Here is a 41,732-nt window from a genome sequence, read left to right as displayed (position 1 = left end):
CTTGTAGGCTTGTAGGCTTGTAGGCTTGTAGGCTTGTAGGCTTGTAGGCTTGTAGGCTCATTTTGCGTCCTTTATTTTATTTGTCAACTATTTATTTTAATTCATTTAAAATAATTTCACTTGTTTTTTGTAAAATTATTTTTCCTGAATCATTTGTCAATCTATACTTATTTAATAGTTCTAACTCGCTTGAATTTAGTGTCAATTCTAGTGAATCATTTAAATACATTTCATTTTTACCTAATAAAAGCCAATTCAAGTTAATATTAAATTCACTCGCAACTTTTATTATATTTTCTACACTCGGTTCACGCTCACCACTTAAATAATTATATAGTGTTCTTAACGGTATTCCAGTTTGTTCGGAAAAGGCTTTGATTGATGTGTTACTGCTCTCAATGACAGAGCGCAATCTAAAGCGTAATTGTTCTTTAATGCTCAATTTTGCATTCCTTATTGACTTTCAGGGAAATTTATGGCATCATTAAAGAATGAAAAATGCCTATTTGAGCATTATTATAACTATTTTTCGCACAAACTGTAAACTGATTATGGCCCAACATTTCCTCCTCTCAAGCAAAGCTCGCACGCTTTCGTCCTATGAGATAGCTCAACTCTCAGACGAACAAGCGTTCGATTTGCTTTGCGAGCTTCGATGGGGAAATAAAGAGAATGTGGTTTGCCCGAAGTGCGGTGTTCAACATATCGCCTACCGTATCAAAACACGCAATCAATGGCGTTGTAAACATTGTCAGCATACTTTTAGCGTAACGTCCGGCACAATTTTTGCCAATCGTAAGAAACCGATTAAAGTCTATCTTTATGCCTTGATGGAATGGGTCAATGCTGTGAAAGGCTTATCTTCACTCCAACTGGCGCGTAACGCCAAATTAAACCCTCGCACTGCCTTTGTGTTATCCTATAAATTCCGTAAAGCCTTGCTGGAAAGCCGTGATATGCAGCCGCTTTCCGGTGAAATTGATATGGACGGGACTTACGTTCATCCCGCACCACGCAAAGCAAACAAAAAATCTGACCGCTTGGATTATCGTTTAAAAGAACATCAAAATCCAAATAAGCGTTGTGTGATGGTCGCTCGTGAGCATTATTCTGCGGACGAAAAAGCCAACAATGTTTTACACTATGGGGCAAAACGTTCACTTGTTTTCGTGGCTCATAGTGAATCACAATCCGTAGTAAAAAGCTTTGCTGACAAATTCATTAAGCCTAATGCGCGAATTAATACCGATGAAAGCAATGCCTATGATGTCTTGCTGCCGTATTATGATTTACGCACTGTCAACCATAAAGAGGAATATCGAAACGATTTAGGCGTAACGAATAATCAGGCGGAAAGTCTATTCAGTCGATTCAAGCGAATGTACTACGGGCAGGTTCACCGCATCAGTAACGAATATTTGCTCAACTATGCCAACGAAATCGCCTACCGCGAGGATAACCGCCGTCAATCCAATAAAACCCAGTTTATTGATGTACTCAGTCGATGCTTAAAAACCACCAACGAAAACAACGAATGGTGCGGTTATTGGCAACGTAAAATCATTCATCAAGAAGTGATTTGGCAGTAGGAAAAAGCTGATGGCATACAATTTAGAAAAGAAGATTAAAGAATTTGAGTTTGAGCGTAAGCAGGTTTTACACCACTTAGCCTTGCTTGATGCCAACATTGCGACACTCAAGTGTGCCATTGATTTAATGCAGCAGGAAAACGATATTACGCTTTACAACACGCAAAACTTTGTTTATCGCCGTAAATTTAAGTTATTCAAAGGCAAAATCCGCAAATACCTTGTTCAAATCCTACGCAATGAACCCAACAAAGGCTTTACCATCGCCGACCTCACCCAACGAATTTTTGAGATTGAACAAAATCAAGCGACACCTACCGAAAAACACCTTGATTCTGTTCGTAAACAGCTCAACGAATTTTACCAAAGGGATTGGATTACCCGAACACAAATCAGCCGTAGAGAGGTGCTTTGGCAATGGAAATTAAAATAGCGGTATTGCACCGCTATTTTTACTATCCTTCGTTCTCTATCTGTTTTAACCGCCATTCAGACGTATCAAATATTCCTCTTTTCTTAATCTTGTAGTGTAAATACTTTTCTTGCCGCTCAATAATCCCTTGTTTATATAGCTTACGCAGGGCATTTCCGATAGCACATTGATGCTGCATTGTGGCTTCAACACGAGAAGTCGATAACAGTTCTCTGTCTATTTTTATTGCTTCAAGCGTAATCGAATATAAATTTCTCCAATGATTATTTTGTTTGAATACTTGAGAAATCAGATAGGATAAATTCTTATTAAAAGGCTTTTGACGAAGTAATTTCGTCGCATCATAATCTTTCTTAATCGTCCTCACATCAAAATCAGGATCGATATAGCCCAAAGATGTCGTAAAGCTACTAATCTGCGCATTTAATAGTCTTTCTCGTTCGGCAAGCTCTTTGAGCTTATAAGAAATAATCGCATTTTCCTTATAGCATTGCTCAATTAACTTCACCATTTGCGAAACAAGGTAGGTTTCTGACATAATAAAATCCCCATTGAGTTAAAATTTCAATGGGGATTGTAAGACTTTTAATCGGTTAAATCTTTGTGCAGTTGCTACATAATACCGAAAAACAATCTTATTTTTGACCGCACTTTATTTGTTTAAACTAAAATCCTTCTTTCAAACTCACCGTTAAATTAAACACTAAGTGTTCAGGGCGGCTGTCTTTGCTGTCTGCACAGAAATAGCCTTCACGTTCAAATTGATAGCCTTTTTCTGCCACCGCATTGCCAAGGCTTTGTTCCACAAAACCCTGTTTTACCACGAGTGAATTTGGATTAACCACTGAACAAATATCTTCTTCTGCCCCCGGGTTGGAAACGGTAAAGAGTTTGTCGTAAAGGCGGAATTCTGCCGGATGATTATGCACCGCAGAAACCCAATGGATAACCCCTTTCACTTTGCGGCCATCTGCCGGATTTTTGCCTAATGTATCCGGATCGTAGGTACAAAAGATGGTGGTGATTTCACCGTTGGCATCCTTTTCTACCCGCTCTGCTTTAATCACATAAGCATTGCGTAAACGCACCTCTTTGCCCAGCACAAGACGTTTATATTGCTTGTTGGCTTCTTCACGGAAATCCGCACGATCAATATAAATTTCTTTAGTGAAAGGCAGTTGACGTTCGCCTAATTCCGGGCGGTTCGGATGATTTGGTGCAGTCAATATCTCTTCAGCTGTAAGGTTTTCGATCACCACTTTCACCGGGTCAATCACCGCCATAGCACGGCACGCATTGTGGTTGAGATCATCACGAATACAGGCTTCTAATGCACTGTATTCCACCACATTATCTTGTTTGGTAACCCCAATACGGCGACAAAACTCACGGATAGATGCCGGTGTATAACCTCTACGGCGTAAACCTGAAATGGTCGGCATACGGGGATCGTTCCAACCGTCCACAATACCATCTTCCACCAATTTCAATAATTTACGTTTAGAAGTAAGCGTCCCTTCTAGATTTAACCGTGAAAATTCATATTGATGCGGTAATGGACGTTCAATAGAAATATTATCCAATACCCAATCATACAAACGGCGGTTATCTTGGAACTCTAATGTGCATAATGAATGGGTAATGCGTTCAAGAGCATCGGAAATACAATGGGTGAAATCGTACATTGGGTAAATGCACCATTTATCACCGGTTTGGTGGTGGTTGGCAAATTTAATGCGGTAAAGCACCGGATCACGCATTACCATAAATGGTGAAGCCATATCAATTTTCGCCCGTAAACTGGCTTTTCCCTCCGCAAACTCACCGTTTTTCATTTTTTCAAATAAGGCTAAGTTTTCCTCAACAGTGCGATCACGGTAAGGGCTGTTTTTACCCGGCTCTGTTAGCGTGCCACGATATTCACGCATTTCTTCTGGAGAAAGCTCGTCCACATAAGCCAAGCCTTTTTTGATTAATTCAATAGCATAATCATAGAGCGTATCAAAATAATCCGAGGCATAATGCACCTTACCTGCCCATTTGAAGCCTAACCATTCCACATCTTCTTTAATGGAATCCACATATTCCACGTCTTCTTTTAAAGGGTTGGTATCATCAAAACGTAAATTACATAAACCGTTATAATCTTTTGCAATGCCAAAATTTAAGCAAATGGATTTAGCATGCCCGATATGTAAATAACCGTTAGGCTCAGGTGGAAAACGGGTGTAAACCGATTGATGTTTTCCTTCTGCTAAATCTTCATCAATAATTTGGGTAATAAAATTATGCGGACGTGTATTTTCCGCATTGTCTAAAAGATGTTCTGTATTACTCATAACGTTCTCAAATCAATAGAAAAATAATCGGCTATTTTATACGTTTTGCAGTTAAAAAGCGAGCTATCAGGATAGACCTTACTTTTCCTAATTTTCAGCTAATTTTATTCTGTAAAATTTCACAACCAAGGCAAACCTATTGCAAAATGGCGTGTCTTATTCCCAAATTTCTCGTGCAAAGCATCTGATTTATCATTAAAATACACAAACTGAACAAACGTTCATTAATTAAAATTTGATTATTGGAATGAAATCTCAATGAAAAAAATTTTCGTTATACTCGGACTTTTAGTTATAAGCGGCATTGCCTACTATTTTTTTGCAGGCAATAGCCATCAACCATCGACTTATCTTACCGAAAGCGTCACCCGTGGAAATATTGAAAAAACCGTGGTGGCCTCCGGTTCTATTAGTAGTATTAATGAGGTGGATGTCGGTGCGCAGGTTTCCGGAAAAATTACCAAGCTTTATGTCAGCCTCGGGCAAGAGGTGAAAAAAGGCGATTTAATTGCAGATATTGATTCCACTACACAAATTAATACACTCAATACCAAAAAAGCCGCCCTTGCCAGCTATCAAGCCCAATTAAAAGCCAAAGAAACCGCACTGACGGTAGCGCAATCTGCCTATGCCCGTTATTCAAAATTATATGGGCAAAAAGCCACCTCTCTTGATGAACTAAACAATGCGAAAAATACCTTTGATGCGGCAAAATCCGAAGTGGAAGCGTTGAAAGAATCCATTAAACAAGCAGAAATTGAAGTGAACACGGCAGAAACCAACGTAGGCTATACAAAAATCACCTCACCGATTGACGGGACAATCATTTCCACGCCGATTTCTGAAGGGCAAACCGTCAACTCGGCACAAACTACCCCGACTATCGTCACCGTAGCAGATTTAAACAAAATGTTGGTGAAACCGGAAATTTCCGAAGGCGATATCACCAAAGTAAAAGCCGGACAAGCCGTGAGTTTCACGATTTTATCCGATCCCAACACGCACTATAAAAGCGTGATTTCCTCCGTTGACCCTGCAACCACCACAAAAAGTGATAACACTTCCACCTCATCAAGTAGTTCAAGCACATCAAGTAGTACAAGTGCGGTCTATTATTACGCCAATTTAATTGTGGATAATCCTGACCGCACTTTGCGTATTGGAATGACAACAGAGAACAATATCAAAATTGCCGATGCGCAAAATGTGTTGTTAGTCTCCAATATGGCGATTCAAAAAAGAGAGGGAAAAACCTTCGTTAATATTTTGAATGAGAAAAATCAACCTGAAATACGTGAAGTGGAAACTGGCGTACAAAATGATTTTCAAACAGAAATCAAAGCCGGTTTAACGGAAGGTGAAAAGGTGATCGTTTCACAAGTTGCCGCCGGCGAGCAGGTGGGCAGTAGTCCTCGTGGGCCGAGAATGTTCTAAAGTGCGGTAAAATTTAATGAATATTATTGAAATTAATCAACTCAACCGCTACTTTGGCGAAGGCGAAAATCGTGTCCACATTCTCAAAAATGTTTCCCTGAATATTGAGAAAGGCGATTTTGTAGCGATTATCGGGCAATCCGGTTCGGGCAAATCGACTTTGATGAATATCATTGGCTGTTTAGATACGCCAACCAGCGGTTCTTACAAAATTGACGGCAAAGAAATCAGCCAACTTTCGGCGGATCAACTCTCCGATTTGCGAAGCCAAAAATTCGGCTTTATTTTCCAACGTTATAATTTGCTTTCCAGCCTCACGGCGGCGGAAAATGTTGCCCTACCCGCCATTTATGCCGGTCAGCCCCAAGCACAACGCCTTGAGCGGGCAAAACAATTGCTCGAAAAATTAGGCTTAGGTGATAAATGGCAAAATAAACCCAACCAACTTTCCGGCGGTCAGCAACAACGAGTGAGTATCGCCCGAGCATTAATGAATGGCGGTGAAATTATTTTAGCCGACGAACCCACCGGAGCATTAGATTCCCACAGCGGACAAAATGTGATGGAAATTCTGCGTCAGCTCCACCATGAAGGACATACTATTATTATGGTCACCCACGACCGTGAAATTGCCGCCAGTGCAAACCGAGTAATTGAAATTAAAGACGGCGAAATCATTGCGGATAGTCAAAAAGAGACGGTAAAAAGTGCACTTGAAAATCAAGCCAAAATGAAACCGCACTTTGGCTTGAGTAAAGATCAGCTCGTTGAGGCGTTTCGGATGTCCGTCAGTGCTATTGTCGCCCATAAAATGCGTTCGTTGCTCACCATGCTTGGGATCATTATCGGGATCACCTCGGTGGTGTCCGTGGTGGCATTAGGAAACGGTTCACAGCAGAAAATCTTAGAAAATATTAAAGGCATCGGCACCAGCACCATGACCCTTTTTAACGGAACCGGTTTTGGCGACCGCCGTGCCGAGCAAATGCAAAATCTCACGGTCAATGATGCCAATGCACTCAATCAACAAAGCTATGTGCAAAGCGTCACACCGAATAGTTCCTCTAGTGGCACATTGGTGTATGGTAATCAAACCTTCTCCTCCACCAACCTAAAAGGTGTGGGGGAGCAATATTTTGATGTGGAAGGACTAACCCTTAAGCAAGGCAATTTGTTCTCCGCCCAAGATGTGTTGGAAAATAACCAAGTCGCTTTAATTGATGAAAGTGCGAAAAAGGCGATTTTTCCAAAGGAATCCGCCCTTGGTAAAGTGGTGATGTTTAACAAACGCCCCTTGCGGATTATTGGAGTGGTATCCGACCGACAAATGGGCGGTGCAAGCAGTTCGTTAAATGTTTATGCCCCTTACACTACGGTGATGAACCGCATTTCAGGTAGCAAAAAAATCAGCTCGATTACGGTGAAAATCGCTGATAATGTCAATTCCACCGTAGCGGAAAAAGGCATTACCGAACTGCTTACCCTACGTCACGGCAAAAAAGATTTTTTCGTGATGAACAGCGACACCATTAAACAAACCATTGAAAGCACCACCGGCACAATGAAACTATTGATTTCCTCCATTGCCTTTATTTCGCTGATTGTCGGTGGCATTGGTGTGATGAATATTATGCTGGTTTCCGTCACGGAACGCACCAAAGAAATTGGCGTACGAATGGCGATTGGCGCCCGTCAAACCAATATTTTGCAGCAATTTTTAATTGAAGCGGTATTAATTTGTTTAATAGGCGGCATTACCGGCATTTTACTTTCCGGTTTCATCGGATTGCTATTTAATCTATTTATGAAGGATTTCACTATGGCATTTTCCACTGCTTCTATTATCACTGCCGTGTTATTTTCAACGCTCATTGGAGTGATATTTGGTTATATGCCGGCAAAACGTGCGGCACAACTGAACCCAATCACCGCCCTCGCCCGAGAATAGAAATAGATTTTGTAAAACCCTAAAATGCGGTTAAAATCAGCCGCACTTTTTTCACGATTTAATGAAGGAAAAAAACAATGTTAAAAATGAAAAAATTGACCATTGCTATTGTCATGGCAACCACCCTTGCCGGCTGTGCCAATATTGGCGATTCTTACCAAGCCAGCCAAGCGGATTATCAAAACTATGAAGAAATCACAAAACAATTCAATGTGAAAGAAAATTGGTGGGCACTCTATAATGATGCACAACTTAACCGTGTGGTGGAACAAGCTTTATTAAATAATAAAGATCTTGCCAAAGCTGCCGTTGCCGTAAATCGTGCCCTTTATAATGCAAACCTGGTCGGTGCCAAATTAGTGCCGAATTTTAGCGGTTCCACCTCATCCGGTGCACAACGTCGTATTGATACGAGTGCAGGGATGACAGCTTCCTCAACATCTACTTCAACCGTTTCACACGGCGGTTCACTCAATGTGGCTTATACCCTTGATTTATGGCGTCGTTTAGCAGATTCCGCCGATGCCGCAGAATGGACACACAAGGCCACTGCACAAGATTTAGAAGCGACAAAACTCTCCTTAATCAACTCGGTGGTCACCACCTATTATCAAATCGCTTATTTAAATGATGCCATCAGCACAACGGAAGAAAGCATCAAATATTACAACGATATCAGTAACATTATGCAACGCCGCCTAAGCCAAGGTGTTGCCGATGCAGCAAGCGTGGATCAAGCCCAACAATCGGTTTTAACGGCTCGCAATAATTTAATTAACTTCCAAACCCAACGCAAAACCGCAGAACAAACCCTGCGTAATTTATTGAATTTAAAACCGGAAGAAGCGCTTAATATCACTTTCCCACATATTCTTAATGTAAAAAATGTGGGGGTGAATTTGAATGTACCGGTTTCTGTGATCGCCAATCGTCCTGATGTGAAAGGTAACCAATACCGTTTAAGCAGTGCCTTTAAAAACGCCAAAGCGACACAAAAAAGTTGGTTCCCAGAAATCACTTTGGGCGGCAGTTTAAGCTCAAAGGGCAGCAAAGTGGGCAATGCGCTCCATAGCCCTGTTGCAGCCGGCACCTTAGGAATTAGTTTACCTTTCCTCAACTGGAACACGGTGAAATGGAATGTGAAAATTTCTGAAGCGGATTATGAAACAGCACGTTTAAATTATGAGCAAAGCATCACCACCGCACTCAATGATGTGGATACCAACTATTTTGCTTTCACTCAAGCACAAAGTGCCTTTGCCAACCAGCAAAAAACCTTTAACTACAATAAGCGTATCACCCAATATTATCGTAATCGCTACAATGCCGGGGTGTCCGAATTGCGTGAGTGGTTAAATGCGGCAAATACCGAAAAAACCTCACAACTTGCTATTTTACAAGCAAAATATAGCTTAATTCAGGCAGAAAACGCCGTATATAGTTCAATGGCGGGTTATTATTCCCGTTAATAATGGTTGATAAGGAAGTTTCGGCTTCCTTATTTTTTTACTCGGTTTATGAAAGATGAAAAAACAACTGACTTTTTATTTTATCCGTCATGGCAGAACCCTTTGGAATGAACAGGGTTTAATGCAAGGACATGGCGACTCGCCCCTCACGGAACAAGGCATTTTAGGCGCACAAAAAGCAGGAAAAGCATTACAGTCTATCCCCTTTGTCGCAGCTTATTCCAGCATTTTAAAACGCACCATTGATACGGCAGAATACATTATTGGCGAACGCAATATTCCGCTTTTCCAACATAAAGGACTAAACGAACAATTTTTTGGAAAGTGGGAAGGTCAATGGGTTGAAACCTTGCGTGAACAGGCTGAATTTAAACAAATGTTAAGCGATCCGGCAAATTACAAAGCCGAAACAAACGGTGGTGAAACCTTTGAACAACTGGCTGCTCGAGCAATGAAAGCGATACAGGATATTATTCAAATCCATGATAAAGGCAATATTTTGGTGGTTTCTCACGGTCATACATTACGCTTACTCATCGCCCTACTCGGCGGCGCCACTTGGCAAAACCACCGAGAAGAAGGCAAATCCGTTTCCCTGCTCAATACCGCCATCAGCGTTGTGCATTATGATAGCGAAAAAGGCTTTAGCGTTGAAAAAGTGAATGATGCGGGGCATTTGTAAAATCTCTCCTAGCCCCTCTTTATAAAAGGGGGGAACTGTTAGAACCTTTCCCAAACCGGCTCTACCCCTTCAGGGAGTTCAAGATTTTTCCCCAACTCCACCCAGCCGCAAGGAAAATGAAAATCTGACCCTACCGAACCGAGCAAACCAAACTCATTCGCCCAACGAGCTAGCATTTGGCGTTGGTCTTTAGTTTGTCCGTAACCGGAAATTTCCATGGCATCGCCGCCCCAAGTTTTGAAATCCGCCATTAATCTGCGAATCCATTTTCCTGTTAGGTTATAACGTAACGGATGGGCGATCACAGCAATACCACCTGCTGAATGAATAGTTTCAATGGCAGTAGGAATATCCACCCATTCCGCTTTAACAAAAGCCGATTTTCCTTGTCCTAAATAGCGTTTGAATGCTTGTCCATCATTGGTAACTTTGCCAATTTGCACTAAATAGCGTGCATAGTGCGCCCGTGTCACTTCTCCATTCGCCAAGGCTTTCGCCCCTTCATAGGCGTTGGGAATACCGGCTTTTTCTAATTTAATCCCAATTTCTACCGCTCTTTTCTCACGCAAGGCTTTTTGATTTGCCAAAAGTGCGGTCATTTTCGGGTGAGTTTTGTCAAAATTCAGTCCGACAATATGAATGCCGCGACCTTCCCAAGTGGTGGAAATTTCCACACCGGTAATCAATTCAATCCCCACGGATTTTGCTGCCAAGCGGGCTTCATCAATGCCGCAAACCGTATCATGATCGCATATTGCCAACACATTCACAGTTTGCTCTGCTGCCCGTTGCACCAGCTCTGTAGGGCTTAATACACCATCCGATGCCGTGCTATGGCAATGTAAATCATAAATTTTTGTCATTATTTAATCGCTTTCACCAATTCTTTTACTAATTTCGGCCCCTGATAAATCAAGCCGGAATACACTTGCAATAATTCGGCACCGGCAGCCATTTTTTCTTGGGCATGTTGCACACTGTCAATGCCGCCACTGCCAATAATCGGGATTTGCCCTTTTAATTCTTCATTTAATCGTTTAATGATCGCCGTGCTTTTTTGTTGCAAGGGTTTACCGCTCAACCCACCCTGCTCTTCGGCATTTTTCAAGCCCGCCACATTATCACGGGAAATGGTGGTGTTGGTGGCGATCACCCCGTCCATTTTATGACGAACCAAACTATCTGCAATTTGCACCAGCTCCGCCTCCGATAAATCCGGCGCAATTTTCACCGCAATAGGCACATATTTATTGTATTGATCCGCCAAAATCGCTTGACGTGCCTTAAGGCTTTGCAACAAATCATCAAAATAATCGCCGTATTGCAACTGGCGTAAATCCGGCGTATTCGGCGATGAAATATTCACCGTGATATAACCGGCATAATTGTAAGCTTTGTTCAAACAGAAAATATAATCGTCTTTGCCCTGTTCTAATGGAGTTTGCTTATTTTTACCGATATTGATACCAATCACCCCACGATAACGTGCCTTTTTCACATTTTCGATCAAATAATCAATGCCGTTATTGTTAAACCCATTGCGATTAATAATGCCTTGCGCTTCAATTAAACGAAACTGGCGGGGCTTCGCATTGCCGTCTTGAGCTAGAGGGGTCACCGTGCCCACTTCCACAAAACCGAATCCCAATGCGCCAAAACCATCAATGGCATCACCATTTTTATCCGCCCCCGCCGCCAAGCCAATAGGGTTTGGAAAACGCACGCCCATGACGGTTTTCGCCAAACCTTTTGGCGTGCCAATAACGGATCTCAATAGCGGCTGCAACAACGGATGACCGGCAAGTTTTAAACATTGAAGGGTGAAATTATGGGCGGTTTCCGCATCCATTTGAAAAATACATTGACGGAATAATTTATACATACTCGTTTATCTCTCAGGATAGTTGACTGTAAAAAAAGTGCGGTTAAAATTGACCGCACTTTTGGCATAGCTGATATGGTATCGCAGAGAAAATGTGCGTGGATTGTACCAATCCACACACCCTACGGTATTTGCGACATCATATCAAAAGATTTGCGTATTTTACGGGGAAAGGGCTTGATGTGCAATTACGGGAAAAGCCTTTCTTTTGCCATTGCCCATCATAAAAACCTTCGTTAAAATAACCGCTCTTTTTCAACGAAATCGGTATTGTGTAGGGTGTGTGAATCGAAGATTCACGCACGAATCATATCAAACAAACAGAACGTGCGTGGATTGTGCCAATCCACACACCCTACATTTTAATAACATAATGTCGAAAAAATCCCATTTTTTACTTTACAAAGGATAATTTTTATGCCAAGCCAAGCCACCAAGATTGTGTCAATGAAACGCTAACACAGCAAGCCTTTCTTAATGAATTAGATAAAAAACTTTGGTCTGCTGCTGACCATCTTCGCCAACAACTCAACGCCTCCGATTATAAACACATTGTTCTCGGCTTAATTTTCTTAAAATACGTCTCCGACAGTTTCACCGCCCATCAGGAAAAAATCCTTGCGGAGCTTGCCGATCCTGAAAATCCCCTTTATCTTGACCGCACTTTTTACGATTCCGATGAAGACTATCAAGCAGCCCTCACCGCCGAATTGGAAAATCGTGATTACTATATTGCGGATAATCTCTTCTGGGTGCCACCTTCCGCCCGTTGGCAAGCCTTACAATCTGTCGCCCTTTTTAATACCGGCACGGAATTACCTTGGGGTGGCAAATTCGCCGGTGTCGCACGCCTGATTGATGATGCCTTTGATTCCATAGAAAAAGATAACGAAAAACTCAAAGGTGCATTAGAACGTGTCAGCCGCTACGAAGTCCATGAAAATACCTTGCGTGGTCTCATTAATCTCTTTTCTGATACGAACTTCACCCAAGCCTCTTACAACGGTGAACCCATTCATCTAGGCGCAAAAGATATTTTAGGGCACGTTTATGAATATTTCCTCGGACAATTCGCCGAGGCGGAAGGTAAACGGGGCGGAGAATATTTCACCCCTAAATCCATCGTATCTCTCATTGTCGAAATGATCGAACCCTACTTTGGACGGGTTTATGACCCGGCAATGGGAAGCGGCGGCTTTTTCGTACAAACGGAACGCTTTATTCAAGCCCATCAAGGCAATATCAACCAAGTGTCCATCTACGGGCAAGAATTCAACCCAACCACCCGAAAGCTCGCCATTATGAATATGGCAATTCGTGGTATTCCCTATGATTTCGGCGACTATTATGCTGATACGTTCAGCCAGCCATTACATCTTGAACAAAAGATGGATTTTATTATGGCGAACCCACCTTTTAACCTCACATTCACGGAAGAGGTTCATAAAAGCCTCACAAACGACCCCCGCTGGATATACGGCACACCGCCCAAAGGCAACACCAACTTTGCTTGGCTACAACATATGATTTATCATCTTTCCCCTAGAGGAAAAATAGCGATGGTGATGTCCAACGGATCCATGACTAGCCAAACCAACAACGAAGGGGAAATCCGCAAAGCCATTGTGCAAGCGGATCTTGTGGAAGCTATGGTCGCTTTGCCTTCACAACTTTTTACCAATGTCCAAATTCCTGCCTGTATTTGGTTTTTAAATCGTAACAAAACCCGTAAAAATGAGGTGCTATTTATTGATGCCCGCCAAATCGGTTATATGAAAACTAGGGTACTGCGCGATTTCACCCATGAAGACATCGCCAAAATCGCCGACACCTTCCACGCTTGGCAAAAATCACAAGGCTATGAAGATCAACCTGCCTTCTGTAAATCAGCCACCTTAGAGGACATTGCAAAAAACGATTACGTCCTCACCCCAGGCCGTTATGTCGGCACCGCCGAACAAGAAGACGACGGCATCCCCTTTGCCGAAAAAATGCAAAAACTGACCGCACTTTTGAAAGAACAGTTTAAACAAAGTGCAGAATTAGAAGCAGAGATTAAGAAAAATTTGGGAGGGTTGGGGTATGAGTAAAATAGAATGGATCGAAACGACTGTTGGAGAATACTGCCCTTTCATTTATGGAAAAGCATTACCGCAATCAAAGCGTATCTCTGGTGATGTACCTGTTTATGGCTCAAATGGAGTTGTAGATTTTCACAATTCAAGCTGTGTTGATAGTGCAGGAATAATTATCGGAAGAAAAGGAAGTGTTGGAGCTGTTCATTTATCTGAAAAACCATTTTGGGTTATAGACACAGCTTTTTATGTACTAAATGATGATATTGAAGAATTAAAATTTACTTATTATTTATTAAAAACATTGGGATTATCAGAAATGAATTCTGATTCTGCCGTTCCAGGTTTGAATAGAGAAAATGCACATTCATTGAAAATTAGAATTCCAAAAGATAAAGTACATAGATGTGAAATTGGAAGAAAATTATCTATTTTCGATAAAAAAATCCAACTCAACACCCAAATCAACCAAACCTTAGAACAAATCGCCCAAGCAATTTTTAAAAGTTGGTTTGTGGATTTCGACCCCGTGCGAGCCAAAGCAGATAGCCTCGCACAAGGCAAAACCCAAGCAGAAGCCGAACTTGCCGCTCAGCAAATCATCAGCGGAAAAACACCGGAAGAATTAACCGCCCTTTCCCAAACCCACCCCGCCCAATACGCAGAATTGGCAGAAATGGCCAAAGCCTTTCCAAGTGAATTTGAGGAGGTTGAGGGATTTGGGGAAGTGCCGAGGGGGTGGGAAAAAACTACACTTTCAGAAATCTGTGAAATGCAAAATGGCTATGCTTTCAAAAGTTCAGATTGGACTGAAAGAGGTATCCCTGTAATTAAAATTGGTTCGATAAAACCGATAATTGTTGAAGTAGAAGGTAATGGCTTTGTATCCAATGAATATCAAAATCTAAGACCCGATTTTCTACTAACCAGTGGTGATATTTTGGTTGGATTAACAGGTTATGTTGGCGAAGTTGGTCGTATTCCACAAGGAAAAGTTGCAATGCTAAATCAACGAGTCGCAAAATTTCTTCCTAAAGAAATAGATAAAAACCATAACTTCTACAATTACATTTATTGTTTAGCACGCCAGAAACAATTTAAAGAATTTGCAGAGATGAATTCAAAAGGTTCAGCACAAGCGAATATCAGTACAAAAGAATTATTGAAATTCCCTATTATTAGGGCAAACAAAGAATGTCATATTTTATTTGAAAATAAAATTCAAGCTATTTTAGAGAAAATCTTAGTAAATAGCCAAAATTCTGAAGAATTGGCTAGTGTTAGAGATTTGTTATTGCCTAGATTATTAAGTGGTGAATTCAATGAATAGAACTACCGATTATTTAGAACGTCTTTTCATTGAAGAACTTAATGCTGAAGGAGAAATAAATATCAGTAATATTTGTTTTTCCAGAGATGAAATCTTACACACCCTTGATCCTGAAGCATACAAAGAAGTTTTTGAAAATTGGAAAACAGAACGTAAGCAAAGAAATATTCTAATTGCAAAAAATATTTTAGAGATTACTGATAATAAAGGGCGTTTTAATACATTAAAAAATATTTTTAGTGCGTAGGGTGTGTGAACCGCAAGGTTCACGCACGAATATTATCAAATAACATTAAATTCTTGTTTGGCTAAAATGAATATTTGCGTGCGTGAATTGTTCCAATTCACACACCCTACGGATTGGTAAACCGTAAGGTTCACGCACGAATATTATCAAATAACATTAAATCCTTGTTCGATAAAACGAATGTTGTGTGCGTGAATTATTCCAATTCACACACCCTATCCCCAATTTTCGGGATATATTTTATTTTTAACGTATTGATGAAATGTTGAAAATTGCCAATCTTTTACTTTTTCAACCCAACCGTGTTTGACAGGGTTGTAATGAATATAATTAACGCAATTTTCAAAATCTTTATCATCACGAATAGTATGCTCGTAAAATCGGCGTTGCCAAATGCCTTTTTCCTTTCGGCGTTGTTTGCTAGGGGATAAATTATTCTTGGCTTTAAAATGTGATGAAAATCTCGTTTTTAATAACCGCAAACGTAACGAATAATTGCTGTCATTTTCGGGCAATGTCCAAATGCAATGAATATGATTGGGTAAAATACAAATCGCTTCGGTTTTAAACGGGTATTTTTGTTTAACAAATTGATATGCTTCTCGCAATAAATCAATATGTTCAATCAACAAATGAGATTTTGGGTCGGCAAGTTTAACGGTAAAGAAAAATGTGCCGCCTTTAATATAATTTCGGCGATAAAAAGACATAATATATTGATTAATGTAGAGGGAAGCACTGGTTCACTTACGAATAACAATATCAGTTATTTTGTGTATGGATTGTAACCAATTCACACGCTTACCAAAATGTAATTTATTGAATTTGCGATTGTGATCGCAAAAATAATGGTTTTATTATTTCATTTGTGCGTGAACCTACGGTTCACACACCCTACGAGGGATGCTCATGATAAACGAAAACACAATCGAACAACTCACCCTCCAACGCCTACAAAACCTTGGTTGGGACTATCGCTTTGGCAAAGATTTACCGGTTTCCGAAGGGGAATTTGCCCGCGGGGATTTGGGGGGCGTGGTATTTGTGGGAATATTGCGAAAAGCGGTGCAAAAACTCAATCCGCAACTGCCTGAAAGTGCGGTTGATTTTGTGGTGAAATTGGTGACTAAAGGCGATATTGGCGAATTGGTCGGGCGAAATCAGACGTTTTATAAAATGCTACGAGATGGCGTGAAGGTGGAATATCAACAAAACGGTGAGCAGAAATTTGATGTGGCTCGTTTGGTGGATTTTGAACATTGGCAAAATAACCGCTTTGTGATGGTCAATCAGTTGGAAATTCGCAGCCGTAAAGGGGGCAAACGGATTCCCGATATTATCGGTTTTGTGAATGGCTTGCCCTTGGTGGTGTTTGAGTTGAAAAATCCCTTGCGTGAATCCGCCGATTTATTACAAGCCTTCAATCAGTTGCAAACCTATAAAGATGAAATTGCCGATCTGTTTGTTTATAACCAAGCCTTGATTATCAGTGATGGTTTAAATGCTCGATTAGGATCGCTTTCAGCGGATTTCCAACGGTTTACGCCTTGGAAAGTGGTGGATGAAAAAAACCAAAGCCAGCGGTTGGATTTTGGCGATGAATTGCAAAATTTGCTTAATGGCTTACTTACACCGCAAAAATTGTTGGATTATGTGCGTTATTTTGTGTTGTTTGAACGGGCTTCTAATGGGGCGTTAATCAAAAAAATTGCCGCTTATCATCAATATTACGGGGTGAATGAGGCTGTGGAATCCACTCTTTTCGCCACCAGTGAAAAAGGCGATAAACGCATTGGGGTGATGTGGCATACGCAAGGATCGGGCAAATCTATTTCCATGCTCTTTTATGCGGGCAAACTACTCTCCCAGCCTGAATTGAAAAACCCAACCATTGTGGTGGTGACCGACCGCAACGATTTAGACGGACAACTTTTCCAAACCTTTAGTAGCGGTAAAGATTTAATTAAACAAACGCCACAACAGGTGGAAGATCGGGAAGCCCTTCGCCAATTATTAAGTGAACGTGAATCCGGCGGAGTGTTTTTCACCACCATTCAAAAATTTGGTTTAGAGGAAACAGAAAGCCAATTCCCCCTGTTGAACGCTCGTTCTAATATTATTGTAATTAGCGATGAGGCACACCGCAGCCAATATAGTTTTACTCAAAAATTGCATAAAGATAAGGGCAAATATCAAGCGGGCTACGCCCGCCATTTGCGGGATGCCCTACCGAATGCCTCTTTTATCGGCTTTACGGGAACGCCGATTAGCCTTGAAGATAAAGACACACAGGAAGTATTTGGGCAGTATGTCTCTATTTATGATTTTGTAAATGCCATTGATGATGGCACAACGGTTCCATTAGCTTATTTTCCTCGTCAAATTGACTTGAATAAATCAGATCATCAAGCATTATTTGATGAAATTGATGATATTTTAGACAAGGAAGAGAGTGTTCGCCTCAATTTGCGTGAACGTTTGTTAGGTGCCCCTTCCCGCTTAAAAGAGCTTGCAAAAGACATTGTTGAACATTTTGAAAAACGTAATGAGCAACAAGATGGTAAAGCAATGATTGTGGTTTCCAGCCGTCAGATTTGTGTCAATTTGTATAATGAACTTGTTACACTTCGCCCTGAATGGCATTCTGATGATATCAATCAAGGCACAATAAAAATTGTAATGACAGGGAAAACTGGACGAGATGGACAGGCGAGCGATCCCCCTGAAATGCAAAAGCACATTTATAATAAGCAAGAAAAGCAAACTCTGGAACGCCGTTTTAAAGATCCGAATGATTCGCTGAAAATCGTGATTGTGCGTGATATGTGGCTAACAGGCTTTGACGTGCCTTGTTGTAACACAATGTATCTCGACAAGCCAATGAAAGGACATAATTTAATGCAAGCGGTTGCCCGTGTAAATCGTGTTTTTTCTAATAAAAGCCGTGAAAATGGTGGATTAGTAGTAGATTATATCGGGTTAGTCGATGAATTAAAAAAAGCAATGGAAGATTATACCAATGCAGGCGGTAGTACTGGCTTTATAAAGGATACCGATGCGGTGTTCTTTAAAATGCAAGAACAGTTGGAATTTATCCGTACGTTGTTCGCTACTCAAATTAACGGGAAGGCTTTTGATGTGCAATCGGCGCTTACTGAAAGTGATCCTTCACGTTTACTTAAAGCCATTGCCCTTGCGGCAAACCATATCAACTCCCTTGATCAACAACCTGATGATAACAAAGTTCATCATCAGCAATGGAAAAATTCAGACGATCCAGAGCCTCGCAAAAAACTCTTTTTAAAAACCGTCAGTAGCCTGAAAAAAGGCTATGCCCTCTGTGGTGCATTAAAAGAGGCAGAACCCTATAATCAAGAAATTGCATTTTATGATGCGGTGCGTGCGGTGCTTTCCAAACGTGAACAAAAAGGCACCGGCACGCAAGAACGGCTTATTCAACTTAAAGCCTTAATCAACCAAAGTATTGTTTCCAGTGGAACAATTGATTTGTTTGAACTACTCGGTAGAGAGCAAACTCAAATCAATTTACTTTCTGATGAATTTTTGCAGGCGATAAAAAATAGCGAAACCAAAAGCCTTTGGGTATTGGCAATGGAACGCTACTTGAAGCAAGAAATCAAAGCCAAAGCTGGGCGAAACCTTGCTGCACAGAAAGACTTTGAACAACGTTTGCAAGAAGCCTTAAATCAATATCACAACCACAATCTCACAGTGGTTGAAATTCTCGATGCCCTAGTGCAAATGGGGCGGGATTTCTCCGAACGTTTAGGGCGTGGAGAAAAATTAGGCTTAAGTGTGGCGGAATTGGCGTTTTATGATGCTCTAGCCCAAAATGAAAGTGCAAGGGAATTAATGCAAGATGAAACCCTTTCTGCGTTAGCAAAAGAGATCACCGATATTCTGCGAAAATCGGTGAGTATAGACTGGCAGCATAAAGAAGCCGTGCGGGCAAGAATTCGACTGCTTGTTCGCCGAGCGTTGCAAAAATATAAATATCCCCCGGATAAAGCAGAAGAGGCCATCACCTTCGTCCTACAACAAGCCGAAGAAATTGCTGATGAATTAACCACAGAATAGAAAAAGGGGCGAAATTGCCCCTTTGAAATAAATATCTCTTTCTATCCAATAAAATCCTGCTCTATCGCACTTTGAACAATTGGAATACCTTGTTTGTAACGCTCAATAAATTGTTGATAGCCTTCTGTGATTTGCTTTTCCGGATAAACTAAACTGATTTCCACTTGGTTGAAAATATCGTTATCCAAATAATCTTCCAAAGAAGAAGTTTCTGAGCGACTTAAAAAATTTGCTAATAAAGCAATACCCCAAGCACCGCCATTAGAAGCAGTTTCCATTGTTGCCAGAGGAATATTTAGTGCAGAAGCCAATATTTGTTGCGCAACATTTTCCGTTTTAAAAATACCACCGTGCCCAAGAATACGGGTGATCATTACATTTTCCTGCTGTAATAAAATGTCCATACCTAATTTCATTGCACCAAATGCCGTATATAAATGCACTCGCATAAAGTTGGCTAAATTAAATTTAGCATTGGTCGGATGTAAAAATAGCGGACAACCTTTTTCTAATCCCACATTATGTTCGCCGGAATAAAAGCCGTAAGACAATAACCCGCCGCAGTCCGAATCGCCTTGCAAAGCATGGAGAAATAGAGTCTCATATAATTCTTCAGTACAAATTTTAATCCCAAATGTTTGTAAACATTCGCCCAATAAATTAACCCAAGCATTAATATCCGTCGTGCAATTTTGTGCGTGAGCCATTGCCACTAATTTGCCGGCCGGTGTCGTAACAATATCTAATTCGGCGTAAACTTTTGATAATGCTTTTTCTAATACAATCATTGCAAAGGCTGATGTACCTGCAGAAATGTTCCCCGTTTTTTCTTTAATGCAATTGGTCGCAACCATTCCCGTTCCGGCATCCCCCTCAGGTGGACAAAATGAAATACCAGCCTGCAAAGCCCCGGTAGGGTCTAATAATTTTGCACCAAGTGCGGTTAATTTTCCTGCTGTTTTTCCGGCAATTTGGACTTGCGGTAAAATATCTTCAATGTGCCAATCATAATTTTTATCCTCAATGAGTTGATTAAATTGGCTCAACATTGTTTTGTTATAATCAGAGATTTCCGTGTCAATAGGAAACATACCTGAAGCATCACCAATACCAAGATATTTTTCTCCCGTTAACCGCCAGTGAATATAACCGGATAACGTGGTCAAATAATCTAGTTTTTCAAGGTGTGGCTCTTCGTTCAAAATAGCTTGATACAGATGAGCGATACTCCATCTCTGTGGAATTGGATATTCAAATAATTCGGTTAATTTCCCGGCTGCGGTAAACGTAATATTATTTCGCCAAGTCCGGAATGGAACGAGTTGATTCCCCTCTTTATCAAAAGGCAAATAACCGTGCATCATTGCACTAATACCTATCGCTTTGGCAGATTTAATTACCGTCCGATATTTTTCTTTAACCGTATTTTGTAAATCTTCAAAGGCGGACTGTAATGTCGACCAAATTTCTTCTTGATGGTAAGTCCAAATATTATTAACTAAATGATTTTCCCAATCTGCTCCACCTGTGGCTAAAATACTTCCTGTCTGATCAATTAACACTGCTTTGACACGGGTTGAGCCCAACTCTATACCGATAACGACATGACCGGTATCAATTAATGTTTTCTCGTTTTGCATTTGTTATCCCTACTTTATTTAAATAAACGATATTTTTGTAAGAAAATAAATAAAATAAGTAAAGCTCCCCATAATATCATCGTGATATAACTACTTATTCCCAGCATATTCAAACCACTTTCTATGATTTGTAATAAAACTAAAGCAATTAAAATGCCAATTAATTTTCCTTTTCCCCCATCAGGATTAACGCCACCTAATACAGAAGCTAAGATTGAAATTAACAAATAAGAATCGCCATAGGAGGCTTTAGCTGAGTTTAATTTTGACATCATTAATATCGCAGCAAAGATACAAAGAATAGCAGAGATAACGTAAACAATCATAATAACTTTTTGAGTATTAATCCCTGAGTAAAATGTTGCCTTTTCATTATTCCCAATGAAATAAATTGATTTTCCAATTGTTGTCTTCTCCAATATAAACCAAACAATTAATGCTAAAATTAAAAATATAATTAATGGAAAGGGAATAAGAAAAAATGTTGTAGAACTAATAGATAAAAAACCTGATGGAAAATTAGCAATAGTTGACCCATCTGTCATCAGAATATTTAACCCATTAATTAAGGTCATTGTCCCTAAAGTGGCTAGAATTGGTGATACTCTAATAAGAGAAATTAATATTCCATTAAACATACCAATAATAAAAGCACATAATAAACTTAACAATAATCCTATCAATAAATAACTAATACCATCTTGTTTAGTAATAAAATAAGCAATAATTAGTGCACAAGCATTCATTGTTGCAATAATTGATAAGTTAATACCGCTTGTCAGCATAGGAATTGCCATTGCTAAAGTTAAAATACCCAATACTGCAATTTGCGAAGCCATTGATTGAAAGTTAGCGATTGACCAAAATATATCAGGAATTAAGATACTAAATGTTGAAACAGCAATAATAAATAATAGAAAGAGATATTTAATGGTATTATCCGATTTTAGTTTCATTCTACTCTCCTTATTTTTTCCGTTGCGTAAATGCGGTAACGCTCACACTTAAAATGATAATGCAACCGGTGATAACGGTTTGCCAATAGGAAGAAATATTTAATAAGTTTAAGCCATTTTGAATAACGGCTAATAGAATAACGCCCATTATTGTGCCTAATAGTGTTCCTTTTCCCCCTGATAAACTCGCACCTCCCAACACAACTGCCGCTAATACAGTTAATTCATAGCCGAGCAATGAATCCGGCGCAACGGATTGCACGGTATAAGATTGCACGACACCTGCAAGCCCCGCCATTAATCCCATATAACCATAAACAACTAAATGTAGATAAAACAAGTTGAACCCCATTCGAGAAGCGGCTTCTTTGTTTCCACCTAAGGCATAAATTTTACGACCTAAAGTTAATTTGTTTGTCATTATTGCTGTCAGAAATATGGCAAATACGGCAACAAGGATTTGAAAAGATAACCCGTATTCACTTCCCTCTGTACTAGTTTGTTTGAATAATATTAGCTCTTTTTGAAACCATTCTGGAAAATCATATAACCAAACGCCCTTGGTAATATATAACAATCCACCATAAAAAATATTGAGTGTTGAAATAGTAATAATGATGGAAGGTACATTTAATTTATGAATAATAACACCATTAATTAATCCTAATAAAATACCGACTATACTTGCAATAACAAACACACCTAACAATCCTACATCATAGTGCTGGATTAAGCTTATCATTATATATTGGGCTATAATCGTCATTGCCGGAAATGAAATATCAATTCCTCCTGAAATAAGTACGACAAATAAGCCACAAGCTAGTATCATCAATATGGCGTAGTTATTTATTACATCATAAATATTTTCAATTGAAAGAAAATCTTGGGTAAATAGACTTAGTAATGTACATAGTATTAATAATGTAATAAATAAAATCTTATTATGCGGATTTTTCATAAACCAATTCCTCAATATCTTGTTCAGTACAATTTGATGGTATGAATTCAGCGACAATTTCTCCTTTTCTCATTACCAATACACGATGGCTATAATAATAAGCTTCTTCTATTTCATCTGTCACAAAAATAATACTCATACCTTGCTCTGAGAGGGATTGAATAATTTGGAAGATTCCTTCCTTATTAGCAACATCCACACCAATAGTAGGAGAGTCTAAAATAATCACTTGAGGAGTGATTGCTAACCACTTAGCAATGGAAACCCGCTGAGCATTACCACCCGATAATGTATTAACCGGAAGATCAGGATCAGATACTTTAATGTTTAATGATTGAATAAGCTGATTTGTATATTGACGAGCTTTATGTTCTTGAATAATACCGATAGGATTTGCAATCTGTTTAAATATAGTTGAAATAATATTGTGATGAATAGATTCCGCCATAATCAAGCCGGTATTCATTCGATCTTCTGAAACATAAACAATTCCTTTTTCGATTGCTTCACGGTTATTACGAATTTCTGTTAATTCACCGTTTAAATATAACTTTCCACTCGTTGGCTGTGTGATACCGAATAGACTCAAACAAAGTTCTGTTCTTCCGGCACCAAGCAGTCCGACGAAAGAAACAATTTCTCCTTTTTTAACGGAAAAATTAATATTTTGATATTGATGTTCAAGTATAAAATTTTTTACATCAAGTATAGTTGGAGAGTGCGAAAAATCGGGTAAATTTAACCGCACTTTATTAATTTCTACCCCACTCATTAGAAAAGCCAAACGCTTTTCATCTATCTCATTAATCGGATACTTCCCCACCACGTTGCCATCTTTCAGCACTAATACGCTGTCTGATACTGTCATCACCTCTTTTAATCGATGACTAACAAAAATAATACTGATCCCTTTACTTTTCAGCTTAATCACCACATCAAGCAGATGATTCACTTCTTTTGCCGTTAATGAAGCTGTTGGCTCATCCATAATTAATAATTTGGCGTTTTGCGCTAATGCTCGACAAATCGCGACCAATTGTTGTCTGGCAATAGGTAAATTTTCAACAATGTCATCTAAATTCAAATCTGCATTAATGCTATCAATTGCTTGGCGAGCGATCTCTCGTATATTTTGAGAACTTACCCAACCGAATTGGCGATACGCATTCATTGCAATATTCTCTGCAACACTCAAATTAGGAAAAAGAGACAAATCCTGATAGATAACCTGAATACCTTTGTTGATAGATTCTTCCGGTGTTAATTTATCGTATTGACTTGCCCCAATCTGGATCTCCGCCTCGGAATCCGGCTGATAAACACCTGATAAAATTTTAATGAGTGTCGATTTACCACAGCCATTTTGCCCGGCCAAACAAAGCGCTTCGCCATAATTTAATGATAATTCAATCTCATTTAAGGCTTTTACACCATTAAAAGTTTTATTAATATTACGCATTGAAATAAAAGACATACAATCTCCTTTGGCGAAAACCGGGTTCAAAATGAACCCGGTAACGTGTTGATTAATACAATTTATCTATATTTTCTTGGGTCACTTTTAATACATTATGGAATTGTAATAGTTTTTTCTCTTGATCTACTTTAGCTTGACCAACATTTGGAATGACCAATCCCTCTTCAATTTTTTCTCCTTTCAATACTTTTGCTGCCACAGCCGCTAAAGCATAGCCTGCACTCGCCGGATCATAGGTAATTCCCATTGTAATATTACCGCTTTTAATTAAAGAAGCCGCTTGGGAAGGAATCATCATACCGAAAACATTTAACTTACCTTTTAATCGTTTTTCTTTAACAGCAAGCCCCGCACCAATTGGGCCTTGCGAACCGAAAGAAATGACGGCTTTAAGATCAGGGTGAGCTTTGACTAAATCAATCGTTGTACGACGGGCATCATTAATGTTTTCAGCAACCGGCATCCTGCTAGTTACCTCAAACATATCCGGATAATGCTCTTTTTGGTACTTCACAAAAAGATCTGCCCAAAGATTATGCTGCGGTACAGTTAAACTACCAACATAGAGCACATAACCGCCTTTGCCACCCAATGATTTTGCAACTTCTTCAACATAATCCGCTGCAAATTGGGCATTATCAATAATTTCAATATCCCAGTCAGCACTCGGTTGACCAACCGATTCATTGGTTAGTATGACAATACCGTTTTGTTTAGCTTTTTTCAGTACCGGTTCCAACGCACTGGCATCATTGGGCACAATAGAAATCGCACTCACTTTTTTAGCAATTAAATCTTCAATTAATTTCACCTGCTGAGGCGCATCGGTATTTGATGGGCCGACCTGATAAGCATTGATATTGTTATCTTTACCTGCTTGCACAACGCCTTCAGCCATACGATTAAACCAAGGCATACCATCAATTTTGGAAATATTTACTACATCACTTGCGATGACCGAACTACAGCAAGCGAGACTAAAGAGACTGGAAAGTAACAAATGTTTGAATGTTGGCTTTTTCATAAGATTGTCCTCATAAAATGAATAATGATTCCTTAATTTTGTAACAGCAATTAAGGCTATCAAACATCTTAGTGACTTAATTCAAAAAACATAGGTAACTTTCTGTTAAATATATGGAAAAATCCGCTATGGCAAATAAACTGAGAAGTGGATCACATTTTGATTTCGCCACTCAGCTCACCAACACGGAACTGAGAAGGCGAAAGTGCGGTATGTTTTTTAAAAATTTTTGAAAAGTAGAGCGAATCTTCATAACCTAAGGATTTCGCAATTTTATTTATTGATAAACCGGAAAAATAAAGTAATTTTTTCGCTTCACTGATACGTTGCTGCTCGCGCCATTGGATTAAACCAATTCCCAAAGATTGTTTAAATAAATGTGAAAGACGAGATTCTGATAAAAAGACTTGGTTAGCAAAATACTCAACACTAAAATTTTGTGATAAATTTTCTAGAATCAGATCACAAACCCTTAATATTCTGCTATCAATCGGCGAAGCCTCTTTGATATTTTCCACTGAAATACATTTCATCAGTAGGTATTCCAGCAAGCCAGAACTCATTTCCTTCTTAAGCAAATCATTCGACTCGGATTCTTGTGCAATTTTACTGAAAAGTTGGCTAATTTCTTGGAAAGAAAGTATCTCATTGATGGTAATACGCCCAATATTTTCTCTGCAATTTCTCCAATTCAACCACTTTAGCCAGTGCGGTTTAGGATGAAAATAAATCCATTTATAATGCCAATATTGGCATTCCTGTTGGCGATAATAATGCTGAAGCGTATTCGGTGAAAACAATACAAGCTGTCCTCGTTTAACAGAAAAAAACTGCTTACCGTCAAACACTTTTCCATGTCCAAAAGTCGTAAGCTGTAACATATATCCTTTCATACCCTCAGGACGATCAACAGTAAAATCCAAATAATTTCCCTTTTCTATTTGGGTAATTCCTGCTACTAAATCCAATGTTGTCTGGCTATCTGATAACGCTAATTCATCAAATTTCATAAAAACGAGATTCCTTAATACACCAATATTTTCTCATTTAAAACTAACAGCACTTTGAACGCAATAAAAAAATGCCTTGATAAAGCACAATAGAATGTGCCCTAAAACAAGCAGAAGAAATTGCCGATGAATTAATCACAAAATAAAAAAGGGGCGAAATTGCCCCTATAGACTGAAATGAAACTAAAATTATGCGTTGACTTTGCGACGTGCAATCACGGCATCAGATAATTGTTTGAGTAAGATTTCTGTGTCTTCCCAGCCGATACAGGCATCGGTGATGCTTTGTCCATAAGTAGCGGCTTTGCCATTGACTAAATCTTGGCGGCCTTCCACTAAATGGCTTTCAACCATCACGCCAAAGATTTGTTTTGAACCGCTTGCAATTTGTTGGCAAACATCTTCACAAACTTCCATTTGTTTTTTGAATTGTTTGCTGCTGTTAGCATGGCTGAAATCTACCATTACATGAGGAATACGACCGGTTTTTTCAATTTCAGCACAGACTTTTGCCACATCTTCCGCACTGTAATTCGGCCCTTTATCCCCACCTCGTAAAATGATATGGCAGTCTTCGTTACCTTTGGTTGAAACAATTGCAGAATGGCCAAATTTCGTAACCGATAAGAAATTATGAGGCGCTTCTGCCGAACCCACCGCATCTAATGCCACTTTTACACCACCATTTGTGGCATTTTTGAACCCGACGGCACAAGATAAACCGGAAGCCAATTCACGATGAACCTGTGATTCGGTAGTGCGTGCACCAATCGCTCCCCAGCTCATAAAATCGGCGACATATTGTGGGGTGATCATATCCAAAAATTCACCGGCTGAAGGGACGCCAAGATTATTAATATCAGAAAGTAATTTACGGGCAATGCGTAAACCGTCATTCAAACGATAAGTATCATTCAAGTAAGGATCATTGATTAAACCTTTCCAACCCACTGTGGTGCGTGGTTTTTCAAAGTAAACACGCATAATAATTTCTAGGCTGTCTTTGTATTTTTCGCGTAAAGGTTTCAAACGATTGGCATATTCAAGCGCCGCTTTAGGATCATGAATGGAACATGGTCCGATAATCACTAATAATCGATCATCTTTGCCATGAATAATATTATGTGTTTCTTGGCGGGTTTGTTTTACTAATGCAGCCGCTTCTTCACTGGCGGGAAATTTTTCTAATAAAGCGATTGGCGGTAACACCTGATCAATTTTTTCGATACGCATATCATCATTTGCGACAACGATTTTAATTTTTTCTTTTGTCATACATCACTCTCTTATAGTTTTAAATATTGTGTTTGAAAATTGCAAATACTCTACACTTATTTCTTGTACTAGTAAACTAGTTCATTATGAAATGATTTATTTTTGTTTAATGACTGCTCAACACTCGAGCCGGTTGAAGTTTGGCTGCTCGACTTGCCGGATAAAGGCTCGCCAAGAGACTTAAGACTAACGCAGCCACTAAAACTAACAAAACATCTTGCCAATGAAGCTCGCTAGGAAGAAAATCGACAAAATAAATGCCATCCGATAGCAATTGCTTTCCGGTCAAATATTCTAAGCCTTGAATAAGCGAAGTTAAATTCAACGCTAAAATGATGCCAAGAACGATACCTATTAAACACCCTTTCATTCCTGCTTGCAAGCCGTACCAGATAAAAATACGCTTAATAAATCCATTATTGGCGCCAAGTGTGCGCATAATGGCAATGTCGCCTTGTTTATCTTTGACGGCCATAATCAATGTGGAAACGATATTGAAACAAGCCACCCCGATCACAAGCACCATCGCAATATACATAACAGTGCGGATCAGTTGAATATCACGATACATATACCCGAATTTAGCAATCCAGTTTTGCACATAAAGCAACTGTGGATAATCGTTCAGCTCAGAATAAGTCAATGATTGAACCTTAAAAGGATCGGTAACTTGAAGCTCTACACCGGTAATTTGATCTGCCCGATAGCCCAATAAGGCTTGTGCTTGTGGCAGTGAAAGTAAGGCATAACTGTGATCAAGCTGACCATCTAAACGCAAAATCCCCGTCACCTGTACACGCTCACGGTGGGGCTGGGATAGCTGTTCATCTTTATTTGATTGTGAGATCAAAAGCGAAACCCAATCCCCCTCTTTGACATCAAGATCTTTTGCAATACCGGCGCCAAGCACCAACCCACCCTCCTTTTCAAATTCTTGCCAGCCATTTCCCTCGACAAATTTTCCTAATGAACTCACTTGATCTTGTGCCCTTTTATCTACGCCTTTTACCTGCACTACTTTGAGTTTACTGCCGTTTTCCACGAGTGCCGTGAAGCTGACAAAGGGGGAAAGTGCGGTGATTTTTTCATTTGCTTTTAAACGTGTGGCAAGGGTTTGCCAATGATTTAGTGTTTTCTCATCGCTGTTTTCACTCACGAGAATCTCAACATGAGGCACCACCGCTAAAATACGTTGGTTTAATTCCCGCTCAAAGCCATTCATGGCACTCAACCCCACAATCAGCACTGCCACCCCTAAGGCAATACCAATGGCTGAAAATTTGGCAATCAGCGCCACCAAAGGATTTTTTTGCTTACCACGCTGATAACGCCAGCTAATAAAAAATGGGGTATTCATTAGGCGCCTTCCCTTAATACGCCATCTTGCATTGTCAGACGGCGGGATAATTTTTCAGCTAAAGCCATATCATGAGTAACCAGCAAGAAAGCAATATTTTGTTCCTGATTTAAGGTTTGAATTAACTCGAAAATGCTTTCTGTGGTTTTATGATCCAAATTGCCGGTTGGTTCGTCTGCCAGCACCAAAGCAGGATGATTAACCAAGGCGCGGGCAATGGCGACACGTTGACGCTCGCCTCCGGAAAGCGCAGACGGACGATGGGTAATACGGTGGCTTAAGCCCACGGCATTAAGCATATTTTCAGCACGATCTTTGGCTTCCGTTTTATTTTGCTGACCAATTAATAAAGGCATCATCACATTTTCGAGAGCTGAAAAATCTGCCATTAAATGATGAAATTGATACACAAAGCCTAAATGCTGATTTCGCAACTTTGCCAATTCCGATTCCGAGGCTTTTTGCAGTGATTGCCCTTTGATAAACACTTCCCCACTGCTTGGTTGATCCAAGCCCCCTAGTGTATGCAGCAACGTACTTTTGCCGGAACCGGAACTGCCCACAATGGCAACCAATTCATTCGGTTGCATCGCAAAAGACACCCCTTTTAGCACTTGTGTTTGGTTGTTGCCTTCTTGATAAAATTTATTGATATTTTCGCACTGTAATAGATATTGACTCATAGCTTACTCATAGCGTAGTGCTTCCGCCGGTTCTGTTTTTGCCGCACGATAAGCAGGATAAATAGTTGATAATAAAGATAATAAAAGAGAAAAGGCAATGACTGCGCAAATTTGCCAAGCGGCTAATGCGGTAGGTAGGAAAACACCGTTAGGATTGAGAACACTGATGATCTCCGTTAAATTGAGTGTAATCAATATACCTAATATCGCCCCAATCAAGGTGCCAACCAATCCCACCAATAAACCTTGATAAATAAATACTGAACGCACTTTCGATTTTGTTAAGCCTTGAGTTTGCAAAATGGCAATTTCCCCTTGTTTATCCACTACCATGAGGCTTAAAGAGGTAACAATATTAGACACCGCCACCACGATAATCAGACTAATTAATAACCCCATCATATTTTTTTCCATACGCACCGCTTGGAAAAATTCGCCTTTTTGTACCCGCCAGTCGGTAATTTGATCGTTAGGAAAATAGCCGGGTAATTCGGTGATTAAAAAAGGATCGGTCAAAAATAAACGATAGCCCTGTGCCTGTTCAGGCTGAATACGCATTAATCGTCCAATATCCGATAAATTGGCAAAGGCTTGGTAAGCCGAGGCCTCACTATGATCAAAATAAATATCACTTACCGTAAATAACCGCTGCATAGGCACTCGCCCAAAAGGGGTATATTGGCTATTTTCCGTTATCATCAAACGAATTTTGTCGCCAATATTGACCCCCAGTTTTTGCGCTAACAGATTGCCTATCACCAGTTTAAATTCACCGGCATGCAGTAAAGTATCAAAGGGCACCTGATCAAGGCTTTCTAATAACGGATCATCAGAAAAGGCGCGTATGCCTATAACTTGCCCTGCACTCACTCCTTTAGCGGTTTGATAAATCACATTAGTAGTGTTAATCGGCACGGCTTTTTGCACAAAGTGCGGTCGATTTTCTAAGGTTTTTTCTATGGAAATCGGTTGTGATTGGCTCACAATGGCATGGGGAATAGCTGAAAGCACCTGTTGCTTTTGATAGCCTTCCAAACCGTTCATCACCGAAAGGACAATAATCAATGCCATCACACCTAAAACAATCCCTAAACTGGCAAGGCTTGTGACTAATCGCCCAAAGCGATCGGCACTTTTTGCCCGCCAATAGCGTAGGGCGATATAAAGAGAAATGGGGAGTTTCATATTACTTCCGGTTTAATTGTGCGACAAACGCTTCCATATTTTGCGTCACTTTTTTCACTAATGTCGCCACCGCACCGTCACTTGCCCAAGCAATATGAGGGGTGATAATTAAGTTTGGCATGGTTTTCGCCGCAACGATCAATGGGTTGTCTTTCTCAGGGGGCTCTTTTGCCATCACATCTAAAGCCGCTCCCCCTAAATGACCGCCGGTTAATGCCTTTAATAACGCCTTTTCATCCACTAAAGGGCCACGTCCGGTGTTAATTAAAAATGCCCCTTTTTTCATTTGTGACAGGGTTTCTTCATTGATGAGATTTTCAGTATCCGGCGTTAATGGACAATGGAGTGTAAGAATATCCGCTTGCTTTAATACTTCGTTAAAAGGGGTATATCCCTCTCGGCAAGTGAGCGCATTTTTATGCTCTGCATAAAGCACATGCATTCCCAAAGCTTGAGCCAAACGCCCCACTTCCGAGCCTAAGCAACCTTTTCCAACGATGCCAAGGGTAGAACCTCTCACATCGGTAATCGGATAATCGAAATAACAAAACTGTGGGCTCTCTCCCCATTTCGCTGATGTTTGATCCCGCAACCAACCGGCAAGGCTGTGTTTTAAAGAGAAAATTAACCCCAGCACATGCTCCGGCACGGTAACGCTTGAATACCCTGTTACATTTTTCACTTCAATGCCTAATTCTTTTGCCGCTACTAAGTCAATGTTATTGGTTCCTGTTGCGGTAATGGCAATTAATTTTAATTTAGGTAATTGTTCGAGGGTTTGACGATCAAAAATCACTTTACTGGTGATCACAATATCTGCATCTTTCGCCCGTTCAATGGTTTGATCTGCAGAAGTGTAAGGATATTCAATCCATTCATGCGCAAAATTTGGGCGAGGGATAGGAATGTGTTTTGGAATAGCCGTACTGTCTAAAAATACAATTTGCATGATGTTCTCCTTTTTTATTTAAAAAAGTGCGGTCAAAAATGTTCAAGTTCTCAACCGCACTTTGCCATTAAATTGAGGTATCCAACGCCGGGAAAGATTTAACTAAATCGTCAATCGCTTTCATTTGTGAGACAAACCCTTCTAAGGCAGACAACGGTAAGGCTGACGGCCCATCACATTTTGCTTGATTTGGATTCGGGTGGGCTTCTAAAAATAAACCGGCAATCCCCACCGCTAAGCCTGCACGGGCAAGTTCTGTCACTTGCTCACGACGGCCACCTGAGGCGGCGCCAAAAGGATCACGGCATTGGAGTGAATGGGTCACATCAAAAATTACCGGGTTGCCTTTTGATACTTTTTTCATGACGCCAAAACCAAGCATATCAACGATTAAATTATCGTAGCCGAAATTCGTTCCTCGATCACAAAGAATGACTTTATCATTGCCACATTCCTCAATTTTTTCCACAATATTCCCCATTTGACCCGGGCTTAAAAACTGGGGTTTTTTCACATTAATCACTGCCCCTGTGCGCGCCATGGCTTCCACCAGATCCGTTTGGCGGGCTAAAAATGCAGGAAGCTGGATCACATCTACCACATCGGCTACCGGTTGGCATTGATAGATTTCATGCACATCGGTGATAATTTTCACCCCAAAGGTGGCTTTTAACTCTTGGAAAATCTTGAGTCCTTCCTCCATACCCGGTCCACGGTATGAATGAATTGAGGAACGGTTTGCTTTGTCAAAAGAGGCTTTAAAAACATAAGGGACATTCAATTTTTCCGTCACCTTCACATAGGCTTCACACACCTGCATTGCCATATCACGGCTTTCAAGGACATTCATCCCGCCAAAAAGCACAAAAGGTTTGTCGTTTGCCACCTCAATATGACCAATTTTTACACATTTGTTTTGCATAAGTTTTCCTTATTAATGAATAAGTTCGTGAGCTTGTTCAAACTCACCCTTGATTTCTAAAAGCTGTACCCGAATCAATGCAGCAGTAGGATCGTTCGGGCATTTATCGACAAAATATTCTAAATCTTTTAATGCTGCCGGATAAGCTCCCATCTGTGCCAGCACAATACCGCGATCACGAATATGAGTAGGATCATCCGAATAGCAGAGCAATTTTTCAATGTAACGAAAGGCGATTTCATTATGTTCTTCCCGAATGAGGGCATTTTTGGCAAGTTGTTCAAAACGGGTTTCAAGAAGTTGAAGATCCGCTCGGTCAAGTTCTTCCGGCTGAATTTTAGCACCGAAACCAAATGTACCTTCATAAAGTTGTTGCAATTTTTCTTGAGAAATATATTGCCCATTCCAAGGGTCGATAAATGCCACCTTGTCCCCCACCTCTGCCCTCAAAATCAGTTGAGTGGGAAAATTGACAGGGTAAATGGGTAAATTTAACGCCTCGGCAAGATATAAAACTATCGCACCAAGGGTGACCGGCATTCCCTCTCGATATTCTAAGACATAGGGCAAATAAAGGTTTCTCGCATAAAAATAACGTTCCGGATCACAATGAAATCCCCAATCGCCATAAATCAATTGCAATAAATGATGAATACGCTCTTCCACCGCCCAATCCGGTGAAATTTCACGACGCGCTTTGCGAACAAAATGCCCCATTTTGCCACGCAATTGTGCTTCTGAGCACTCATCATCAGAAATAATATGATAAAAACTGACAAATTGATCGTATAACGCTCTTCGATTATATTTCATGATGTTTCCAAAAACCGTAGGTAACCCGCTCATTGTCTCCATAATCACACAGGGTTGCAATCTTTTCCCAATGATTTTGAGCAAAAATTGACCGCACTTTTTCGCCTTGTTGCCAACCGTGTTCCAACAACAATGCGCCGCCCTCATTCAAATAAAATGGGGCTTGTTCAATAATATGACGCAAATCACCATAGCCTTGCTCTGTCGCCACCAAGGCAGAACGGGGTTCAAAACGCACATCGCCTTGGCTTAAATGTTCATCGTTTTCATCAATATAAGGCGGGTTGCTGACAATGAGATCAAACCGTCCTTCTACATTTTTAAACCATTGACTTTGAAAAAAAGCAACATTGAGTTGATTTTTTTCAGCATTCGATTTGGCTAATTCCACTGCTTTAGGGATGACATCAACGCCAATAATGGTTAATTCGGTAGGCTGTTTTTCACAAATTGGTGTTAATTCTGATGCTAAGGCTAAAGCAATGGCGCCTGTCCCCGTGCCAAGATCTAAGAGGCGAAAGTGCGGTGGATTTTTTTGCAGCTTTTCTTTTGCGATGCTTAGTGCCTGTTCAACCAATATTTCCGTATCCGGACGAGGGATTAAGGTGCTTTTCGCCACATTTAATGATAATGACCAAAATGCTTTTTCACCCAAAATATAGGCAATGGGCTCCCCTTTTAAACGACGAGCCAAAAGTGCGGTTAAATTTGACCGCACTTTTTCTTCCATTTCTGTTTCCCCAAAGGCTAAAATTTGTGCGCGAGATTTTCCGCTCGCAAATTGTAATAACACCAAGGCATCGATTTTGCCATTTTCTTGTGGGTTGGCTTGATTTAACGCATTTGAGGCTTGCATCAACCATTGTTGATAATTCATTATTTTGTGTCTTTAACAACCTGTGTGCCAATAATTAAATCCGTTAAAGAACGGCGATCATCACGCACAAGTGCCACAATGCCACTGATAATGAGTAAAAAACTCGTCCAAGCAAATAGAAAATCAATGGCTTCCCGACCAATATATTTAGCGAAAGGTAAAGGTTGTTGGCTTTGATAATCCAACACACGCAACCCTAACCAGCGTTTTGCGACAGTTTGTCCATAGGTTTTCATGAAATAAATTTGCAGACCTAAGCACAGCAAAAGAGACAATAGGCCGATAAAATCCCCAAACATAAACCCGAGGGCGAGTATCGCCCATGACAAGACATTATTTATCAAACTGGCAAGCCAGCGTTTAAAACGGCTTGCTAACACCGGTTGCGAAGGCGCTGAAAATGAAGAAAATTCGGCATCTTGCATTTTTTTATCCTTTGGATTTTCAACTAACATTTTATTTTCCCTAAAAGTAAAAAGAGCATCTAAGACAGATGCCCTACTCATTAATTCGTTTCAGATAACGCTGCCAATTGGTCTGCTTGATATTCAGTGATAATCGGCTGGATCAGCTCATCAATTTTACCATTCATCACTTCGTCTAAACGATAAATCGTGAGATTAATACGGTGATCGGTCACCCGCCCTTGCGGATAATTATAGGTGCGAATTTTATCGGAACGATCGCCTGAACCCAATAAATTACGACGCATATCCGTTTGTTCCGCCGCTTGGCGTTCTTGCTCCGCTTGGACAATACGTGAGGCAAGCACAGACATTGCTTTGGCTTTGTTTTTATGCTGTGAGCGTTCATCCTGACATTCCACTACAATGCCTGTTGGAATGTGGGTAATTCGCACAGCCGAATCGGTGGTATTAACGTGCTGCCCCCCTGCACCTGATGAACGGTAAGTATCAATACGCAAATCCGCAGGATTGATTTCCGGCATTTCCGATTCCGGTAATTCCGGCATCACCGCCACGGTACAAGCCGAAGTGTGAATACGCCCTTGCGATTCGGTTTTTGGCACACGCTGAACTCGATGACCGCCCGATTCAAATTTTAACTGACCATATACCCCTTCACCGCTGACTTTAACGATCACTTCTTTGTAACCGCCCTGCTCGCTTTCATTGGCACTGAGCATTTCTACACGCCAGCGTTTGCTTTCGGCATAACGTGTATACATACGGAATAAATCACCGGCAAAAATACCAGCCTCATCCCCCCCTGTGCCGGCACGAATTTCTAAATAGCAGTTGTATTCATCATTGGGATCTTTTGGCAGTAAGAGAATTTGAAGCTGTTGTTCCACCTCTTCAATTTCCGTTTTGGATTCATCAATTTCCATTTGTGCCATTTCTTTCATTTCCGGATCATCAAGCAACATTTGCGCCTCTTCAATGTTGCTATTAAGTTGTGCCCAACGATGAAAACATTTTACGACATCCTCAAGTTGGGCATATTCTTTAGAATAAGCACGGAATTTATCTTGATCACTAATCACAGAAGCATCACCAAGCAAGGCTTCTAATTCTTCATAACGTTCTTTTAAACTTTCCAGTTTTACAATAATGGATTCTTTCATCTTCTTTTTCTTTTCTCTTCAAACCGCCAATAAAACCGGCGTATTCTAGCCGATTTTAGGGAAAATTGACAGCTTAGAAAGTGCGGTCTGTTTTTGTTGTGTTTTTTCAAGGTTGGCTTTAGCAACGATAGCGAAGCATCAACTATCACCTCAATGATGAGGGATAAAAGGGCTAAATTCGAGTAACATCAAATTTGCTCAAATCAATGCTATCTTCCGTGCCATAAAATTTAACGAGGGCTTTGCGTAGCGTTTCGGCACGTTTAGGTAATCCTTTTTCGGCATAGATTTTGACCTGCTCATAAACCGCTTGCTTGAAAGGCCGGGTATCCCCGGGATTGCCGTTGAGGTTATCGGCACTGGCAAAATAACGAAATCCGGCGGCAGTGGCTAAAATCCATTCTAAGGCTTGAGGTTTGACTTCGACTTTTTCAAAATCACGCTGGCGTTCTTCGGATCGCCCATCCGGCTCATACCAATAGCCAAAATCTTCCAATTGACGGCGTGCTTTGCCTGCCACCAGCCAGTGGGCAATTTCGTGTAATGCACTGCTGTAAAAACCGCGCGCAAAATAAATGGCATTGTAAGGCACAGTCTCATTTGCCGGAATATAAATAGGCTCTTCGCCCCCTTTTACCAAGCGGGTATTATACTCTTGTTCAAAACATTGATTAAAAATAGCGATAATATCTTCTAATTTGTGTTCCATCATTTCTCCCATGGATAACCCTCAAATGGGCAAAATTATATCACCAAAGGCTCATTTGCTCGTATTTATTTTCTTCGGGTAAATTAACGTGCAATCCGACTAAACGCACGGATTTTCCCTGCCCTCGTTGCCAAATTTGCCTTAATAATTGCTGAAATCCCTCCAACGACAGCGGCAAGCCTGTTTTTTCGAGGGTAGTCACTTGAAAATCCTCAAATTTGAGTTTCACTCCGATTTTACGAAAAGCGGATAAGGGTATATTCGGCACGCTCCGTTCAATACGACGGATAAGTTCCCCATAAAGATTATCCAACAAAGCAATGCCCTGCTCGATATGATAAATATTTGCCGCTAAAGTGCGTTCTACTCCCACGGATTTTCTCTCCCGATGGGGGTGTACTTCCCGTTCGTCAATGCCGTGGCTAAAATCCCAAATCCGCTTGCCGATTTTGCCAAAACGATTGAACAATATCCGTTGCTCCAATTTTTGCACATCGGCACAATGTTCCAAGCCCATTTCCAGCAAACGTTGTGAGGTCACTTTTCCCACACCAGGAATTTTCTTTAACGGTAAGGCTTTCACAAATTCATCCACCTCGTCAGGCTTTATTACAAATTGTCCGTTGGGTTTATTCATATCGGAAGCCACTTTTGCGAGGAATTTAAGAGGGGCAATACCGGCGGATGCGGTTAATTTTAACTCATCAAAAATCGCTTGGCGGATTTCTTTTGCTATCCAAGTTGCCGAACCGGAACATTTTTCACAATTCGTCACATCTAAATAGGCTTCATCAAGGGAAAGGGGCTCGATAATATCCGTATAACGGCGGAAAATTTGATGAATTTGAGCGGAAACCTGTTTATACAGCGGCATGTTCACCGGCACAAGAACAAGATTAGGGCATTTTTTCACCGCTTGTGCCGTTGGCATCGCACTATGCAAACCAAATTTTCTAGCCTCATAATTACAAGTTGTCAATACTCCACGTTGGCGGGAATTGCCACCAACGGCAACCGGTTTTCCTTGTAAAGCGGGGTTATCACGAATCTCCACCGAAGCATAAAAGCAATCCATATCAATATGAATAATTTTACGAGTGAAAGCCATGAATAAAAGTGCGGTTAAAAAATACGGACTTTTAGTATAACGGGAAGAAAACCACTGTTCAAGTATACAGATAAATAAACCTGCACATTGGCAGGTTTGAAAGAGAGAAATTATTGACGTTCGTAAAGCATTTTTTGATCACTAAAACGAATAACCCGATCAATGGGATAAACATCAATTTTAGATTGGGAATCCATAAAAACCGGTCTGAATTTTTCTTGGATCTGCACAAACGGAATTTGTAAATTAATAGAGAGCGAATTACCCGGCATTAGCGGTGATGTGAGTTCAACATTCATATCTTGATTATGAATGACCTCACGTTGATGTACATAGGCATTCAACCACTGAACTGCGGAGATCGGCTTATTACCGATATTTGTGACAACGTATTTAAACACGGCTAAGGCTTGTCCATTGCTATCCACGCTTAATTGACGATTCTCAACATTGATTGAAACCGCTTGTGAAACCAATGCCATTTCAACCGCACTTTCTTTTTTTGAAGTGGCTTTTTTAGCCGGGGCGGCGGAGGTATTGAAGGCTAAAAATAACGCACTCACCGAAACAATGACAAGAGACTTTAACTTTTTCATTCTATTTTTCCTTTCAATAAAAAGCGGGCAAATTCTAACCCAATACAATAGGTTTATAAATAGATTCTTTTACTTCGCATTTTTTTTTGCTAAACTTACGCCCAATTTTGGGGCTGATTCTGGATTCGACGGGATTAGCGAAGCCCAAGGTGCACGTCGAGGTGCGGTAGGCCTCGTAAATAAACCGCAAAAAAATAGTCGCAAACGACGAACAATACGCTTTAGCAGCTTAATAACCTGCATTTAGCCTTCGCGCCCCAGCTTCCGCTCGTAAGACGGGGAGCACGCGGAGTCAAACCAAAACGAGATCGTGTGGAAGCCGCCGTTTGAGGATCGAAGCATTAAATTAAATCAAACTAATTTAAGTTTAGCGTGTCTGTCCGCATGCTTAAGTGAAACTAAAGACTGACTAAACGTGTAGTGCTGAAGGTAGAGTAATTTCGGACGCGGGTTCAACTCCCGCCAGCTCCACCAAATTGAAATCCAAACCAATCCAATAAGAACCGACAAAGCCTTGAAAACACTCACTTCAAGGCTTTTTTATTATCCAATGCGAGCCAATGAGATATTACTAAATCCTTGAGTTTTAGTTATACGTTTAGTTATACTGCTCATCAATCAATAAATCACGTATAACTAAAAACTCACGAAGGCTTGATATTTAAGGCTTTATTGCTGATTAGATTTTTTGTTAGTTATACGCAGAAAAGGCGGTTATTTTGGCACGTATAACTAAACCACTCACAAACACAGAGATAGACAAATCCAAGCCTAAAGATAAAGATTACACCCTATCTGATGGATTGGGGCTTTATTTATTGATTAAATCAACCGGTGCGAAACTGTGGCGGTTTAATTACTACAAACCATTGACCAAAAAACGGACTTTAATTGGATTGGGAAAATATCCCGATGTTTCACTATCACAAGCAAGGGAAAAACGGGAAGAATTAAGAGCTTTGCTTTCTCAAGGTGTCGATCCGCAAATCCACCACCAACAGCAAGAAGAAATCAAACACAAAGAATTAATCAACACCTATGAATCTATTGCTTGGGCGTGGTTCGAGTATCGCAAAACCAAAAAGAACTTTTCGCCTGATTATCAAAAAAACATAGAAAGCCTAATTAAGCGGAATCTACTCCCCCACTTTGGACACTTGCCTATTTCTCAAATTACCGCCCCTTTAGCCTTAAAAGCCTTTAAGCAATATCAAGACGAAGGCAAATTAGAGAAACTCAAACGCACGATTCAAAAACACAACGAGATAATGACCTATGCGTTACACCGTGACATCATATCGGCAAACCCTACCGCCAATATTTCAAAAGAATTTGATAGTCCGACAGTCGAACACTTTAAAACCATCAAGCCGGAAGATTTAAGCGAGTTTATTTACACCCTAAATCACGCTCAAATTCACTTACAGACACGTTATTTAATCCTATGGCAACTTCTCACAATGACACGCCCAAATGAGGCGGCAACGGCACGCTATGAGGACATTGACGAAACCACAAGACTATGGACGATTTACATTCAAAAGGGAATCAAAGAAAGCGACAAAGGGCGCATTCATAAAATTACCCTATCACGCCAAGCTATCGCCCTATTGCGAGAAATCAAGAAATTAAGTGGCGGTAAAACTTACTTATTCCCGAGCGTGAAAAATCCTCAAACCCACGTGAACACACAAACAGCAAATGCAGCTATCAAACGAATGAGTTATGCCGGAAAGCTGGTGGCACACGGTTTACGCTCCATTGCCAGCACCTACCTTAATGAGCAAGGCTACGATAGCGAATTAATTGAGGTGGCATTATCGCATATGAAATCAGACCGGATAAAAGCGGCTTATGACCGTGGCGAACGATTAGAACAACGATTCAAATTACTGCAGGTATGGGGCGATTTTATAGAGGAATGTTCTCAAGATGCATTGCCTAAACATCATTTGCAAATCGTGATTTAGAACCTGTCAAAACCTGACATGGAACTCGGTTAAATTTCACCGCACTTTTTCTTTTGACTGGATATAATAACAGGTTATAATCTATTCCAATCTGATATTATACAGACCAACGAAATCCAACCCAATTTACACGGCTAGGCGTGGCTTAATTACCCACTCCGAAAGAGAATAACCCTATTTATTCTTTGCCGTGTTCTCACTGAATAGGGTGCGCATAGGGGCGTTTTATGAGTATTAGCAACTCTTATTTGGTTCTTAATGATAAAAATATTCAACGGCTAAAAAGATTTAATTTAGACATAGATAATATTTTTACTTTTTCAAGAAATGGTGACTTAAATTTATACTTCAGGGCAGAAAAGATTTTATCGGAAATAAAAACTGAATTTAACCAAGTTTTTTATCTAAGTGGATTTATAAACTGTAACTCACAGGATAGAACTTACGATAAATTTTTCAGTGTGGCTGATTATAATGTAGATATAGGCAAGCATCAACAAACAGAGTTTGGGGGAAGTATTTATCATGATAATGATAATTTTAAAATGATTCAATTTGAAGGTTTTATTCAAATACCTAGTAGAGTGATTAACGAAAGCGAACAGAAAATTTTACTAGATGAATATTCCTCATATAGATTTTTAGGTAGTGAATCTGGCTGTATAAATACAGATTTTATTTTAAATTTTTCTTTTCCTAATCAGAATTTAGAAATTCCTATTCGTAATACTTATATTTTGGCTAGTGATATTTTAAAGCTGGCAGAGATGAAATTGATCGCCATTCCTAATCAAGAAGATAATAATGATAAAAACAAAACCACAGAAGAACTACAAGCCAAAATCACCGAGCTTGAAAAGCAATTACAGGCGGCGCAAGGTACGGTTGATTCTGAACTTATTTTAGAATATGACGGCGATTTACCTGAAAGCACAAATGCCGATAAATTGGCGGATTTTATAAGCCTGATTATTGATCCCGAATTGCTTGATGATGGAAGAATGCCTACATACAGCAGACTATACTCAAAGCTAGATAATCGACACCGAGGCGCACGCCCTACTCCATCCAAAAACACAATAAAAAAATAGGGGCTGACGTAGATT

At 40.2% G+C, this 41,732-nt stretch carries 37 protein-coding genes and 1 other RNA gene; 13 read left to right on the top strand and 25 right to left on the bottom strand.

Translation table 11 applies throughout. The features are described from left to right. Positions 1-91 precede the first annotated feature (91 nt). A complete protein-coding gene (locus BKK52_RS07875; RefSeq protein WP_077478452.1) occupies positions 92-442 on the bottom strand; it encodes a helix-turn-helix domain-containing protein in 351 nt (116 codons plus the stop codon). Positions 443-551: 109 nt separating this feature from the next. Between BKK52_RS07875 and BKK52_RS07870 the strand changes: the two genes are divergently transcribed. Beyond that, the gene (locus tag BKK52_RS07870) at positions 552-1,589 is read left to right on the top strand and encodes an IS1595 family transposase (protein WP_077478453.1); all 1,038 of its coding nucleotides are present in this window, start codon (positions 552-554) and stop codon (positions 1,587-1,589) included. A gap of 10 nt (positions 1,590-1,599) precedes the next feature. Beyond that, positions 1,600-2,022, top strand: coding sequence for a hypothetical protein (locus tag BKK52_RS07865; RefSeq protein WP_077473500.1), 423 nt, complete (start codon positions 1,600-1,602; stop codon positions 2,020-2,022). A 22-nt stretch (positions 2,023-2,044) separates the two neighbouring features. On the opposite strand, the gene BKK52_RS07860 is transcribed toward BKK52_RS07865, so the two are convergent. Continuing rightward, positions 2,045-2,560 (bottom strand): hypothetical protein, encoded by a 516-nt coding sequence (locus BKK52_RS07860; RefSeq protein ID WP_077478451.1) that lies wholly within the window; start codon positions 2,558-2,560, stop codon positions 2,045-2,047. 127 nt (positions 2,561-2,687) lie between these two features. After that, complete coding sequence (glnS, locus tag BKK52_RS07855; RefSeq protein ID WP_077478450.1) at positions 2,688-4,361, bottom strand: glutamine--tRNA ligase; 1,674 nt, start codon at positions 4,359-4,361, stop codon at positions 2,688-2,690. Positions 4,362-4,619: 258 nt separating this feature from the next. Here glnS and BKK52_RS07850 point away from each other — a divergent pair, with 258 nt between their 5' ends. From BKK52_RS07850 to BKK52_RS07835, 4 genes are all read left to right on the top strand, one after another. Then, complete coding sequence (locus tag BKK52_RS07850) at positions 4,620-5,795, top strand: efflux RND transporter periplasmic adaptor subunit (protein WP_077478449.1); 1,176 nt, start codon at positions 4,620-4,622, stop codon at positions 5,793-5,795. A gap of 16 nt (positions 5,796-5,811) precedes the next feature. Continuing rightward, positions 5,812-7,743, top strand: coding sequence for a MacB family efflux pump subunit (locus BKK52_RS07845; protein ID WP_077419697.1), 1,932 nt, complete (start codon positions 5,812-5,814; stop codon positions 7,741-7,743). A gap of 77 nt (positions 7,744-7,820) precedes the next feature. After that, entirely contained in the window at positions 7,821-9,212 is a 1,392-nt protein-coding gene (gene tdeA / locus BKK52_RS07840; RefSeq protein ID WP_077478448.1) for a toxin/drug exporter TdeA, read from the top strand. 55 nt (positions 9,213-9,267) lie between these two features. After that, the gene (locus BKK52_RS07835) at positions 9,268-9,894 is read left to right on the top strand and encodes a histidine phosphatase family protein (protein WP_077478447.1); all 627 of its coding nucleotides are present in this window, start codon (positions 9,268-9,270) and stop codon (positions 9,892-9,894) included. A gap of 38 nt (positions 9,895-9,932) precedes the next feature. On the opposite strand, the gene rnm is transcribed toward BKK52_RS07835, so the two are convergent. Both rnm and pyrD read right to left on the bottom strand, forming a co-directional pair. After that, positions 9,933-10,757, bottom strand: coding sequence for an RNase RNM (gene rnm, locus BKK52_RS07830; protein ID WP_077419694.1), 825 nt, complete (start codon positions 10,755-10,757; stop codon positions 9,933-9,935). After that, entirely contained in the window at positions 10,757-11,776 is a 1,020-nt protein-coding gene (gene pyrD, locus BKK52_RS07825) for a quinone-dependent dihydroorotate dehydrogenase (RefSeq protein WP_077478446.1), read from the bottom strand. The genes rnm and pyrD overlap by 1 nt, the downstream gene beginning before the upstream one ends. A gap of 389 nt (positions 11,777-12,165) precedes the next feature. On the opposite strand from pyrD, the gene BKK52_RS07820 reads away from it, so the two are divergent. Genes BKK52_RS07820 through BKK52_RS07810 form a run of 3 tightly spaced genes read left to right on the top strand, consistent with a single transcriptional unit; the run spans position 12,166 to position 15,428 of the window. Next, positions 12,166-13,866 (top strand): class I SAM-dependent DNA methyltransferase, encoded by a 1,701-nt coding sequence (locus BKK52_RS07820; protein WP_077478445.1) that lies wholly within the window; start codon positions 12,166-12,168, stop codon positions 13,864-13,866. Beyond that, a complete protein-coding gene (locus tag BKK52_RS07815; RefSeq protein WP_077478444.1) occupies positions 13,859-15,181 on the top strand; it encodes a restriction endonuclease subunit S in 1,323 nt (440 codons plus the stop codon). Before BKK52_RS07820 ends, BKK52_RS07815 begins: the two co-directional genes overlap by 8 nt. After that, entirely contained in the window at positions 15,174-15,428 is a 255-nt protein-coding gene (locus BKK52_RS07810) for a hypothetical protein (RefSeq protein WP_244160227.1), read from the top strand. Before BKK52_RS07815 ends, BKK52_RS07810 begins: the two co-directional genes overlap by 8 nt. A gap of 215 nt (positions 15,429-15,643) precedes the next feature. Here BKK52_RS07810 and BKK52_RS07805 read toward each other — a convergent pair whose 3' ends face one another. Next, entirely contained in the window at positions 15,644-16,138 is a 495-nt protein-coding gene (locus BKK52_RS07805) for an REP-associated tyrosine transposase (protein WP_077419689.1), read from the bottom strand. A gap of 199 nt (positions 16,139-16,337) precedes the next feature. Here BKK52_RS07805 and BKK52_RS07800 point away from each other — a divergent pair, with 199 nt between their 5' ends. Further along, positions 16,338-19,526, top strand: a complete 3,189-nt coding sequence (locus BKK52_RS07800; protein ID WP_077478443.1) for a type I restriction endonuclease subunit R — start codon at positions 16,338-16,340, stop codon at positions 19,524-19,526. A gap of 41 nt (positions 19,527-19,567) precedes the next feature. On the opposite strand, the gene BKK52_RS07795 is transcribed toward BKK52_RS07800, so the two are convergent. The 19 genes from BKK52_RS07795 to BKK52_RS07705 all read right to left on the bottom strand — a co-directional run bounded on the left by BKK52_RS07795 (position 19,568) and on the right by BKK52_RS07705 (position 38,656). Continuing rightward, entirely contained in the window at positions 19,568-21,166 is a 1,599-nt protein-coding gene (locus tag BKK52_RS07795; protein ID WP_077419687.1) for a xylulokinase, read from the bottom strand. A gap of 14 nt (positions 21,167-21,180) precedes the next feature. Then, complete coding sequence (locus BKK52_RS07790; RefSeq protein ID WP_077419686.1) at positions 21,181-22,122, bottom strand: ABC transporter permease; 942 nt, start codon at positions 22,120-22,122, stop codon at positions 21,181-21,183. Between the two features lie 10 nt (positions 22,123-22,132). Continuing rightward, positions 22,133-23,083: an ABC transporter permease gene (locus BKK52_RS07785; protein ID WP_077419685.1), complete on the bottom strand. Its 951-nt coding sequence runs from the start codon at positions 23,081-23,083 to the stop codon at positions 22,133-22,135. Continuing rightward, positions 23,067-24,557 (bottom strand): sugar ABC transporter ATP-binding protein, encoded by a 1,491-nt coding sequence (locus BKK52_RS07780; protein WP_077419684.1) that lies wholly within the window; start codon positions 24,555-24,557, stop codon positions 23,067-23,069. Before BKK52_RS07780 ends, BKK52_RS07785 begins: the two co-directional genes overlap by 17 nt. Positions 24,558-24,609: 52 nt before the next feature. Continuing rightward, positions 24,610-25,584 (bottom strand): substrate-binding domain-containing protein, encoded by a 975-nt coding sequence (locus tag BKK52_RS07775; RefSeq protein WP_077419683.1) that lies wholly within the window; start codon positions 25,582-25,584, stop codon positions 24,610-24,612. A gap of 152 nt (positions 25,585-25,736) precedes the next feature. Beyond that, complete coding sequence (araC, locus tag BKK52_RS07770) at positions 25,737-26,594, bottom strand: arabinose operon transcriptional regulator AraC (RefSeq protein WP_077419682.1); 858 nt, start codon at positions 26,592-26,594, stop codon at positions 25,737-25,739. Positions 26,595-26,783: 189 nt separating this feature from the next. Next, complete coding sequence (gene aroG, locus BKK52_RS07765; RefSeq protein ID WP_077478442.1) at positions 26,784-27,869, bottom strand: 3-deoxy-7-phosphoheptulonate synthase AroG; 1,086 nt, start codon at positions 27,867-27,869, stop codon at positions 26,784-26,786. A gap of 106 nt (positions 27,870-27,975) precedes the next feature. Further along, entirely contained in the window at positions 27,976-29,226 is a 1,251-nt protein-coding gene (gene lolE / locus BKK52_RS07760; protein ID WP_077419680.1) for a lipoprotein-releasing ABC transporter permease subunit LolE, read from the bottom strand. Continuing rightward, on the bottom strand, positions 29,226-29,909 hold the full coding sequence (gene lolD / locus BKK52_RS07755; protein WP_077419679.1) for a lipoprotein-releasing ABC transporter ATP-binding protein LolD: 684 nt from the start codon (positions 29,907-29,909) through the stop codon (positions 29,226-29,228). Before lolD ends, lolE begins: the two co-directional genes overlap by 1 nt. Before the next feature lie 3 nt (positions 29,910-29,912). Beyond that, a complete protein-coding gene (locus tag BKK52_RS07750; protein ID WP_077419678.1) occupies positions 29,913-31,094 on the bottom strand; it encodes a lipoprotein-releasing ABC transporter permease subunit in 1,182 nt (393 codons plus the stop codon). Position 31,095: 1 nt separating this feature from the next. After that, entirely contained in the window at positions 31,096-32,043 is a 948-nt protein-coding gene (locus BKK52_RS07745) for a 2-hydroxyacid dehydrogenase (protein WP_077419677.1), read from the bottom strand. Between the two features lie 67 nt (positions 32,044-32,110). Next, on the bottom strand, positions 32,111-32,965 hold the full coding sequence (gene kdsA / locus BKK52_RS07740; RefSeq protein WP_077419676.1) for a 3-deoxy-8-phosphooctulonate synthase: 855 nt from the start codon (positions 32,963-32,965) through the stop codon (positions 32,111-32,113). A gap of 12 nt (positions 32,966-32,977) precedes the next feature. After that, on the bottom strand, positions 32,978-33,778 hold the full coding sequence (locus tag BKK52_RS07735) for a SirB1 family protein (RefSeq protein ID WP_077419675.1): 801 nt from the start codon (positions 33,776-33,778) through the stop codon (positions 32,978-32,980). Next, entirely contained in the window at positions 33,768-34,655 is an 888-nt protein-coding gene (gene prmC, locus BKK52_RS07730; RefSeq protein ID WP_077419674.1) for a peptide chain release factor N(5)-glutamine methyltransferase, read from the bottom strand. Before prmC ends, BKK52_RS07735 begins: the two co-directional genes overlap by 11 nt. Beyond that, complete coding sequence (locus BKK52_RS07725; RefSeq protein ID WP_077419673.1) at positions 34,655-35,110, bottom strand: RDD family protein; 456 nt, start codon at positions 35,108-35,110, stop codon at positions 34,655-34,657. Before BKK52_RS07725 ends, prmC begins: the two co-directional genes overlap by 1 nt. Positions 35,111-35,160: 50 nt before the next feature. Continuing rightward, complete coding sequence (prfA, locus tag BKK52_RS07720; RefSeq protein ID WP_077419672.1) at positions 35,161-36,243, bottom strand: peptide chain release factor 1; 1,083 nt, start codon at positions 36,241-36,243, stop codon at positions 35,161-35,163. Positions 36,244-36,415: 172 nt separating this feature from the next. Then, positions 36,416-36,952: an elongation factor P hydroxylase gene (locus BKK52_RS07715; RefSeq protein WP_077419721.1), complete on the bottom strand. Its 537-nt coding sequence runs from the start codon at positions 36,950-36,952 to the stop codon at positions 36,416-36,418. A 40-nt stretch (positions 36,953-36,992) separates the two neighbouring features. Then, entirely contained in the window at positions 36,993-38,060 is a 1,068-nt protein-coding gene (dinB, locus tag BKK52_RS07710) for a DNA polymerase IV (RefSeq protein ID WP_077419671.1), read from the bottom strand. 110 nt (positions 38,061-38,170) lie between these two features. Further along, positions 38,171-38,656 carry a hypothetical protein gene (locus tag BKK52_RS07705; protein ID WP_077478441.1) on the bottom strand — a complete coding sequence of 162 codons (486 nt, stop codon included), beginning with the start codon at positions 38,654-38,656 and terminating at the stop codon, positions 38,171-38,173. A gap of 109 nt (positions 38,657-38,765) precedes the next feature. Here BKK52_RS07705 and ssrA point away from each other — a divergent pair. The 3 genes from ssrA (at position 38,766) to BKK52_RS07690 (ending at position 41,717) form a co-directional block, all read left to right on the top strand. After that, positions 38,766-39,130, top strand: a transfer-messenger RNA (tmRNA) gene (gene ssrA, locus BKK52_RS07700). A 245-nt stretch (positions 39,131-39,375) separates the two neighbouring features. Further along, positions 39,376-40,626: an integrase arm-type DNA-binding domain-containing protein gene (locus BKK52_RS07695; RefSeq protein WP_077478440.1), complete on the top strand. Its 1,251-nt coding sequence runs from the start codon at positions 39,376-39,378 to the stop codon at positions 40,624-40,626. A gap of 227 nt (positions 40,627-40,853) precedes the next feature. Further along, on the top strand, positions 40,854-41,717 hold the full coding sequence (locus tag BKK52_RS07690) for a hypothetical protein (protein ID WP_077478439.1): 864 nt from the start codon (positions 40,854-40,856) through the stop codon (positions 41,715-41,717). The last annotated feature ends 15 nt before the right edge of the window (positions 41,718-41,732 follow it).

The sequence above is a fragment of the Rodentibacter trehalosifermentans genome, assembly GCF_002000545.1.
Taxonomy (GTDB): domain Bacteria; phylum Pseudomonadota; class Gammaproteobacteria; order Enterobacterales; family Pasteurellaceae; genus Rodentibacter; species Rodentibacter trehalosifermentans.
Note: the sequence above shows the minus strand (reverse complement) of the source record. Positions and strands in the feature narration are given on the sequence as shown.

Excerpts from the sequence above, each read along its gene's own strand:
- BKK52_RS07785 (WP_077419685.1), bottom strand. The coding sequence starts at position 23,083 with ATGAAAAATCCGCATAATAAGATTTTATTTATTACATTATTAATACTA.
- BKK52_RS07850 (WP_077478449.1), top strand. The coding sequence starts at position 4,620 with ATGAAAAAAATTTTCGTTATACTCGGACTTTTAGTTATAAGCGGCATT.
- prfA (WP_077419672.1), bottom strand. The coding sequence starts at position 36,243 with ATGAAAGAATCCATTATTGTAAAACTGGAAAGTTTAAAAGAACGTTAT.
- BKK52_RS07835 (WP_077478447.1), top strand. The coding sequence starts at position 9,268 with ATGAAAAAACAACTGACTTTTTATTTTATCCGTCATGGCAGAACCCTT.
- BKK52_RS07705 (WP_077478441.1), bottom strand. The coding sequence starts at position 38,656 with ATGAAAAAGTTAAAGTCTCTTGTCATTGTTTCGGTGAGTGCGTTATTT.
- BKK52_RS07860 (WP_077478451.1), bottom strand. The coding sequence starts at position 2,560 with ATGTCAGAAACCTACCTTGTTTCGCAAATGGTGAAGTTAATTGAGCAA.
- araC (WP_077419682.1), bottom strand. The coding sequence starts at position 26,594 with ATGAAATTTGATGAATTAGCGTTATCAGATAGCCAGACAACATTGGAT.
- dinB (WP_077419671.1), bottom strand. The coding sequence starts at position 38,060 with ATGGCTTTCACTCGTAAAATTATTCATATTGATATGGATTGCTTTTAT.
- glnS (WP_077478450.1), bottom strand. The coding sequence starts at position 4,361 with ATGAGTAATACAGAACATCTTTTAGACAATGCGGAAAATACACGTCCG.
- BKK52_RS07735 (WP_077419675.1), bottom strand. The coding sequence starts at position 33,778 with ATGAAATATAATCGAAGAGCGTTATACGATCAATTTGTCAGTTTTTAT.
- BKK52_RS07715 (WP_077419721.1), bottom strand. The coding sequence starts at position 36,952 with ATGGAACACAAATTAGAAGATATTATCGCTATTTTTAATCAATGTTTT.
- lolD (WP_077419679.1), bottom strand. The coding sequence starts at position 29,909 with ATGAGTCAATATCTATTACAGTGCGAAAATATCAATAAATTTTATCAA.
- pyrD (WP_077478446.1), bottom strand. The coding sequence starts at position 11,776 with ATGTATAAATTATTCCGTCAATGTATTTTTCAAATGGATGCGGAAACC.
- BKK52_RS07870 (WP_077478453.1), top strand. The coding sequence starts at position 552 with ATGGCCCAACATTTCCTCCTCTCAAGCAAAGCTCGCACGCTTTCGTCC.
- prmC (WP_077419674.1), bottom strand. The coding sequence starts at position 34,655 with ATGAATTATCAACAATGGTTGATGCAAGCCTCAAATGCGTTAAATCAA.
- BKK52_RS07750 (WP_077419678.1), bottom strand. The coding sequence starts at position 31,094 with ATGAAACTCCCCATTTCTCTTTATATCGCCCTACGCTATTGGCGGGCA.
- aroG (WP_077478442.1), bottom strand. The coding sequence starts at position 27,869 with ATGACAAAAGAAAAAATTAAAATCGTTGTCGCAAATGATGATATGCGT.
- BKK52_RS07745 (WP_077419677.1), bottom strand. The coding sequence starts at position 32,043 with ATGCAAATTGTATTTTTAGACAGTACGGCTATTCCAAAACACATTCCT.
- lolE (WP_077419680.1), bottom strand. The coding sequence starts at position 29,226 with ATGAATACCCCATTTTTTATTAGCTGGCGTTATCAGCGTGGTAAGCAA.
- BKK52_RS07780 (WP_077419684.1), bottom strand. The coding sequence starts at position 24,557 with ATGTCTTTTATTTCAATGCGTAATATTAATAAAACTTTTAATGGTGTA.
- BKK52_RS07810 (WP_244160227.1), top strand. The coding sequence starts at position 15,174 with ATGAATAGAACTACCGATTATTTAGAACGTCTTTTCATTGAAGAACTT.
- BKK52_RS07865 (WP_077473500.1), top strand. The coding sequence starts at position 1,600 with ATGGCATACAATTTAGAAAAGAAGATTAAAGAATTTGAGTTTGAGCGT.
- BKK52_RS07800 (WP_077478443.1), top strand. The coding sequence starts at position 16,338 with ATGATAAACGAAAACACAATCGAACAACTCACCCTCCAACGCCTACAA.
- BKK52_RS07690 (WP_077478439.1), top strand. The coding sequence starts at position 40,854 with ATGAGTATTAGCAACTCTTATTTGGTTCTTAATGATAAAAATATTCAA.
- BKK52_RS07815 (WP_077478444.1), top strand. The coding sequence starts at position 13,859 with ATGAGTAAAATAGAATGGATCGAAACGACTGTTGGAGAATACTGCCCT.
- BKK52_RS07845 (WP_077419697.1), top strand. The coding sequence starts at position 5,812 with ATGAATATTATTGAAATTAATCAACTCAACCGCTACTTTGGCGAAGGC.
- tdeA (WP_077478448.1), top strand. The coding sequence starts at position 7,821 with ATGTTAAAAATGAAAAAATTGACCATTGCTATTGTCATGGCAACCACC.
- rnm (WP_077419694.1), bottom strand. The coding sequence starts at position 10,757 with ATGACAAAAATTTATGATTTACATTGCCATAGCACGGCATCGGATGGT.
- BKK52_RS07775 (WP_077419683.1), bottom strand. The coding sequence starts at position 25,584 with ATGAAAAAGCCAACATTCAAACATTTGTTACTTTCCAGTCTCTTTAGT.
- BKK52_RS07795 (WP_077419687.1), bottom strand. The coding sequence starts at position 21,166 with ATGCAAAACGAGAAAACATTAATTGATACCGGTCATGTCGTTATCGGT.
- BKK52_RS07725 (WP_077419673.1), bottom strand. The coding sequence starts at position 35,110 with ATGTTAGTTGAAAATCCAAAGGATAAAAAAATGCAAGATGCCGAATTT.
- BKK52_RS07790 (WP_077419686.1), bottom strand. The coding sequence starts at position 22,122 with ATGAAACTAAAATCGGATAATACCATTAAATATCTCTTTCTATTATTT.
- BKK52_RS07805 (WP_077419689.1), bottom strand. The coding sequence starts at position 16,138 with ATGTCTTTTTATCGCCGAAATTATATTAAAGGCGGCACATTTTTCTTT.
- kdsA (WP_077419676.1), bottom strand. The coding sequence starts at position 32,965 with ATGCAAAACAAATGTGTAAAAATTGGTCATATTGAGGTGGCAAACGAC.